The sequence below is a fragment of the Micromonospora sp. NPDC052213 genome (assembly GCF_040679695.1).
Lineage (GTDB): Bacteria > Actinomycetota > Actinomycetes > Mycobacteriales > Micromonosporaceae > Micromonospora.
In genome coordinates this window covers 1-41,916 of sequence record NZ_JBFAVI010000046.1, presented here as the reverse complement: position 1 = coordinate 41,916, position 41,916 = coordinate 1, and the positions used below count along the sequence as shown (strand labels likewise).

41 protein-coding genes and 2 pseudogenes are annotated in these 41,916 nt (G+C 74.3%); 26 read left to right on the top strand and 17 right to left on the bottom strand.

What is annotated here, in order from left to right:
- Positions 1–18: 18 nt before the first annotated feature.
- Positions 19–1,227, bottom strand: coding sequence for a DUF349 domain-containing protein (locus AB0L34_RS14550; protein ID WP_363704966.1), 1,209 nt, complete (start codon positions 1,225–1,227; stop codon positions 19–21).
- A 150-nt stretch (positions 1,228–1,377) separates the two neighbouring features.
- Between AB0L34_RS14550 and AB0L34_RS14545 the strand changes: the two genes are divergently transcribed.
- Genes AB0L34_RS14545 through dapF form a run of 3 tightly spaced genes read left to right on the top strand, consistent with a single transcriptional unit; the run spans position 1,378 to position 3,951 of the window.
- A complete protein-coding gene (locus AB0L34_RS14545) occupies positions 1,378–2,148 on the top strand; it encodes a class III extradiol dioxygenase subunit B-like domain-containing protein (protein ID WP_363704964.1) in 771 nt (256 codons plus the stop codon).
- Positions 2,145–3,092, top strand: a complete 948-nt coding sequence (miaA, locus tag AB0L34_RS14540; RefSeq protein WP_363704962.1) for a tRNA (adenosine(37)-N6)-dimethylallyltransferase MiaA — start codon at positions 2,145–2,147, stop codon at positions 3,090–3,092. The genes AB0L34_RS14545 and miaA overlap by 4 nt, the downstream gene beginning before the upstream one ends.
- 7 nt (positions 3,093–3,099) lie before the next feature.
- A complete protein-coding gene (dapF, locus tag AB0L34_RS14535) occupies positions 3,100–3,951 on the top strand; it encodes a diaminopimelate epimerase (RefSeq protein WP_363704960.1) in 852 nt (283 codons plus the stop codon).
- 72 nt (positions 3,952–4,023) lie between these two features.
- Here the strand turns inward: dapF and AB0L34_RS14530 are convergent, their stop codons facing one another.
- Positions 4,024–5,490, bottom strand: coding sequence for an NAD-dependent malic enzyme (locus AB0L34_RS14530; protein ID WP_363704958.1), 1,467 nt, complete (start codon positions 5,488–5,490; stop codon positions 4,024–4,026).
- Between the two features lie 174 nt (positions 5,491–5,664).
- Between AB0L34_RS14530 and hflX the strand changes: the two genes are divergently transcribed.
- Positions 5,665–7,119 (top strand): GTPase HflX, encoded by a 1,455-nt coding sequence (hflX, locus tag AB0L34_RS14525; protein WP_357454062.1) that lies wholly within the window; start codon positions 5,665–5,667, stop codon positions 7,117–7,119.
- A gap of 51 nt (positions 7,120–7,170) precedes the next feature.
- Entirely contained in the window at positions 7,171–8,910 is a 1,740-nt protein-coding gene (locus AB0L34_RS14520; RefSeq protein WP_363704956.1) for a hypothetical protein, read from the top strand.
- A 58-nt stretch (positions 8,911–8,968) separates the two neighbouring features.
- Here AB0L34_RS14520 and lexA read toward each other — a convergent pair whose 3' ends face one another.
- The gene (gene lexA / locus AB0L34_RS14515; RefSeq protein ID WP_363704954.1) at positions 8,969–9,751 is read right to left on the bottom strand and encodes a transcriptional repressor LexA; all 783 of its coding nucleotides are present in this window, start codon (positions 9,749–9,751) and stop codon (positions 8,969–8,971) included.
- Between the two features lie 566 nt (positions 9,752–10,317).
- Between lexA and nrdR the strand changes: the two genes are divergently transcribed.
- Together nrdR and AB0L34_RS14505 are read left to right on the top strand one after the other, a co-directional pair.
- A complete protein-coding gene (gene nrdR / locus AB0L34_RS14510; RefSeq protein WP_121395973.1) occupies positions 10,318–10,818 on the top strand; it encodes a transcriptional regulator NrdR in 501 nt (166 codons plus the stop codon).
- A gap of 69 nt (positions 10,819–10,887) precedes the next feature.
- On the top strand, positions 10,888–13,761 hold the full coding sequence (locus tag AB0L34_RS14505) for a vitamin B12-dependent ribonucleotide reductase (protein ID WP_363704952.1): 2,874 nt from the start codon (positions 10,888–10,890) through the stop codon (positions 13,759–13,761).
- 561 nt (positions 13,762–14,322) lie between these two features.
- Here AB0L34_RS14505 and AB0L34_RS14500 read toward each other — a convergent pair.
- From AB0L34_RS14500 to AB0L34_RS14490, 3 genes and pseudogenes are all read right to left on the bottom strand, one after another.
- Positions 14,323–14,442, bottom strand: a pseudogene (locus AB0L34_RS14500) (DUF397 domain-containing protein); the annotation flags it as partial.
- 24 nt (positions 14,443–14,466) lie between these two features.
- Complete coding sequence (locus AB0L34_RS14495) at positions 14,467–14,643, bottom strand: DUF397 domain-containing protein (RefSeq protein ID WP_363704950.1); 177 nt, start codon at positions 14,641–14,643, stop codon at positions 14,467–14,469.
- A gap of 9 nt (positions 14,644–14,652) precedes the next feature.
- Entirely contained in the window at positions 14,653–15,495 is an 843-nt protein-coding gene (locus tag AB0L34_RS14490; RefSeq protein WP_363704948.1) for a helix-turn-helix transcriptional regulator, read from the bottom strand.
- A gap of 145 nt (positions 15,496–15,640) precedes the next feature.
- On the opposite strand from AB0L34_RS14490, the gene AB0L34_RS14485 reads away from it, so the two are divergent.
- The 5 genes and pseudogenes from AB0L34_RS14485 to AB0L34_RS14465 all read left to right on the top strand — a co-directional run bounded on the left by AB0L34_RS14485 (position 15,641) and on the right by AB0L34_RS14465 (position 17,356).
- On the top strand, positions 15,641–15,829 hold the full coding sequence (locus AB0L34_RS14485; RefSeq protein ID WP_363704946.1) for a hypothetical protein: 189 nt from the start codon (positions 15,641–15,643) through the stop codon (positions 15,827–15,829).
- A complete protein-coding gene (locus AB0L34_RS14480) occupies positions 15,826–16,005 on the top strand; it encodes a hypothetical protein (RefSeq protein WP_363704944.1) in 180 nt (59 codons plus the stop codon). Before AB0L34_RS14485 ends, AB0L34_RS14480 begins: the two co-directional genes overlap by 4 nt.
- A pseudogene (locus tag AB0L34_RS14475) lies at positions 16,002–16,217 on the top strand (hypothetical protein); the annotation flags it as partial. The gene AB0L34_RS14480 and the pseudogene AB0L34_RS14475, both read left to right, overlap by 4 nt.
- Positions 16,217–16,396 carry a hypothetical protein gene (locus AB0L34_RS14470; RefSeq protein WP_363704942.1) on the top strand — a complete coding sequence of 60 codons (180 nt, stop codon included), beginning with the start codon at positions 16,217–16,219 and terminating at the stop codon, positions 16,394–16,396. The pseudogene AB0L34_RS14475 and the gene AB0L34_RS14470, both read left to right, overlap by 1 nt.
- A 24-nt stretch (positions 16,397–16,420) precedes the next feature.
- The gene (locus AB0L34_RS14465) at positions 16,421–17,356 is read left to right on the top strand and encodes a DUF2332 domain-containing protein (RefSeq protein ID WP_363704940.1); all 936 of its coding nucleotides are present in this window, start codon (positions 16,421–16,423) and stop codon (positions 17,354–17,356) included.
- 52 nt (positions 17,357–17,408) lie between these two features.
- Here AB0L34_RS14465 and AB0L34_RS14460 read toward each other — a convergent pair whose 3' ends face one another.
- Positions 17,409–17,723, bottom strand: coding sequence for a TraR/DksA C4-type zinc finger protein (locus AB0L34_RS14460; RefSeq protein ID WP_350710945.1), 315 nt, complete (start codon positions 17,721–17,723; stop codon positions 17,409–17,411).
- Positions 17,724–18,235: 512 nt separating this feature from the next.
- Here AB0L34_RS14460 and AB0L34_RS14455 point away from each other — a divergent pair.
- From AB0L34_RS14455 to AB0L34_RS14445, 3 genes are all read left to right on the top strand, one after another.
- Positions 18,236–19,225, top strand: coding sequence for an asparaginase (locus AB0L34_RS14455; protein ID WP_363704938.1), 990 nt, complete (start codon positions 18,236–18,238; stop codon positions 19,223–19,225).
- A 20-nt stretch (positions 19,226–19,245) separates the two neighbouring features.
- Complete coding sequence (locus AB0L34_RS14450; protein WP_357454027.1) at positions 19,246–19,488, top strand: DUF5522 domain-containing protein; 243 nt, start codon at positions 19,246–19,248, stop codon at positions 19,486–19,488.
- 92 nt (positions 19,489–19,580) lie between these two features.
- Positions 19,581–20,132 (top strand): hypothetical protein, encoded by a 552-nt coding sequence (locus tag AB0L34_RS14445; RefSeq protein WP_363704936.1) that lies wholly within the window; start codon positions 19,581–19,583, stop codon positions 20,130–20,132.
- Between the two features lie 145 nt (positions 20,133–20,277).
- Here the strand turns inward: AB0L34_RS14445 and AB0L34_RS14440 are convergent, their stop codons facing one another.
- A complete protein-coding gene (locus tag AB0L34_RS14440; protein ID WP_363704934.1) occupies positions 20,278–20,973 on the bottom strand; it encodes a metal-dependent transcriptional regulator in 696 nt (231 codons plus the stop codon).
- Positions 20,974–21,128: 155 nt separating this feature from the next.
- On the opposite strand from AB0L34_RS14440, the gene AB0L34_RS14435 reads away from it, so the two are divergent.
- From AB0L34_RS14435 to AB0L34_RS14425, 3 genes are all read left to right on the top strand, one after another.
- On the top strand, positions 21,129–21,977 hold the full coding sequence (locus AB0L34_RS14435) for a sulfurtransferase (RefSeq protein WP_363704933.1): 849 nt from the start codon (positions 21,129–21,131) through the stop codon (positions 21,975–21,977).
- A 178-nt stretch (positions 21,978–22,155) separates the two neighbouring features.
- Positions 22,156–23,337, top strand: a complete 1,182-nt coding sequence (locus tag AB0L34_RS14430) for an acetoin utilization protein AcuC (protein ID WP_363704931.1) — start codon at positions 22,156–22,158, stop codon at positions 23,335–23,337.
- A gap of 24 nt (positions 23,338–23,361) precedes the next feature.
- Positions 23,362–25,917 (top strand): GNAT family N-acetyltransferase, encoded by a 2,556-nt coding sequence (locus tag AB0L34_RS14425; protein ID WP_363704929.1) that lies wholly within the window; start codon positions 23,362–23,364, stop codon positions 25,915–25,917.
- Between the two features lie 5 nt (positions 25,918–25,922).
- Here AB0L34_RS14425 and AB0L34_RS14420 read toward each other — a convergent pair whose 3' ends face one another.
- Together AB0L34_RS14420 and sigB are read right to left on the bottom strand one after the other, a co-directional pair.
- The gene (locus AB0L34_RS14420) at positions 25,923–26,330 is read right to left on the bottom strand and encodes a VOC family protein (protein WP_363704927.1); all 408 of its coding nucleotides are present in this window, start codon (positions 26,328–26,330) and stop codon (positions 25,923–25,925) included.
- A gap of 100 nt (positions 26,331–26,430) precedes the next feature.
- A complete protein-coding gene (gene sigB, locus AB0L34_RS14415; protein ID WP_363704968.1) occupies positions 26,431–27,420 on the bottom strand; it encodes an RNA polymerase sigma factor SigB in 990 nt (329 codons plus the stop codon).
- Between the two features lie 287 nt (positions 27,421–27,707).
- Here sigB and AB0L34_RS14410 point away from each other — a divergent pair, with 287 nt between their 5' ends.
- The gene (locus AB0L34_RS14410; protein WP_357454006.1) at positions 27,708–28,496 is read left to right on the top strand and encodes a sporulation protein; all 789 of its coding nucleotides are present in this window, start codon (positions 27,708–27,710) and stop codon (positions 28,494–28,496) included.
- Between the two features lie 102 nt (positions 28,497–28,598).
- Here AB0L34_RS14410 and dtd read toward each other — a convergent pair whose 3' ends face one another.
- The 3 genes from dtd to AB0L34_RS14395 are packed head-to-tail and all read right to left on the bottom strand — an operon-like array spanning position 28,599 to position 31,464.
- Complete coding sequence (gene dtd / locus AB0L34_RS14405; protein ID WP_363704925.1) at positions 28,599–29,021, bottom strand: D-aminoacyl-tRNA deacylase; 423 nt, start codon at positions 29,019–29,021, stop codon at positions 28,599–28,601.
- Complete coding sequence (locus AB0L34_RS14400) at positions 29,021–30,505, bottom strand: methyltransferase (RefSeq protein WP_363704923.1); 1,485 nt, start codon at positions 30,503–30,505, stop codon at positions 29,021–29,023. The genes dtd and AB0L34_RS14400 overlap by 1 nt, the downstream gene beginning before the upstream one ends.
- On the bottom strand, positions 30,445–31,464 hold the full coding sequence (locus AB0L34_RS14395) for a CPBP family intramembrane glutamic endopeptidase (protein WP_363704921.1): 1,020 nt from the start codon (positions 31,462–31,464) through the stop codon (positions 30,445–30,447). Before AB0L34_RS14395 ends, AB0L34_RS14400 begins: the two co-directional genes overlap by 61 nt.
- Positions 31,465–31,599: 135 nt before the next feature.
- Here AB0L34_RS14395 and AB0L34_RS14390 point away from each other — a divergent pair, with 135 nt between their 5' ends.
- The 3 genes from AB0L34_RS14390 (at position 31,600) to AB0L34_RS14380 (ending at position 35,359) form a co-directional block, all read left to right on the top strand.
- Positions 31,600–33,975, top strand: coding sequence for a histidine kinase (locus AB0L34_RS14390; RefSeq protein WP_363704919.1), 2,376 nt, complete (start codon positions 31,600–31,602; stop codon positions 33,973–33,975).
- Positions 33,972–34,643 carry a response regulator transcription factor gene (locus tag AB0L34_RS14385; RefSeq protein WP_350710969.1) on the top strand — a complete coding sequence of 224 codons (672 nt, stop codon included), beginning with the start codon at positions 33,972–33,974 and terminating at the stop codon, positions 34,641–34,643. Before AB0L34_RS14390 ends, AB0L34_RS14385 begins: the two co-directional genes overlap by 4 nt.
- A gap of 134 nt (positions 34,644–34,777) precedes the next feature.
- On the top strand, positions 34,778–35,359 hold the full coding sequence (locus AB0L34_RS14380) for an HhH-GPD-type base excision DNA repair protein (RefSeq protein WP_357453991.1): 582 nt from the start codon (positions 34,778–34,780) through the stop codon (positions 35,357–35,359).
- Positions 35,360–35,461: 102 nt separating this feature from the next.
- On the opposite strand, the gene AB0L34_RS14375 is transcribed toward AB0L34_RS14380, so the two are convergent.
- Together AB0L34_RS14375 and AB0L34_RS14370 are read right to left on the bottom strand one after the other, a co-directional pair.
- Entirely contained in the window at positions 35,462–35,773 is a 312-nt protein-coding gene (locus AB0L34_RS14375; protein ID WP_357453988.1) for a hypothetical protein, read from the bottom strand.
- A gap of 13 nt (positions 35,774–35,786) precedes the next feature.
- Positions 35,787–36,074 (bottom strand): hypothetical protein, encoded by a 288-nt coding sequence (locus AB0L34_RS14370; protein ID WP_245724613.1) that lies wholly within the window; start codon positions 36,072–36,074, stop codon positions 35,787–35,789.
- Positions 36,075–36,180: 106 nt separating this feature from the next.
- Here AB0L34_RS14370 and AB0L34_RS14365 point away from each other — a divergent pair, with 106 nt between their 5' ends.
- Complete coding sequence (locus AB0L34_RS14365) at positions 36,181–36,537, top strand: DUF3099 domain-containing protein (RefSeq protein WP_350711071.1); 357 nt, start codon at positions 36,181–36,183, stop codon at positions 36,535–36,537.
- Positions 36,538–36,584: 47 nt separating this feature from the next.
- On the opposite strand, the gene AB0L34_RS14360 is transcribed toward AB0L34_RS14365, so the two are convergent.
- On the bottom strand, positions 36,585–37,481 hold the full coding sequence (locus AB0L34_RS14360; RefSeq protein WP_363704916.1) for a carbohydrate kinase family protein: 897 nt from the start codon (positions 37,479–37,481) through the stop codon (positions 36,585–36,587).
- Positions 37,478–38,407, bottom strand: coding sequence for a pseudouridine-5'-phosphate glycosidase (locus AB0L34_RS14355; protein WP_350710977.1), 930 nt, complete (start codon positions 38,405–38,407; stop codon positions 37,478–37,480). The genes AB0L34_RS14360 and AB0L34_RS14355 overlap by 4 nt, the downstream gene beginning before the upstream one ends.
- Positions 38,408–38,494: 87 nt before the next feature.
- Here AB0L34_RS14355 and AB0L34_RS14350 point away from each other — a divergent pair, with 87 nt between their 5' ends.
- From AB0L34_RS14350 to AB0L34_RS14340, 3 genes are all read left to right on the top strand, one after another.
- Positions 38,495–38,713 (top strand): DUF3039 domain-containing protein, encoded by a 219-nt coding sequence (locus AB0L34_RS14350; protein ID WP_091096469.1) that lies wholly within the window; start codon positions 38,495–38,497, stop codon positions 38,711–38,713.
- A gap of 40 nt (positions 38,714–38,753) precedes the next feature.
- Positions 38,754–39,404, top strand: coding sequence for a trimeric intracellular cation channel family protein (locus tag AB0L34_RS14345; protein ID WP_363704914.1), 651 nt, complete (start codon positions 38,754–38,756; stop codon positions 39,402–39,404).
- A gap of 287 nt (positions 39,405–39,691) precedes the next feature.
- Positions 39,692–41,422, top strand: a complete 1,731-nt coding sequence (locus tag AB0L34_RS14340; protein ID WP_363704912.1) for a DEAD/DEAH box helicase — start codon at positions 39,692–39,694, stop codon at positions 41,420–41,422.
- Positions 41,423–41,916: the final 494 nt, after the last annotated feature.

Genomic DNA, 41,916 nt, shown 5'->3' with positions numbered 1-41,916 from the left:
GCTTTCGCGTGGCTCAGCTCAGCCGGCCTGCTCGGCGAGCTGGAGGAACTGCCGCTTCGAGGCGAGCGCCTGCTCGGCCTCCTTGATCCGCCGGGCGTCCCCGGCCGCCTGGGCCCGGGCCAGCCGCTCCTCGGCCTCGGCGACCTGCGTCCGCATCTGGGCCAGCAGCGGGTTGTCCTCCTTGGTGGTGCGCCGCCACGCGGAGTCCATCACCTCGCGGACCTTGTCGTCGACCGCCCGCAGCCGGCGCTCCAGCCCGGCCGCCGCCTCGCGGGGCACCCGGCCCGCCTCGTGCCACTGCGCCTGGATCTCCCGCAGCTTGGCCTGCGCGCCCTTCGGGTCGCCGTCGACGTCCAGCGCCTCGGCCTCGGCGAGCAGCGCCTGCTTGCGCTCCAGGTTGGCCCGCTGCTCGTTGTCGCGGGCCGAGAAGACCTCGCTGCGCCGGGTGAAGAACTCGTCCTGCGCGGCCCGGAACCTCTCCCAGAGCTTCTGCTCCGCCTCCTTGGAGGCACGCGGGGCGGCCTTCCACTGGTTCATCAGGTCCTTGAGCTGGTTGGCGGTCGCCGCCCAGTCCGTGGAGTCCTTCAGCTTCTCGGCCTCGGCGACCAGCTCCTCCTTGACCGACTGCGCCTGCTTGCGCTGCGAGTCCAGGGAGGCGAAGTGGGCGCCCCGGCGGCGGGTGAAGCCGTCCCGGGCCGCGGCGAACCGCTTCCACAGCTCACCGTCGGTCTTCTTGTCGACCCCGCGGATGGTCTTCCACTCCTCGAGGATCTCCTTGAGCCGGTCGCCGGCGGTCTTCCAGCCGGTCGACTCGGCGGCCAGCTTCTCCGCCTCCTCCACCAGCGCCTGCTTGCGGGCGAGTGCCTCGCCCCGGGCGGCGTCCCGGGCGGCCTTGGCCTCGCCGGCCTTCTCCTCGGCGACGGCGGCGAGCCGGTCCAGCCGTGCGGCCAACGCGTCGATGTCGCCGACGACGTGCGCCTCGGCGAGCGAGGCGCGGATCCGGCGGATCGTCGTCAGCGAGTGGCCGGCGTCCGCCGCACCCGAGTTGAGCCGCGCCTCCGTCAGGTTGACCTCGGTCACCAGGTCGTCGAAGCGGCGGGCGAAGTGGGCAAGCCCCTCCTCGGGCGCTCCCGCCTGCCAGGATCCGACCACCCGCTCGCCGTCGGCGGTCTTGACGTACACGGTGCCGTCCGCGTCCACCCGTCCGAAGGCCGTCCAGTCGCTCATGTGCCCATCCTCGTTCTCCCGGCGTCGGGGACCGGTCCCACGATCGCCGCCACGGCGCAGCAAAGTTACTCCCGGCATTGTCACAGGTCCGACCCCGTCCGCGTCGAGCGCCTATCGCCGACCGTGACCATACGGTGTCCTAGCCCCCGAATGACCGGATCGGCGCGGGGACGCACCGGGGGGTCCCGCTACGGTGAACGGGTGCCCCTGGTCGCCGCCGCAGTCTGCCCGCATCCGCCCCTGATCGTGCCCGAGGTGGCCGGTGCCGCCGCCGCTGAGCTGGACGAACTCCGCACGGCCTGCGACGCGGCCGTCGGCCGGCTGCTCGCCGCCTCGCCCGACCAGATCGTGCTGGTCGGCGCCGGTCCGGAGACCGTCCGCTTCCGGGCCGCCGACTACGGCTCCCTGCGCGCCTACGGTGTCGACCGCCACGTCCGGCTGTGGAGGACCAACTGCGGCGGCGGGGAGCGGCTGCCGCTGAGCCTGACCGTCGGCGCGTGGCTGCTCGGCAGGGCGGGGACCGACCTGCCCCGGTTCGCCACGTCGGTCGCCGCCGACGCCGCCCCCGGCGAGTGCGCCGCGCTCGGGGCGGAGCTGGTACGCCGCGCCGAGGGCCGGGTCGCGCTGCTGGTGACGGGGGACGGGTCCGCCTGCCGGGGCGAGAAGGCGCCCGGCTACGCCGACCCGCGCGCGCGGGCGTACGACGAGGGGGTCGCCCGGGCCCTGGCCGACGCGGACGCCGCCGCCCTGCACGGCCTGGACCCGGTGCTGTCGGCCGAGCTGAAGGTCGCCGGTCGGGCGGCCTGGCAGGTGCTCGCCGGCGCGGCGGGCGTGGCGGGCGGACGCTGGCACGGTGACCTGACCTACGACGCGGCGCCCTACGGCGTGGCCTACTTCGTGGCCACCTGGGAGCCGGCGTGACCGGGCCGGCCGACGCCGGCGGCGGCCACCCGCCGGTCGGGACGGTGGTCGCGGTGGTCGGGCCGACGGCGGCCGGGAAGTCCGCACTGAGCATCGCGCTCGCGCACGCCCTCGACGGCGAGGTGGTCAACGCCGACTCGATGCAGCTCTACCGGGGCATGGACATCGGCACCGCGAAGCTCACCCCGGCCGAGCGCGAGGGGGTGCCGCACCACCTGCTGGACATCTGGGACGTCACCGAGCCGGCGAGCGTGGCGGAATACCAGCGGCTGGCCCGCGCGGCGGTCGACGACATCCTGGCCCGGGGCCGGGTGCCGCTGCTGGTCGGCGGCTCCGGCCTCTACGTGCGGGCGGTGCTGGAGCGGTTCGAGTTCCCCGGTACCGACCCGGCGGCCCGCGAGCGGCTCGAACGGGAGCTGGCCGAGACCGGCCCGGCCCCGCTGTACGCCCGGCTGCGGGAGGCCGACCCGGCGGCCGCGGCGGGGATCCTGCCCACCAACGGCCGGCGGATCGTCCGGGCGCTGGAGGTCATCGAGCTGACCGGGGCGCCGTTCACCGCGTCGCTGCCCGGCCCCACGCCGTACTACCCGTCCGTGCAGCTCGGGGTGGACCTGGACACGGCGCTGCTGGACGAGCGGATCGCGCTGCGGGTGGACCGGATGTGGGCCGACGGCCTGGTCGCCGAGACCCGCGAGCTGGTCGGCCACGGCCTGCCGCAGGGGCGGACGGCCAGCCGGGCGCTCGGGTACCAGCAGGTGCTGCGCTTCCTGGCCGGGGAGATCACCGAGGGCGAGGCGCACGACGAGACGGTCCGGGCCACCCGGCGGTTCGTCCGCCGGCAGCGCTCCTGGTTCCGCCGTGACCAGCGGATCCACTGGCTGGACTCGGCCGCGCCGGACCTGATCCCGGCCGCCCTGCGCCTGCTGCCGGCCGCTGCGCGATGATGGGGGCGTGGAGTTCACCAAGGGCCACGGCACCGGCAACGACTTCGTCATCCTGCCCGACCCGGACGGGGCGCTCGACCTGACGCCCGGGCTGGTCGCCGCGATCTGCGACCGGCGGCGCGGCCTCGGCGGCGACGGCGTGCTGCGGGTGGTGCGGGCGGCGAAACACCCCGAGGGCGCCGCCCTGGCCGGCGAGGCCGAGTGGTTCATGGACTACTGGAACTCCGACGGCTCGTTTGCCGAGATGTGCGGCAACGGTGCTCGGGTCTTCGTCCGCTACCTGGTCACGTCCGGGCTGGCCACGCCGGTCGGCGCGGCGCTGCCGGTGGCCACCCGGGCCGGCCTCGTGCGCGCGCGCGTCGAGGGGGACGCCGTCGCCGTCGAGATGCGCCGCCCCCGGGTGTACGACGCCTCGACCGCCACCCTGGGCGGCTTGACCCTGCCGGGTGCGGCGGTGGACGTCGGCAACCCGCATCTGGTCTGCGCGCTCCCGACCGGGCTGGACCTGACCGGCCTGGACCTCACCCGCGCGCCGGAGTTCGACCCGGCTGCCTTCCCGGCCGGAGTGAACGTCGAGTTCACCGCGCCCGGCGCGCCGGTCGACGGCGCCGACGGGCACGTGCTGATGCGGGTGTACGAGCGCGGCTCCGCCGAGACGCTCTCCTGCGGCACGGGCGCGTGCGCGGTGGCCGCCGTGGCCCTGCGCGACGCCGGCCGGGACACCGGGGTGATCGCCGTGGACGTCCCCGGCGGTCGCCTCACGGTCACGGTCACCGAGGACTCCTGCTGGCTGGCCGGCCCCGCCGTCCTGGTCGCGGTCGGCGAGGTCGACCCCGCCGCCCTGACCACGCCCGCCTGACCCCAGCCTCCCCTGCCCTCCCGCCCCACGCCGGTGCGAGATCGCCGGGGTGGGGCGGGGCAGGGTGGGGCGTCAGGGGGTGGCGCTGGCCTCGGCGGCGATCTCGGGGAGGTCGGCCGGGCCGGGGTCCGCGGCCGGGGCCGGGGCCGGGTTCTGGGCGGCGGCGCGCACCGCCGCGGCGACCGCCGGGGCCACCCGGGAGTCGAAGACGCTGGGCACGATCACCGTCGGGTTGATCTTGTCCTCGCCGACCACGTCCGCGATGGCGCGGGCGGCGGCGATCGCCATCTCCTCGGTGAACTCCTCGGCGTGCGCGTCGAGCATGCCGCGGAAGACACCCGGGAAGGCGAGCACGTTGTTGATCTGGTTCGGCTGGTCGGAACGGCCGGTGGCGACCACGGCGGCGTGCTTGCGCGCCTCGCGCGGGTCGACCTCCGGGTCCGGGTTCGCCAGCGCGAAGACGATGGAGTCCTTGGCCATCAGGGCGATGTCGTCGCCGGTGAGCAGGTTCGGCGCGCTGACACCGATGAAGACGTCCGCGTCGCGTACCGCCCCGGGCAGGTCGCCGGCGTAGTTGTCCTTGTTGGTGTGGTCGGCCAGCCACTGCCAGGCCGGGTTGAGCCCGGTCAGGCCGCGGTGCAGGGCGCCCTGCCGGTCGTACGCGATGATGTCGCCCACGCCCTGGCGCAGCAGCAGCTTCATGATCGCGGTGCCGGCCGCGCCGGCGCCGGAGACCACGACCCGGACGTCCGCGAGCTGCTTGCCCACGACGCGCAGCGCGTTGGTCAGCGCGGCCAGCACGCAGATCGCGGTGCCGTGCTGGTCGTCGTGGAAGACCGGGATGTCCAGCGCCTCGCGCAGCCGGGCCTCGATCTCGAAGCAGCGCGGCGCGGCGATGTCCTCCAGGTTGATCCCGCCGTACGCGGGCGCGATGGCCTTGACGATCTGCACGATCTCGTCGGTGTCCTGGGTGTCCAGGACCACCGGCCAGGCGTCCACCCCGCCGAAGCGCTTGAACAGCGCCGCCTTGCCCTCCATCACCGGCAGGGACGCCGCCGGCCCGAGGTTGCCCAGGCCCAGCACGGCCGAGCCGTCGCTGACCACGGCCACGGTGTTGCGCTTGATGGTGAGCCGTCGGGCGTCGGCCGGGTTCTCCGCGATCGCCTGGCAGACCCGCGCCACCCCCGGGGTGTACGCGCGGGACAGCTCGTCGCGGGTGCGCAGCGCCACCTTCGAGCTGACCTCGATCTTGCCGCCGAGGTGCAGCAGGAACGTCCGGTCGGAGACCTTGCGCACGTCCACGCCGTCGAGCGCGGTCAGCGCGTCGACCACCTGGTCGGCGTGGGCGGCGTCGGCGGTGTCGCAGGTCAGGTCGACGATCACGTGCGTCGGGTCGGAGTCGACCACGTCGAGCGCGGTGACGATCGCGCCGGCCTCGCCGACGGAGGTGGTCAGCCGGCCGATGGAGGACGCGTCCGCGGGCACGGCGATCCGGATGGTGATCGAGAATCCGGCACTCGGAAGTCGGGTGATTGACACAGGATCCCTCCGTCGACGCTGAGCGGCTCGCACCGCATTTCTACTCGCCCACCCGGGCCGGCCCACCGGCCGCCCCCGCTTTTGTGGCGTTTCACGCGGGCATATAGCGGGTGCGTCCGGCGTTGACACATGTCAGGATTGCTCGGTACGTGACAGAACGGACAGGAGACCGGCTTGACCAACCAGGAGACCTACCTCCCCTACACCGACGACGAGCTCGACGCCACCACCGGCGAGTTCGAGCTGTCCGAGCGGCAGGCGCTGCGGCGGGTCCCTGGCCTCTCCACCGAGCTCGCCGACATCACCGAGGTCGAATACCGCCAGCTGCGCCTGGAGCGCGTGGTCCTGGTGGGCGTCTGGACCGAGGGCACCCAGAACGACGCCGAGAACAGCCTCACCGAGCTGGCCGCGCTGGCGGAGACCGCCGGTTCGCAGGTGCTCGAGGGGCTGATCCAGCGGCGCAACCGCCCCGACCCGGCCACCTACATCGGCCGGGGAAAGGTCGACGACCTCGGCTCGGTCGTGCTCTCCAGCGGCGCCGACACGGTGATCTGCGACGGTGAGCTGTCGCCGTCCCAGCTGCGCAACCTGGAGCAGCGCATCAAGGTCAAGGTGGTGGACCGCACCGCGCTGATCCTCGACATCTTCGCCCAGCACGCCAAGAGCAAGGAGGGCAAGGCGCAGGTCGAGCTGGCCCAGCTCGAATACCTGCTGCCCCGCCTGCGCGGTTGGGGTGAGACGCTCTCCCGGCAGACCGGTGGTAGCGGTCGCGGCGGGGGCGCCGGCGGCGGCGTGGGCCTGCGTGGTCCCGGTGAGACCAAGCTGGAGACCGACCGGCGCCGGATCCGCCACCGCATCGCCCGGCTGCGCCGGGAGATCAAGGCCATGCGGACCGTACGCCAGACCAAGCGCGCCCGCCGGTCCCGCAACGCCGTTCCCGCCGTCGCCATCGCCGGCTACACCAACGCCGGCAAGTCCAGCCTGCTCAACCGGTTGACCGGCGCGGGTGTGCTGGTCGAGAACGCGCTCTTCGCCACCCTCGACCCGACCACCCGCAAGGCCACCACCTCCGACGGGCGGCTCTACACCCTCTCCGACACCGTCGGCTTCGTCCGGCACCTGCCGCACCAGATCGTCGAGGCGTTCCGCTCGACGCTGGAGGAGGTGGCCGAGGCCGACCTGGTGGTGCACGTCGTCGACGGCACCCACCCGGATCCGGAGGAGCAGGTCCGCGCGGTCCGTGAGGTGCTCGCCGAGGTGGGCGCCGACCGGCTGCCCGAGCTGCTGGTGGTCAACAAGACCGACGCGGCCGACGAGGAGACGCTGCTGCGGCTCAAGCGGCTCTGGCCGGAGGCGGTCTTCGCCTCCGCGCACACCGGGCGCGGAATCGACGGGCTGCGCGAGGCCGTCGAGGAGCGGCTGCCCCGCCCGGCGGTGGAGGTCCGCGCGGTGCTCCCGTACGACCGGGGCGACCTGGTGGCGCGGGTGCACCGGCAGGGTGAGGTGCTGAGCACCGCCCACCTGCCCGAGGGGACGTTGGTGCACGTCCGGGTTGGCGACGCGCTCGCCGCCGAGCTGGCCCCGTTCCGAGCGGCGGCGGAGAGCCAGGCGGTCGCGTCCGCACGGTAACGGCGTTCCGGCGTCACCCGGCGGAAACCTGCGGCATGCGACACTGATTCAATGCGCCGCACTGTTTCTTCGGTCACGGTCGCCCTCGGCTTGCTGGGGGCGACCGTGGCGTGTGCGGGGGTCGCCCTGGCGGCGCCCGCCTCGGCCTCCTCCCCGCTCACGGCCGCCGCCGGCAAGAAGCGGTGCACGGTGACCGACGAGCGGCTGCGCGAGCTGTCCGGCCTGGTGGCCACCAAGAGCGGCTACATCGTGATCAACGACGGCACCGAGGTGGAGAGCCGCAAGCGGGTCTTCTTCCTCGACGCCAAGTGCGAGATCTCGAAGGAGCCGGTCCGCTATTCGGGGCAGGGGCCGTTCGACACGGAGGACCTGGCGCTCTCGCCGAACGGCCAGACCCTGTGGATCGCCGACACCGGTGACAACGTCACCAGCCGCGAGCGCCGCGAGCGGGTGGCGCTGTGGAGCATGCCGGTCAACGGGTCCAAGCGGCCGGTGCTGCACCGGCTCTCCTACCCCGAGGGCAAGCCGCACGACGCCGAGGCGTTGCTCATCGGCGACGACGGCAACCCGCTGATCATCACCAAGGTGATGTCGGGCAAGGCGCAGATCTTCACCCCCGCCGCGAAGATGAAGAGCGGGGACACCGAGGCGGTGCCGATGAAGAAGGTCGGCGAGATCGCCCTGCCGAGGACGGACACGGACAACCGGCTCGGCGCTCCGGGCCGCGTGGCGATCACCGGAGCCGCCCGTTCCCCCGACGGGTCCCGGGTGGTGGTGCGCACCTACGCCGACGCCTTCGAGTACGACGTGTCCGGCGGCGACATCGTGGCGGCCCTGACCTCCACCAAACCCCGGGTGACGGCGCTGACCGATCCGTTCGGTGAGGCGATCGCCTACACCCCGGACGGCAAGACGTTCCTCACCGTCTCCGACGGCGGCCAGCTCGACGAGGCCGAGCCGGTGGAGATCCTCAGCTACACCCCGTCCGCCGAGGGCGCGAAGCCGATCGCCGGCGAGGGCGACGGGCCGAAGAAGGCGGCCGGGCAGTCGTGGCTCGACGGCCTGAGCCTGAGCGACATCACGTACATCATCGCCGCGGTCGGCGTGATCGGCGCGCTGATGGTGGCCGCCGGCGTCTTCGGCATCCTGCGGGCCCGGCGCAGACCGGCCACCCCGCGCCGGGACGCCGACGAGCCGGACCGCGACGACCTCGCCGACGGCCCGCGGGGCCCGGCGGACGACGACTTCCTGCCGCCGGGCGACCGGGCGCGGGGCGGCGTCTACGGTGGCGCGCCCTCCGGTGGCGTCTACGGCGGTGCGCCCGGTGGCGGGCGGGGCGGGGCGGTCCCGGCCGGCGGTGGTCGCGGCGGGGCCGCGCCGGCCGGCGGCGGGGTCTACGGCGGTGCCCGCCCGGCCGGCGGCCCGGTCTACGGTGGCGGTCGCCCGGGCGGCGGTGGTGGCGGTGGCGGTCGCCCGGCCGGCGGCGGTGGTGGTGGCGCCTACGGTGGCGGCCGGCCGCCGGGCCCCGGTGCTCCGGCAGGCGGTGGCGGCGGTGGCCGGCAGGGTGGCGGCGGCCGTCCCGGTGGTGGCGTCTACGGCGGCGGGGGCCAACCGGGCCCCGGCGTCTACGGCGGCGGAGGCCGGGCGGAGCCGCCCCGTCGCGGCGGCGAGCAGGATCCTCGCGGCCAGCGGCCGGCCCGCCGGCGCGACCAGGGCTACGACGACGGCCGCGGCGGCCCCAACGGCCACGCGCCGGGCGGCGGCCGCGGCTACCGGGGCGACCGCTACTGACGTCCCCGGGCGGCCTCCGGGGGCCGCCGTCGGCGACCGCTCCGGAGGCGTCACGGGGTCAGATGCGGCGCAGCACCGCGACGACCCGGCCCATGATGGTCGCGTCGTCGCCGGGAATCGGGTCGAAGGCCGGGTTCTGCGGCATGAGCCAGACGTGCCCGTCACGGCGGCGGTAGGTCTTGACCGTCGCCTCGCCGTCGAGCATCGCGGCGACGATGTCGCCGGACTCGGCGGTCGGCTGCTGCCGGACCACGACCCAGTCGCCGTCGCAGATCGCCGCGTCGAGCATCGAGTCGCCCTTGACCTGGAGCATGAAGACCTCGCCCTCACCCACCAGCTCGCGGGGAAGGGGGAAGATGTCCTCCACGGCCTGCTCGGCCAGGATCGGGCCACCGGCCGCGATCCGGCCCAGCATCGGCACGTACGCCGGGGCGGGGCGCTGCGAGCGGGTCAGCTCGTCGTCGACGTCGTTGGGGGCCCGGACGTCCACGGCACGCGGCCGGTTGGGGTCGCGGCGCAGGAAGCCCTTCTTCTCCAGCTCCTTGAGCTGGTAGGCGACGCTGGACGGCGACACCAGGCCGACCGCCTCGCCGATCTCGCGCACGCTCGGCGGATAGCCGTGCCGGTCCACCCAGGTGCGGATGAACTCCAGGATCCGCCGCTGCCGGGCGGTGAGATCCACCGTCGCCGGGTCGGGGAAGGCGCTCACCACCGGGGTGACCGGGCGCACGGCGGGCTGCCCGGCCCGGCTGCGCGCGGCGCTCCGGCGTCGGGTGGCCGGCGGGCCCGCCTCGGTGATCTGCTGCGGGCTCTTCGGCCGGCTGGCCCGGTCCTCGGTCACGTCCGTCCTCCCTGGTCGGCGCTGGGTGCCTTGGCGGCTCGTGGTGCGTGCGGCGGTGCGTGGTGACCGGTGGCGGAACGATCCGCGCCCGGTTGTTCATGACCGTATAGGTGAGATCGGTCATTTTCAAACGTCTGTACGACATCACCTCGGCGTGTCGGGGTGAAAAGCGCCCCTGCTCGTACTCGCGTTCTGATAAATGGTACGTCGGGTCGAACGGGTGTTCGACGCCTGCCCGATCGGCGGCGTTTCGCCGCGACCGGACGAATAACCCCGGGAGGCGCCGGACAGTTGGTTCTGCGGCGGGCCGCGCCGGCCGGTCGACTCCGGATGGCGGTGACGCGCCGGACACGCCGCTCAACTTGACCGCGGATCGTCGGCGGCATACGGTCGACCCCTAGATGTAGTAGTCACACGGGCGTAAGTCGCCTACAGGTTGGGTCCGACTACCGACCGCACTCCCGTACCGTCGACACGGCGAAGACCATCGACAGATGGCTCCGTCGCGCTGACGCGTGCCCGGAGAGCGGTCGGCGTGCCCGCAGTCGATGAAGGAGGTCGGGCCGATGCGGTGTCCGTACTGCCGGCACGCGGACTCCCGGGTGGTCGACTCGCGGGAGGCCGACGACGGCCAGTTGATCCGCCGTCGGCGGTCCTGCCCGGAGTGCGGGAAGCGGTTCACCACGGTGGAGGAGGCGGTCCTCGCGGTCGTCAAGCGCAGCGGGGTCACCGAGCCGTTCAGCCGCACGAAGATCATCGGCGGGGTGCGCAAGGCGTGCCAGGGCCGGCCGGTGGACGACGACTCGATCGCGCTGCTCGCGCAGAAGGTCGAGGAGACCGTCCGGGCCAAGGGGGCCGCCGAGATCCCCAGCCACGAGGTGGGGCTGGCCATCCTGGGCCCGCTGCGGGACCTGGACGAGGTCGCCTACATGCGGTTCGCCAGCGTCTACCGGTCGTTCGACTCGCTCGCCGACTTCGAGCGGGAGATCGAGACGCTGCGGGCCGCCGCACGCGCCCGGGAGGGCGCCGGGGCCGACGCGGCCGAGGCCGCCGGCCGTACCAGTTGAAGTTTTTTCGCAGTTGATGACAGTCGGATCGCGTGGCGAGGTGGCCGCGCGGACGAGGGGGCGGATGAGATGTCGGGGGATGGTGTGACGACGAGCAGGGCACGGAGCAAGGCCGGCGCGGGGCTCAAGGTCGAGCGGGTCTGGACGACCGAGGGGGTGCACCCCTACGACGAGGTCGCCTGGGAGCGCCGCGACGTCGTGATGACGAACTGGCGCGACGGCTCGGTCAACTTCGAGCAGCGCGGGGTCGAGTTCCCGGAGTCGTGGAGCGTCAACGCGGCGAACATCGTGACCACCAAGTACTTCCGGGGCGCGGTGGGCACCCCGGAGCGGGAGTGGTCGCTCAAGCAGCTGATCGACCGGGTGGTCACCACCTACCGCACCGCCGGTGAGGAGTACGGCTACTTCGCCAGCCAGGCCGACGCCGAGGTCTTCGCCCACGAGCTGACCTGGATGCTGCTGCACCAGGTGTTCAGCTTCAACTCGCCGGTCTGGTTCAACGTCGGCACGCCCTCGCCGCAGCAGGTCAGCGCCTGCTTCATCCTGGCCGTCGACGACTCGATGGACTCCATCCTCGACTGGTACAAGGAGGAGGGGCTGATCTTCAAGGGCGGCTCCGGCTCCGGCGTCAACCTGTCCCGGATCCGCTCCTCCCGCGAGCTGCTCTCCTCCGGCGGCAACGCCTCCGGCCCGGTCAGCTTCATGCGCGGCGCGGACGCCTCCGCCGGCACCATCAAGTCCGGCGGCGCCACGCGGCGCGCGGCGAAGATGGTCATCCTCGACGTGGACCACCCGGACATCCAGGAGTTCGTGGTCACCAAGGCGCGCGAGGAGGACAAGATCCGCGCGCTGCGCGACGCCGGGTTCGACATGGACCTGGGCGGCGCCGACATCGTCAGCGTGCAGTACCAGAACGCCAACAACTCGGTCCGCGTCTCCGACGAGTTCATGACCGCCGTCGAGAACGGCGGCGGCTTCGACCTGCGCGGCCGGCTCGACGGCGCGGTGATCGAGACCATCGACGCCAAGAACCTGTTCCGCTCCATCTCCCAGGCCGCCTGGGAGTGCGCCGACCCCGGCCTCCAGTACGACGACACGATCAACGACTGGCACACCTGCCCGGAGACCGGGCGGATCACCGCGTCGAACCCGTGCTCGGAGTACCTGCACCTGGACAACTCCTCGTGCAACCTGGCCTCGCTGAACCTGATGAAGTTCCTCCGCGCCGACGGCGGCTTCGAGGTGGAGAAGTTCGTCAAGAGCGTCGAGTTCGTCATCACCGCGATGGACATCTCGATCTGCTTCGCCGACTTCCCGACCGAGAAGATCGGCGAGACGTCCCGCGCCTACCGGCAGCTGGGCATCGGCTACGCCAACCTCGGCGCCCTGCTGATGGCGTCGGGCCTGCCGTACGACTCGGAGCAGGGCCGCTCGGTCGCCGCGGCGATCACCTCGCTGATGACCGGCACGGCCTACCGCCGCTCCGCCGAGCTGGCCGGCGTCGTCGGCCCGTACGACGGCTACGCCCGCAACGCCGAGCCGCACAAGCGGGTCATGCGCAAGCACGCCGCCGCCAACGACGCGATCAAGCCGGCCGGCACCGTTGCCACCGCGATCCAGCGGGAGGCCACGAAGCAGTGGACCCTGGGCAACAAGATCGGTGACAAGAACGGCTGGCGCAACTCGCAGGCGAGCGTCCTCGCGCCGACCGGCACCATCGGCTTCATGATGGACTGCGACACGACCGGCGTGGAGCCGGACCTGGCGCTGGTCAAGTTCAAGAAGCTGGTCGGCGGCGGCTCGATGCAGATCGTCAACCAGACCGTGCCGCGCGCCCTGCGCAGCCTCGGCTACCCGGAGGAGCAGGTCGAGGCGATCGTCGAGCACATCGCCGACCACGGCCACGTGGTGGACGCCCCCGGCCTCAAGCCGGAGCACTACCCGGTCTTCGACTGCGCGATGGGCGAGCGGTCCATCGCCCCGATGGGTCACGTGCGGATGATGGCGGCCATCCAGCCGTTCGTCTCCGGCGCGATCTCCAAGACGGTCAACATGCCGGAGGCGGCCACCGTCGAGGACGTCGAGAAGATCTACTTCGAGGGCTGGAAGCTCGGCCTCAAGGCGCTGGCGATCTACCGGGACAACTGCAAGGTCGGCCAGCCGCTCTCGGTGGCGAAGTCCAACAAGGCCACCGAGGCCGCCCCCGCCGAGGTGGAGAAGGTCGTCGAGAAGGTCGTCGAGTACCGCCCGGTGCGCAAGCGGCTGCCGAAGAAGCGCCCGTCGGAGACGATCTCCTTCTCGGTCGGCGGCGCCGAGGGCTACCTCACCGCGTCGTCCTACCCGGACGACGGCCTCGGCGAGGTCTTCCTCAAGATGTCGAAGCAGGGCTCGACCCTGGCCGGCGTGATGGACGCCTTCTCGGTGGCCATCTCCATCGGTCTCCAGTACGGCGTCCCGCTGGAGACGTACGTCAGCAAGTTCACCAACATGCGCTTCGAGCCGGCCGGCATGACCGACGACCCGGACGTGCGGATGGCCGCCTCGGTGATGGACTACATCTTCCGTCGCCTGGCGCTGGACTTCCTGCCGTACGAGCGCCGCGCGGAGCTGGGCATCTTCACCGCCAAGGAGCGGGCCGCCCAGCTCGCGGCCGAGGCGGAGGCGGAGGCGAACGGTGCGGACCTCACCGCGATGGCCGCCTCCGCCCCGGTCGAAGCACCGACCGAGCCCAAGACCGGGCCGATCGCGCAGCCGGCGCAGGAAGTCGCGGACGTCGCCGCCGTCAAGCCGGCGCCGTCCGTGGGTTCCAGCACGGAGCTGCTGGAGGCCGTGATCGGCAAGGCCGCCGACGCACCGCTCTGCTTCACCTGCGGTACGAAGATGCGTCCGGCCGGTAGCTGCTACGTCTGCGAGGGCTGCGGCTCCACCAGCGGCTGCAGCTGACGTACGACCGCGATGAGCCCCGGGCGTTCCCACGCCCGGGGCTCGTTCCTTTCCGCCACCGACACCATCTACCCATTCGGGCTCGCTCAACTGCTGGCCGAAATCCTGGCCGGCCTCATCCGCAACAGCCGGTCCAACTGCCATGGCACGACTGAGGCAATCAACCGCGGCAGTACAACCAGCGGCAGCGCCGACAACTCATCGATAGCAAGCCGAATAACGAACCGGCCTGCCGTAGTTGACCTGCTGCAACTGTGGCGAGTCTCTGCCCCGTCGGGTGCGACCGTAGGGCGAGGGACTCACCTCTCCGGTCCGTGATCGGGATGCCTCGTCAGCGGTCCTCGTCACCCTCGGTCGGGCGGGGCGGGCGATTGTGTCGAGCCCACTCGTCTACCTCGTCCGCGTCCCAGATGGTCGTCCCGATCAGGCGGGCGACAGGCTCAGGAAAGCCGGGCCTGCGGGTGATCTGTAGAACCCGTTGCCGTGACACGCCGAACAAGGCGGCCAACTCGCCAGGCCCGTACAAGCGCGGTCGCTTCACCGCGCGGAGGTATGCCGGTTCGGATCCTTGCTGTCCCGGACGAAAATCCCAGGGCCGCTGGCGACGACCTCGACGCATGCGCCGCCGTTGTTGTCGCCGTAGGTCGACTTGCGCCAGACCTGGCGATTCGGCGTCCTCATGATCACTCCTTCGAGGACGTGTAATCAGCCTCGGCGCTTCAACGAGTTGACGAACGTCATCCACCGATCGCGGGAGAAGGAGAGCACCGGCCCCTGCTGGCTCTTGCTGTCTCGGACCTGGGCCACACCATCGACGTACCGGGTCTCGACGCAGGCGCCGTCGCCGCCACTGCGGGTGCTCTTGCGCCACTGCGAGTCCACGTGCGCCTCCTACTCTTTGCGCCTCGCGCTGCGGATCTCCTCGATCATCGCGGTCGAGTCGCTGGGTGACAAGGCTGCGGCGCGCAGGCTGTTGAACACCACGGTACAGCGGCGCACGTCCTCACCTTCCGCGTAGAGGTCGCCGGTGATGCCCTCGATGTAGACCACGCGGGGGCCGTCCGCGAAGTTCAGGATGTGGAAGCTCGACACCATGGAGGCATGGGCACCCTCCCGAAACGGGATCACCTGGACCGTGACGTTCCACCGTTTGGCGGCGTCGAGCAGGGCAGTGAGCTGGTCGGCCATGACTGCTGCGCCGCCGATCTGCCGGCGCAGCACCGCCTCATCGAGCACGGCCAGGAGGCGCAACTTCCCTGACGCGATCAGCTCTTGGCGCTTCATGCGGACGGCGACTCGGCGCTCGACCGCCTCGGGTGAGCGCTCGATGGCGTCCGCGCTGGTCAACGCCCGCGCATAATCCGCCGTCTGGAGCAACCCCGGCACGACCAGCGTCTCGAAGTTGTGTACCTCCTCGGCGGCGGACTCCAAGCCGATGTACTGGCGGTATGACGATGGCAGGTCGCCGTACCTGGCCCACCAGCCCCGCTGCTTGCCGCTCTTGGCCATGGACAGAAGTGTGTCGCGCAGTTCGGCGTCGGTGACGCCGTAGCGATCCAGCAGGGCGTTGAGCGCCGGCCCCTTGATTCCGACCCGCCCAGCCTCGATGCGCCGCAACGTGCTGGCCGACACCTCGATGACCTCGGCAGCCTGCTCGGCGGTCACATTGGCGTCCTCGCGAACCCGGCGGAGCTGTGCGCCGAGCTGGAAGCGAACGAAGGTCGGACTCTCCATGGCGGTCATTCTGCCGTCGATGTCTCCGCTTCGGCTCGCCCAACACGCGCAGCCTTTCTGGCCCGCTGTGCTTGACCATCTAAAAATGCGCGCGCAAAATCAGCGGCGCATGCGCAGCGTGACGTGACGATTGCCAGGAGTTCGGATGCCAAGGCGTGTGTCGTACGACGACTACCTGCTGGCGGTGGCGCTCACCCTGGCCCGTCGGCACCGGCCGGTCTGGTCCTGGCGGCGGTGGCGTCGGGTCTGCCGGTGTGGGTCGGAGTTGCCCTGCCGGGCCCGCCACCGCACACCGATACGTCGAGGTCACTGGCCGGGGGAGGAGCAGCAGTGACGGAGGATCAGGTCGGGCGGATCCTGTCGGTGCATCTGCCCGGCGTCGACGGCCTGTGCGTCGGGTGTCGTTGGTGGTGGGCGCGGCTCGCGCCGTACCCCTGCTATCAGGCGGACTGGGCGTCCCGCTGGCATGCTCGCGTCGCCACCCGGCGCTTCCTGGACGGCCTGCGGTGACCACCCACGGCCCGGTCCTTCCGTTGTGGACCTGCGGCGGCTGCGACGCGCCCTGGCCGTGTCAGACCCGGCGCAGGGAACTGCACGCCGAGTTCGAGGGTGCGCCGGTGTTGTTGGCCCTCTACATGGCGTCCTACCTGGTCTGGGCGGCCGAGGACCTGACCTGGGTTCCCGCCGGGCTGCTGCACCGGCGCTTCCTCGGGTGGGTGCGGTGAGCGTGATCCGGCGCGGCGACGAGCGCTTCCACTACAGCGACGGCTCCCACAAGTGGATCCCGCCCGACCCGGACTACGACCAGGAGGTCTGGGACGAGATGGTGCGGCAGCACCAGCGCCAGCACCTGGAGGAGATCTCGCGGTGCCGGAAGCCGCGTCAGGGGACGACACCGTGAGGCGTCGACCGCCATCATCGGGACATGACGATCACCGAGAGCTACGTCGAGTTCGGCACCCGTGAGGCGCGGGGCGTGTCGCCGACCTACGAGCGCCTCTCCCTCGCGGCCTCCCGTGACGAGGAACTTCTCGCGCTGGTCGAAACGCTCCCGCCGGCCAAGCGGCAGCCGAACCTGCTGTTCGGTGTCGTACGACTGCTCGGCGGGCCCGTCGACGACCCGGCCGCGTTCCACGACTTCACGCTGACGAACTGGCCGGCGATCGAGGCGGAACTGCGCGCCCGGGCCGTCCAGACGAACGAGCCCGGGCGGTGTGCCGTCCTGCTGCCGGTGCTCGCCGCGCTGCCGCAGCCGCTGGCGCTGCTGGAGGTCGGCGCGTCCGCCGGGCTCTGCCTCTACCCCGACCGGTACGCCTACCGCTACGGCGACCACCTGCTCGGCACGGGCGAGCCGGTCCTCGACTGCGCGCTCACCGGCACCGCGCCACCGGACCGGCTACCCGAGGTGGTGTGGCGGGCCGGCCTGGACCTGAACCCGCTGCGGGTCACCGACCCGGCGGACGTCGCCTGGCTCGACGCGCTCATCTGGCCGGAGCACTCGCACCGCCGCGCCCGGCTGCGGGCCGCCGCGACCGTCGCCGCGACCGACCCGCCGCTGCTCGCGCGCGGCGACCTGGTGGACGACCTGCCCGCACTGGCCGCGCAGGCGCCGCCCGGCGCGACGCTGGTGGTGTTCCACACCTCCGTGCTCTACCAGGTGCCGGCGCCGCGCCGGGCAGCGTTCACCAAGCTGGTACGCGGACTGCCCGGCCACTGGATCGCGAACGAGACGCCGGCCGTGCTGCCCCACGACGCGCTGCCCGAGGAACCGGGCGAGGCGCTGCACAACGTGCTGTCGCTCGACGGCGTGCCCCTCGCCTGGACCCGCACGCACGGCCAGGCGATGACCTGGTGGGGTTGACCCCGGCGGCCAGGGCTGCCTCCGCCGACGAGGCAGCCCTGGCCCCCGTCCGTCAGTACTGCTTCTGCTGGCAAGGCACGCAGAAGCGGGCGTGCGGCAGCACCTCCAGGCGCTCCCGCGGGATCGGCGCCTCGCACTTCTCGCAGATGCCGTAGCGGCCGTCGGCGATGCGCCGCAGCGCCCCGGTGATCTGGTCCAGGCTCTGCCGGGTCGCGGCGATCATCGCGCTCTGGGTGTGCGCCTCGCCCGGGTCGCCGGTGTCGGCCGTCAGCTGCGTGAGCCGGACGGTCTGCGCCTCGAAGTCGGTCGTCAGTGTCGCCCGCAGCTCATCGAGCCACTGCTGGTCCGGCTGGGTGTGCGTGGTCATGGCGTAGCTCCCTCTGAAAAAAAGAAAGGGCCGAAGCTTGAGAAGCTTCGCCCTGGTGGCCGTTCGCACAGTTGCAAGCGGTTCACGGAGGGCTACGTCCGGCGGGGACGGGGCTCGGCAGTCCGGAGGCCACCGCGCCGGCAGGCGACGGCGCGACCGCGGATCGCACCACCCGGGTCTCGACGGTCACCGACAGGGCACGCCGACGGGCAGCAGCCGACGCCGCCGTCACCACGACGGCGGTGCTCCTCTGCTGACCGAACGAACACATGGAGCCACCATAGGCCGGGCGGAACGGAAAACCAACGTGCTTCCGTCCGCGCGGAAACCAGCCTCACCCGACCGGGCCGCTCGTCAGTCGTGGACGCGCTGGTGGCGGAGCAGGACGACCCCGTCGCCGTCGGAACCACCAGCGCCGGCGGGACCGCCCGCAGACCGGCGCCACCGGTTGTCCGACCCGGAGGGTACGTTCTTGCGGGCCGCCTTCCACGGCGGCGGACGGGAGGCCCGGCGTGTCCATCGCCCTGTTCACCCTCGGCGGCACGATCGCGATGGGCGGGGTGGACCCCGGCCGGGCCGGGGTGGTCACCCGGCTGACCGGCGCGGACCTCACCGCCGCCGTGCCGGGCCTCGACGAGCTGGGCCTGCCGCTGGAGGTCCGCGACACCCACGCGGTGCCGAGCGCGCACCTGACGTACCGCCAACTGCTCGACGTGGTCGACGCCGCCTCGCGGGCGGTGGCCGACGGGGTGACCGGTGTGGTGGTCACCCAGGGCACGGACACGCTGGAGGAGTCGGCGTTCCTGGCCGACCTGGTCTGGCCGCACGCCGCGCCGCTGGTCCTCACCGGCGCGATGCGCAACCCGACCCTGGCCGGCCCGGACGGCCCGGCGAACCTGCTCGCGGCGGCCCGCGTGGCGGCGGCCCCCGCCGCGCGCGATCTGGGCGCGCTGGTCGCGTTCGCCGACGAGATCCACGCCGCCCGCTGGGTACGCAAGACGCACAGCACCAGCACCGGCACGTTCGCCTCGCCGAACGCCGGCCCGGTCGGGCACGTGGTCGAGGGGCGCGTACGCGTGCTGGCCCGCCCGTCCCGCCGGGAGCCGCTGCCGCCGGTCGACCCGGCACGGCTCGACGCCACCCGGGTCGCGCTGCACACCGTGACGCTCGACGACGACGGCGGGCTGCTCGACCGGGTCGCCGACACCCACCACGGGCTCGTCGTCGCCGCCTTCGGGGTCGGGCACGTCCCAGCCGTCCTGGCCCCGGTGCTCGGGGCGCTGGCCGAACGGATCCCGGTGGTGCTCACCTCCCGCACCGGTGCCGGCTCGGTGCTGCGGCACACCTACGGCGCGGTCGGCTCCGAGACGGACCTGCGCCGCCGGGGCCTGCTGGACGGTGGGCTGCTCGACCCGTACAAGGCGAAGGTGCTGCTGCGGCTGCTGCTCGCGGCCGGCGCGGGCCGGGAGGCGATCGCCGCCGCCCTGGCCCGGCACGGCTGACCGCTCTCTAGACTGCGCCGGTGACCGGAGAGCGACGACCGCTGGCGGACCGGCCGCTGACCGAGCCACACCCGTCCCGGCTGCCGCCGGAGCATCCGGACCGGGAGCGGATCCTGGCCGCACACGCCGCCGCCCTGGCTGCCGGTGAGGCCGGCTACCTCGACCCGGCCACCGGCCTGTTCGTGCTGAGCGCGGGGTTCCTGGCCCGGCGCGGCACCTGCTGCGGTCGCGGCTGTCGGCACTGCCCGTACGTCGACGACTGACGGCGAACGGCTGATCGAGGGCTACCGCGAGGGGCGGGGCAGGCCGTACGGTGTCCGGCGGACACGTCGGGGTGGACTGTGGAGGAGTGGTCGTGCGGGGGCGGATCGTGGGCGCCGGGGTGGCCGTACTGCTGACGACGGGCTGCGGCGCGGAAGCGGCCGAACCGGTGGCGGTGCCGCCTCCCGCGCCGATCGCGGTCGACGTGGCGGCCGCCTCGTCGGGCGGGGCGTGCCGGCTGCTGGACTTCGGCGTGATCGAGCAGCACGCGGGGGTCCGCTTCGACGTCGCCGCCGCCAGCGAGACGGGCGACAGCCACACCTGCGTGGTCCGCGCCGAGCAGGCCACCCTGCCGGAGTTGACGCTGATCGTCACCGAGGCGTCGATCGACGCGGCCACCTTCACCACGGACGTGGTGCCGGAGAAGGCGGGCAAGGTCACCGGGCTGGGCCAGAAGGCGTACCGGCGGACCCTTTCGGCCAAGGGTGCCTTCGGCCCGGTCGCGGAGGTGGGCTGGCTGGCCACCGAGGGCCGCCTCGCCACCCTCCGCTACACCACTCCGGCCGACACGGCCAAGGCGGACGCCGACAAGCTCACGGACGCGCTCGTCGCCCTGGCCAAGCAGCTCGACATCCGCGCCATCTGACCCGCGCCGCCACTCCGCCCACTCCGCGATCTTGCACTTTCGGCCCCCGATCCGTCCCTTGCGTCGGATATTTCCGGGCACAAAGTGCAAGATCGCCGAGCCGAGCCAATCCGGGGCAGGGAGCGCGGGGTGGGGGCGGAGTGGGTCAGTGGGCGGCGACGAAGACGCGGGAGGCGACCTCGCGGGGGAGGCGGACGCGGTCGCCGGAGCGGTCGATCGACACCCCGTCGCGCTCCTGCGCCACCATCACCGTCGCGCCCGGGTCGACGCCGGCCGCGTGCAACTGCCGCAGCACGTCCGCGTCGGTCTGCACGCTCTCGCAGATCCGCCGGACCACGACCGGCCCGGAGAGGCCGGGGAACGCCAGGTTGCGCTCACCCTCGACGGCGTCGGCGGTCTCCGGCCCCGGGGTGCCCAGCGCCTCCAGCCCCGGGATCGGGTTGCCGTAGGGCGAGCGGGTCGGCCGGTTGAGCAGGTCGTAGACCCGCTTCTCAACGGCGTCGCTCATCACGTGCTCCCACCGGCAGGCCTCCTCGTGGGCCTCCTCGTAGGGCATCCCGATCACGTTGACCAGCAGCAACTCGGCGAGCCGGTGCTTGCGCATCACCGACACGGCGGTGCTGCGGCCGTGCGGGGTGAGCGCCAGGTGCCGGTCGCCCTCCACGGTGAGCAGGCCGTCGCGCTCCATCCGGGCGACGGTCTGACTGACGGTGGGCCCGCTCTGCCCCAGCCGCTCGGCGATCCGGGCGCGCAGGGGCGGCACGCCCTCCTCCTCCAGCTCGAGGATGGTCTTGAGGTACATCTCGGTCGTGTCGACCAGATCCGTTTTAGACACCTTCATCCCTCCCTGCCGCGGAGGTAACTTCAGGCTCGGTCGTGCCGACCAGATCATGCCTCACATCAGCGGCCCTCCGGCCCACGATGGTACCCCGACGCAGGCCGAACGACCCTTGACGAACCGCGAGGCCCGGGCCCGGATGGTGTTGACTTGACCTCATGTCCGGAACCGAGGAGCTGCTGGTCGAGGCCGACCGGCTCGCGACCGAGCTCGACCACGCCGACCCGCCCACCCTGCTCGACGTCCGCTGGCGCCTGACGGGCCCGCCCGGCCGGGACGACTATGCCGCCGGTCACCTGCCCGGCGCGGTCTTCGTCGACCTCGACACCGCGCTCTGCGGCCCGCCCGGCCCGGCCGGCCGGCACCCGCTGCCCGACCCGGCCGCGCTCCAGGCCGCGCTGCGGGCCGCCGGCGTCCGCGCCGGTCACCCCGTGGTGGTGTACGACGGCGGCGACGGCATGGCCGCCGCCCGCGCCTGGTGGACCCTGCGCTGGGCGGGCCACCGGCCGGTACGCCTGCTGCACGGCGGCTTCCCGGCGTGGCGGGCCGCCGGACTGCCCACCAGCACGGCGGAGCCGACCCCGGCGCCGGGCGACGTCGAGGTGCGCCCCGGCGCGCTGCCGGTGCTCGACGCGGGGGAGGCCGCCCGGCTGGCCGCCGCCGACGAGGGCGTCCTGCTGGACGTGCGCGCCGCGCCCCGCTACCGGGGCGAGACCGAGCCGATCGACCCGGTCGCCGGGCACGTCCCGGGCGCGGTGAACCTGCCCGCCGGCGAGTACGTCGCCGAGGGCCGGTTCCCGGCCGCCGACGCGCTGCGCGCGCGGTTCGCCGCCGCCGGGGTGGCCGGGGGCGCCCCCGTCGGGGCGTACTGCGGGTCGGGGGTGACCGCCGCGCAGGCCGTGCTCGCCCTGCACCTGGCGGGTCGGCCCGACGCGGCGCTCTACGTCGGGTCGTGGAGCAACTGGGTCGCCGACCCGTCCCGGCCGGTCGCCACCGGGGAGGGCTGAGGGGCACGCCCGCCCCGGCGACGCCCGCCGACGGCCCGGTCGACGACACCCAGCCGGTGCCGGCCGGCCGAGCGGCACGTGCGCCGGGCGACACGAGGGCGCGTGAGCAGGCCGAGGCCGGGTCACGCCCCCAGCGCCTGCGCTGGGGGCGTGCGGGCGCGCGTGCGACGATGAGGCCATGTCCGAGGACACGGTGGTGGTGTGGGACGAGTCCCTGCTCGCCTACGACATGGGGGATCACCCCCTCGACCCGGTCCGGGTGGAGCTGACCGTCGCGTTGGCCCGCGAGCTCGGCGTGCTGGCGCGTCCCGGGGTGCGGCTGGTCAAGCCCGAGCCGGCCGACGACGCGCTGCTGACCCGGGTGCACGACCCGCGCTACCTCGACGCGGTGCGGAACGCCCCGCGCGACCCGCTCTTCGCCGGCTTCGGGCTGGGCACCTCGGACAACCCGGTCTTCGCGGGGATGCACGAGTCGAGCGCGCTGGTCGCCGGGGCGAGCGTGGCCGCGGCCGAGGCGGTCTGGCGGGGCGAGGCCCGGCGGGCGGTCAACGTGGCGGGCGGGCTGCACCACGCGATGCCCGCCCGGGCCGCCGGCTTCTGCGTCTACAACGACCCGGCGGTGGCCATCGCCCGCCTGCTCGACCTCGGCGCCGAGCGGGTCGCGTACGTGGACGTGGACGTGCACCACGGCGACGGGGTGCAGCAGATCTTCTGGAACGATCCGCGGGTGCTGACGGTCAGCCTGCACGAGACGCCGCTGGCGCTCTTCCCGGGCACCGGCTTCCCCGACGAGACCGGCGGGCCGGGCGCCGTGGGCAGCGCCGTCAACGTCCCGCTGCCGCCCGGCGTGGACGACGCCGGCTGGCAGCGCGCCTTCCACGCGGTCGTGCCGTCGGTGCTGCGCGTGTTCCGGCCGCAGGTGCTGGTGACCCAGTGCGGGGCCGACGGGCACCGGCTCGACCCGCTCGCCGACCTGCGCCTCTCCGTCGACGGTCAGCGCGCCACCTACCTGGCCCTGCGGGCGCTCGCCGACGAGCTGTGCGAGGGCTGCTGGGTGGCCACCGGCGGCGGCGGGTACGCGCTGGTCGAGGTGGTGCCGCGGGCCTGGACGCACCTGCTCGCCGTGGCCACGGGCGAGCCGATCGCGCCGGCCACGCTGACCCCGCCGGCCTGGCGGGAGCTGGCCGCCGCGCGCCGGCCGGGCCGGGAGATCCCGCTGCGGATGACCGACGACGTCGACCCGTCGTACGAGCCGTGGCAGCCGACCGGCGAGCCGAACGCGGTGGACCGGGCGATCGCGGCGGCCCGCAAGACGGCCTTCCCGCTGTTCGGGCTCGACCCGCACGACCCGCGCGACTGAGCCGGGCCGGAAGGAACCACACAGGTGACCACGGTGGAACAACCGGTGGACGTGCTGCTCAGCGACGGCACCACCGTCCAGTTGCGACCGATCCGCCCGTCGGACGGGCCGGGGATCGTCGCGATGCACTCGCGCTTCTCCGAGCGCACCCGCTACCTGCGGTACTTCTCGCCGTACCCGCGCATCCCCGAGCGGGACCTGCACCGCTTCGTCAACGTCGACCACCGCGACCGGGAGGCGTTCGTGGTGCTGGCCGGCGACCGGATCGTCGCCGTCGGCCGCTACGAGCGGCTCGGCCCCGACGCGCCCGAGGCCGAGGTGGCGTTCGTGGTCGAGGACGCCTACCAGGGCCGGGGCATCGGCTCGGTGCTGCTGGAGCACCTGGCCGACGCGGCCCGCCGGACCGGCATCGCGAACTTCGTGGCCGAGGTGCTCCCGGCCAACGGCGCGATGCTGCGGGTCTTCTCCGACTTCGGCTACCAGCTCCAGCGCCAGTTCGCCGACGGCGTGGTGCACCTGACCTTCCCCATCGCGCCCACCGACGCCACGCTCGAGGTGCAGCGCGGCCGCGAGCACCGCACCGAGGCCCGCTCCGTCGCCCGGCTGCTCGCCCCGCGCGGCGTCGCCGTCTACGGTGCCAGCGCCACCGGGCAGGGCGTCGGCGCGGCGGTGCTCGGGCACCTGCGGGACGGCGGCTACACCGGCGCGGTGGTGCCGGTGCACCCGAGCGCGGCGACGGTCGCCGGGCTGCCCGCGTACCCGTCGGCGGCCGACGCGGGCGTGCCGGTCGACCTGGCCGTGGTGGCGGTGCCGCCGGAGACGGCGCGGGAGGCGGTCGACGACGCCGCCGCCGCGGGCGCGCACGCCCTGGTGGTGATCTCCGCGGGCTTCGCCGAGGCCGGCCCGGACGGCGCGGCCGCGCAGCGCGCGCTGGTCCGCGCGGCGCACGCGGCGGGCATGCGCGTCGTCGGCCCGAACTGCCTGGGGGTGGCCAACACCGACCCGACCGTACGCCTCAACGCCACCCTCGCCCCGCGGCTGCCGGTGCCCGGCCGGGTGGGCATCTTCAGCCAGTCCGGCGCGTTCGGGGTGGCGCTGCTGGCCGAGGCGGACCGGCGCGGGCTGGGCCTGTCCAGCTTCGTCTCGGCCGGCAACCGGGCCGACGTCTCCGGCAACGACCTGCTCCAGTACTGGCAGGACGACCCCGGCACCGACGTGATCATGTTGTACCTGGAGACCTTCGGCAATCCGCGCAAGTTCGCCCGGCTGGCCCGCCGGATCGGCCGGGACAAGCCGGTCGTGGCGCTCGCCTCCCCGGCCCGCCCGCCGGGCGTGGGCGACTCCGTGGGGCCGGACGAGGTCGCCGTCGGCGCGCTGTTCGCCCACTCCGGGGTGATCCGGGTGGACACCGTCGCCGAGCTGCTCGACGTCGGGGTGCTGCTGGCCAACCAGCCGCTGCCCGCCGGGCCGCGGGTCGGCGTGGTCGGCAACTCCTCGGCGCTGACCGGGCTCGCGGCCACCGCCTGCGCCGCGCAGGGGCTCACCGTCGCCCGCGGCTACCCCCGCGACGTCGGGCCCCGCGCCGGGGCGGCCGAGTTCGCCGCCGCGCTCGCCGACACCGCCGCCGACGAGGGCGTGGACGCGCTGGTGGTGGTCTTCGCCCCGCCGCTGCCCGGCCAGCTCACCGACACCGAGGCGGACTTCACCGCCGCCCTGCCGGCCGCGCTCGCCGCCGGCAAGCCGACCGTGGCGACGTTCCTGGTCGGCCGGGCGCCGGCCGGGGTGCCCGCGTACCCGAGCGTGGAGGAGGCCGTCCGCGCCCTCGCCCGGGTCGCCACGTACGCCGACTGGCTGCGCCGCCCGGCCGGCCTGCTGCCGGAGCTGCCCCGGGTTGACCGGGCGGCGGCGCACGCGGCCCTGCGGCCCGAGGCCCTCGACCCGGTGGGGCTGCTCGCCGCGTACGGGATCGACGTGGTCGAGTCGGCGCCGGTGCGGTCCGCCGGGGAGGCCGTCGACGCGGCGACCCGGCTCGGGTTCCCGGTGGCCCTCAAGGCCGCCGCCCCGGGCCTGCGGCACCGGCTCGACCTCGGCGCGGTCCGGCTCGACCTGCCCGACGCCGCCACGGTCCACCGCGCGTACGCGGAGATGTCGGCGGTCTTCGGCGCGGAGGTCCTGGTGCAGCCGATGGTGCCGCCCGGCGTGGCCTGCGTGGTCGAGCTGGTCGAGGACCCGGCGTTCGGCCCGGTGGTCGGCTTCGGGCTGGGCGGCGTCGCCACCGAGCTGCTCGGCGACCGGGCCTGGCGCGCGGTGCCGCTGACCGACCTGGACGCGGCCGAGCTGGTCGACGAGCCACGGGCGGCGCCGCTGCTGCGCGGGCACCGGGGCGCGGCGCCGGTGGACCGGGCGGCCCTGGCCGACCTGCTGCTGCGCGTCGGCCGGCTCGCCGACGAGCAGCCCCGGGTGCGCGCGCTCACCCTCAACCCGGTGCTCGCCCGCCCCGACGGCATCTCGGTGCTGCACGCCACCGTACGCATCGGCTCCGCCGTCGCCCGCCCCGACACCGGCCCCCGCCGCCTGTAAGGGCGTCAGGCCCGGGAGGAGATCTGCTGCACCGCCCAGGCGTTGCCGTCCGGGTCGGTGAAGAAGACGAAGCCGACGTTGTCCAGCGGGTCCGGCACGGGGCGCGGGTTCTCGCCCACCACCTGGATCTCGCTGACCGCCACGCCGCGCTCGACCAGCTGGGCCCGGGCCCTGGGCAGGTCGGGCACGACCAGTTGGAGGCCCTTCAGCGAGCCCGGCGGCATGTCCGGCAGCACGCCCTCGCCGATCACGATCGAGCAGCCGGAGCCGGGCGGGGTGAGCTGCACGACCCGCGCGCCGGCGCCGACCACCGTGTCGTGGTCCACGGCGAAGCCGAGCTGGTCGGCGTAGAACGCCTTGGCCCGGTCCACGTCGGAGACCGGTACGACCACCACTTCCAAAGTCCAGTTCACACCCGTTGGTAGCCCGTCCGACGGGCCACGTCAAGGACCCCGGCCCGGACGCACGCGAGGCCCCGGCGAACCGCCGGGGCCTCGCGTGGCTCAGGGAACGTCAGCAGGCGTACGCTTCCAGGCGCTGCGCCCGCTCCGGGTCGCGCAGCTTCAGCAGGGTCACCTTCTCGATCTGCCGGATCCGCTCCCGGGACAGGCCGAACTCCCGGCCGACCTCGTCGAGCGTGCGCTGCCGGCCGTCGTCGAGACCGAACCGCAGCCGGATCACCGCCTGCTCCCGCTGGGAGAGGGTGGCCAGCACGATGCTCACCTCGTTGCGCAGCTCGCCCTGCGCGGCGGCGTCGCCCGGCTCGGCGCTCGGGTCCACCGCGGCCACGAAGTCACCGAGCGCGCTCTCGCCGTCCTCGCCGACCGCCTGGTCCAGGCTCACCGGCTCCCGGTCGTACGAGATCAGCTCGATCACCTGGAACTCCGGGATGTCCATGGCCCGGGCGACCTCGGCGACCGTGGGCTCGCGGCCCAGCGAGACGGACAGCTCGCGGCGGGCCCGGACCATGCGGTTGACCTGCTCGACCATGTGCACCGGGATGCGGATGGTGCGGGCCTGGTCGGCCATCGCGCGGGTGATCGCCTGCCGGATCCACCAGGTGGCGTAGGTGGAGAACTTGTAGCCCTTGGCGTAGTCGAACTTCTCGACCGCGCGGATCAGGCCGAGGTTGCCCTCCTGGATGAGGTCGAGGAACGGCATGCCGCGACCGGTGTAGCGCTTGGCGATGCTGACCACCAGGCGGAGATTCGCCTCCAGCAGGTGGTTCTTCGCCGCCCGGCCCTGCGCGACGATCAGCTCCAGGTCGGCCCGCAGCTCGACGGAGACCGGGGTGCAGGTCGCCAGCTTCTCCTCGGCGAACAGCCCGGCCTCGATCCGCTTGGCCAGGTCGACCTCCTGCGCGGCGGTCAGCAGCTTCGTCCGCCCGATCCCGTTCAGGTATGCCCGGACCAGGTCCGTGGAGACGCCGCGCTCGTCCATGGCGTCGAGGTCGGTCAGGGTGTCGGTGGCGTGGTCGGCCTCGGTGGTGCCGGCCGGGCGCATCCGGTGCTCCATCATCTGCAGGGCCATCTCGTCTTCTCCCCGTGTCCACGTCTGTGCCGCTCGTTCCGGCCCAGTGGTGCCGGTGTGACACACAGCTTGGCGGGCGGGGCGTGAAACGGGAGTGAGGCGATCGGGGACCCGACACGAATCAGGTCCCGGTCCTGCGCACCGTGCGCGTGTCGTCGCCGACGGTTCCTTGTGGCGTGCGGTTACCGTGCCAGCGGTCGGCCAGTGGGGCCGGCGCCGCCGGCGACGTCGGCGCACCGGAACGGGTTTTGGAGGGTGTCGTGGTCTTCAAGCGGCTCATGCAGGCGATGGGCGTGGGTGGCCCGTCGGTGGAAACGGTCCTGGCGAACCCGAACTGCCGCCCCGGCGGCCAGTTGGAGGGCGTCGTCCACGTGGCCGGCGGCGAGCACCCCGTCGACATCTCCTACGTGTCCCTGGGCCTGGTCACCCGGGTCGAGGTGGAGAGCGGCGACAACGACTACGAGACCACGCAGGAGTTCCACCGGCAGGCGGCGACCGGCGCGTTCCGGCTGGAGCCCGGCCAGCGCCACGACATCCCGTTCCGCTTCGCCGTGCCGTGGGAGACGCCGCTCACCGAGCTGTACGGGCAGCACCTGCACGGGATGACGATGGGGCTGCGTACGGAGCTGGAGGTGGCCCGCGCCGTCGACAAGGGCGACCTGGACGCGGTGGCGGTGCACCCGCTGCCGTCCCAGCAGCGGATCCTGGAGGCGTTCCTGCGGCTGGGCTTCCGGTTCGCCCGGGCCGACGTGGAGCGCGGCCACATCTACGGCGTGCGGCAGAGCCTGCCCTTCTACCAGGAGATCGAGTTCGGCCCCGCCCCGCAGTACGCCGGCGCGATCAACCAGCTCGAGGTCACCTTCGTCACCGACCCGCAGCAGATCCAGGTGGTGCTGGAACTCGACAAGCGCGGCGGCCTGTTCACCGAGGGCCGGGACGCCTTCGGCCGCTTCACCATCGACCACGCCACCGCCGAGCGCACCGACTGGACGGCCCAGCTCGACGCCTGGATCCGCCAGTCGCTCCAGCGCCGCGGGCTCTTCTCCTGACCCGCCCACCCGTCGGGGCGACGACGGGTGGATCACGAGGTCGGCGGCGTCGGAGGGGATTGAGGACGCCGCCGACCTCACGGCCGGCGGACAGGTCAGGGGCTACAGGTCGAGCAGGACCGTACGCGGACCGACGTTGACGCTTTCCACCAACATGTGGGCGCGGAAGCGGCCGGTCTCGACCTTCGCGCCCCGGGCACGCAGCGCCTCCACGACCGCCGCCACCAGCGGCTCCGCCACCTCGGCCGGGGCCGCCGCCGTCCAGGTCGGACGGCGCCCCTTGCGGGCGTCGCCGTAGAGGGTGAACTGGCTGACCACCAGGATCGGCGCGCCGGTGTCGGCGGCGGACCGCTCGTCGTCGAGGATGCGCAGCTCGTGCACCTTGCGGGCCATCGTGCGGGCGGTCTCGACGGTGTCGGTGTGGGTCACCCCGAGCAGCACCAGCAGCCCGTCGTCGATCGCGCCGACCACCTCGCCGTCGACCGTCACGCCCGCCCGGCCGACGGTCTGCACCACGGCCCGCATCAGCCGGTCACCGGCTCGATGAAGCCGCGCTCGACGAGGTGCGCCACGATCGGGCCGGCGGCGTCGGCCAGCTCCTCGGGGGCGACGTCGTGCGCGGCGGCGAGGAGGGCGAGCTGGTCGCGCAGCGGCAGCCGCCCGTCGGCCCCGCCCACCAGGGCGAGCACCAGGGGGTCGATCTCCTCCGTCCAGCGCAGCCCGTGCGGCATGGCCAGCACCTGCCGGTCCACCGCCCAGCCCTCGTCGCCCATCGTGGCCTCCTGCCGGAGCTGGAGGCCGTCAGCCGCCCGGTAGCGCGCGGCGAGCAGCCCGTCGGCGTCGTGGGCGCGCAGCCAGTCCTGGCGGTCGAACCAGGCGCCGATCCGGTCGCCCAGCGGCGCCTCCACCCGCTGCCGCAGGTCCTCCACCCGGATCACCGGGTCGTCGTGGCCGGAGCGGCGCAGCGAGACGATGCCGAAGCCGACCGCCTCCACCTTGTGCGCGTCGAACCAGTCCAGCCAGTCCGCCATCCGCTGCGGGTCGGCGGCCTCGCCGACGTCGGTGAGCCACAGGTTGACGTACGCCATCGGGTCCGCCACCTCGCGCTGGACGACCCAGGCGTCCAGCCCGGTGCCGGCGAACCAGCCGGTCACCCGCTCGGCCCAGTCCTCGCCCGCGACGTGCACCCAGTTGGCCAGGTACTGCATGGTGCCGCCCTCGGTGAGCAGACCGGGCGCGGCGGCGGCCAGCTCCGCGCCGATCGCGTCGCCGACCCGGCCGGAGTCGCGGTAGACGTGCGTGGTGGTGCCCGGCCCGACCACGAACGGCGGGTTGCTCACCACCAGGTCGAAGCGGCGCCCGGCGACGGGGGCGACCATGTCGCCGCGGAGCAGCTCCCAGTCCTGGCCGTTGAGCGCGGCGGTGGTGGCGGCGAAGCGCAGCGCCCGCTCGGAGACGTCGGTGGCGGTCACCCGCCGGGCGTGGGTGGCCAGGTGCAGCGCCTGTACGCCGGAGCCGGTGCCCAGGTCCAGCGCGGTCTCCACCGGCCGGCGGACGGTCGCGCCGATCAGCGTCTGGGTCGCCCCGCCGATGCCGAGGACGTGGTGGGCGTGCAACGGCCGGCCCGGGCGGGCGCTGGCGGGCACGTCGGCCAGCACCCACCAGTCGTCCCCGTACGGCTCCAGGTCCAGGCCCATCCGCAGCCCGTCGCCGTGCCGTTCGACCAGGCCCCCGGCGAGCGCCTCGTCCAGCGACAACGGCGCGAGCGCGGCGGCCACGGCGGCCTCCGGCTCGGTCTGCTCGCAGACGAACACCCGGATCAGCGTGCCGAGCGGGTCGCGGTCCTCGGTGGCGCGCAGCGCGGCCCGGAAGTCGTTGCGGGCCACCCCGCCGGTGGCCTGCGGGCCGAGCCGGGTGGCGATGCCGTTCGAGGTGAACCCGGCCCTGGTCAGCGCGGTTTGCAGCGCCTCGACGCCGGCGGGGGAGAGCAACATGTCGTGTCCGTCCACGCCGTCATCCTGCCTGGCGCCGCGTGCCGGTGTTCGACCACCCGGGAGATCGGCGCCACCGTCGCCAGCGCGCGCCGGTCGGCCGCCCGTGCCACCAGCCAGGTGTACGCCAGCAGCACGAGCACGTCGACCAGCACCAGCTGCCACGGCGCGTCGGCCATCGTCTCGTCCACGGCCAGCCCGCCGAACGCCGCGGCCAGCCCGAACGCGCCCACGTTGTTGACCACGTGCAACGCGACGGCCGCCTCCAGGCCGCCGGTACGCACCGTGAGCCAACCGCAGAGCAGGCCCATCACGACCAGGTCGGCGAAGCCCCAGACGGTGCCCCAGCCGTGCGCCGCGGCGAAGAGCACCGCCTGCACCACCATCCCCGGCCAGGGTGAGCGCAGCCACGTCCCGAAGGCCTGGAGCAGCCAGCCGCGGAACAGGTACTCCTCGGCGGCGGCCTGGAACGGGACCAGCGCGACGACCATCAGCAGGGCGGCGACGAAAGCGGGCCAGCCGACCCAGGCGTCGAGCGGGCCGAGGAGGACCATCTCGTCCCCGGTGGCCCGCAGGAGCAGGTGGGTGCCGAGCAGCATGACCGTGATCGCCGGGGTGGCCGTGAGCAGGCAGGTGCCCAGCCAGCGCCACCGGACCCGGCCGAGCACGGAGGAGAGGCTGCCGGCCGGCCGGCGTTCCACCCCGCGGGCGACGGCCATCGTCACCGGCAGGGCCACCGCCACCGACAGCACCAGCAGGGCGGTGTCCACGACGGGACCGAAGACGGGCAGCCCGTCGGCGTCCGTCGGCGTACCGGTGATCTCCGCCACGACGGTGGCGACGCCGAAGAGCGCGCAGCCGACGAGCAGCGCGCCGCCGAGCAGGGCGAGGACGCCGACGAGCGACCGCCACCATCGCTGCCGGCCGGTCCGGGCCAGCCGGTGGTACGGGGCGCCCGGGGGAGTACTACTGATCATGGGAGCAAGCCTGCCGCCGCCGACGGGCCGGCGGGTCGACGCGCGGACCGAATTCGGCACCACCCTGGGGTATAGGCCACCTCGTGCCCGCGGGCGACGTGACCGGTCGGCGGGCCTCCGTAGGGTTGCCTCATCATGACTCTCCTGCGGACCTGGTTGCTGCCGTCGGCGCTGGTCGGCGCCCAGCTCCTGCTCTGGCCCGGCCTGCCGCTGCTGCGGGGCGACGCACCGGACGTCACGGTGACCTCGGCGGGTCTGGTCGCCGCCGTGGTCACCCTCCTGGCGCTGGGCTGGCGGCAGCATCGGCCGCTCCCGGCGCTGGCCGTGGTCCTGGCCGCGCAGACCGTCGGCCGGCTGGGCGCCTCTCCCGACGACCTGCTGGTGCTCAGCCTCGCCGAGCTGGTCGCCATCTGGTCCGTGGCCGTCCGGGCGCCCGGCCGGGTCGTGCGCGTGGCACTGGCCGTGAGCGCCCTGTGGGTGGCGTCGGTCAACCTCCCCCGCTTCGACACCGCCGCGGCCTACCTGGGGGAGGTCGTCGTCGCCGTGCTCGGCTACCTGCTGGCCGCGGGTCTCGGGCGCAGCCGCCGGCACTGGATGACCGGGCGGGCGGCGGTGGCCGGCCGGCTCGTCGCCGTCGAGGCGGAGGCCCGTCAGGCGGCGGAGACCGAACGCCATCGGCTCGCCCGGGAGCTGCACGACGTCAGCGCCCACCACCTCACCTCCATCGTGGTGACGGTGGGAGCGGCCGAGCGCCTCGCGGCCCGGCGTCCGGAGCTGGCCGCGGAGGCGGTGGAGTTCGCGGCGCGTACGGGGCGGGAGACCCTGGTCGCGCTGCGCCGCCTGGTCGCGGTGATGAGCGACGACACCGAGGCGCACCGGCCGCTGCGGCGACGGCTCGACGACCTGGTCGCCGGCTTCCACCGGCTCGGCCAGCCGGTGCGCCTCGACCGCACCGGTCCGGAACCGTCGGCCGCCCTGGCCGGGGTCGTCCACGCCGTCGTCCGCGAGTCCCTGACCAACGTGGTGCGGCACGCTGCCGGAGCCGACGTCTCGGTCCGGGTCGCGGTCGACGCCGGGACCGTCACGGTCACGGTCGCCGACACCGGCGTACCGGGGCCGACGGCCGCCTTCACGCTGGGCGCCGGGCGGGGGATCAGCGGTCTGCGGGAGCGCGTCGCCGCCCGGGGCGGCACCCTGCGAGCCGGCCCGGACGGCGACGGCTGGCGGGTCGAGGCGCGCCTGCCGGTCGGGGCGGATCCCGGCAGCCTGCCCGTCGGGGCGGATCCCGGCAGCCTGCCGTCGCCGGTCCGGTCGGAGAACGGCCGGTCCCTGGTGACCGCCGCGCTGGTCGGCAACGCGCTGGTGCTTCCGGTGGCCGCGGCCCTCGTCTCGGTGGAGACCGACGCCGAACTGGCGGGGCTGCGCGACCCGATCGTCCTGCTCCAGTTCCTGCTGCTCTCCGTGGCGCACGCCGCGCCGCTGGCGTGGCGGTGCCGCCGACCGTGGGCCGCGTTCGCGGGCGTCGCCGGGACCGTGCTGCTCTGGCCGGTCACCGCGCTGCTGGTCGGGCTGCCCCGGGGTGCGGAGTTCGTGCTGCTGACCGCCGGCTTCGCCGACCTGGCCGCCGTCTGGGCCGTGGCCGCGTACGCCCGACGGGCCGGCCCGACGTGGCTGGCCGCACCGGTGGCGGCCACGGTGCTCGCCGTGGGCCTGGTCGGTACGGCGGCGGCGGACGGCTCGATCGCCGGGGAGCCCGTGCACGTGCCCGTGACCGTCTTCATGACCGTCTTCGTCGCCGGGCTGCTGCTGGCGCCGATGCTGCTGACCTGGGGCGGCGGCGCTCTGGTCCGGGGCCGGCGGCGGCGGGTGCTCAGCCGGGAGGGCGACGCGCTGGCCGCGGCGACCGCCCGGGCCGTGGCGGCGGCCCACGCCGAGCGGGAGCGGGTCGGTGCCGGACTGCGCTCGGCGGTGCTGGACCGGGCCGGCCGCCTGGTGGTCGTCGCCGACCAGGGCCGGCTCGCCGAGATCCTGGTCGAGGCACGGGCCACGTTGGCCGCGATGCGCGGCCTGCTGGACGACCTGCGCGCCGACGACCGGCCGGCGCCGCACGGTCCGCAACCGACCCTCGCCGACGTGGGCGGGCTCTGCGCGTCGCGGCAGGCGCACGGCCGCGACGTCCTGCTGGACGCGCCGGCGACCGTGCCGGCCCTGCCGACCGACGTGGACGTGTCGGCGTACCGGCTGGTGGAGGCCGCGTTGGACGCGGGCGTCGGGCCGGCCCGGGTGGTGCTGCGGCTGGCCGGCGGTGAGCTGCGGGTGTCGGTCACGGGCCTGCCCACCGCGTCGGACCCGCTGGTCGTCGCCGGGCTGCGGGCCCGGGTCGACGCGCTCGGCGGCCGGCTCGCGCTGCGCCGCGGCGAGCTGCGGGCGCGGCTGCCGCTGCCGCCGGTCCCCGTGGTCGCCGCCGGGCCCGGGCAGCGGGGAGAACGAGTTCCGGAGGGGGCGCGATGATCAGGGTGCTGGTGGTGGACGACCAGCCGGTGGTCCGGGCCGGATTCGCGGCGATCGTCGACGCCGAACCGGACCTGACGGTGGTCGGGGAGGCCGCCGACGGCGCCGACGCGCTCGACCAGGCCGCCCGGAGCCGACCGGACGTGGTGTTGATGGACATCCGGATGCCGGGGATGGACGGCCTCACCGCCACCGCCCGGCTGACCGCCGACCCGGCCGGCCCCCGGGTGCTGGTCCTGACCACCTTCGACCTGGACGCCCACGTGTTCGAGGCGCTGCGGGTGGGCGCCTCGGGCTTCCTGCTCAAGGACGCCCAACCGGTCGACCTGCTGCACGCGATCCGGGTGGTGGCCGCCGGCGACGGGCTGCTCGCACCCACCGTCACCCGCCGGCTGATCGACGCGTTCGCCACCGGGGCACTCACCCCGCCGGCGGAGCCCGCCGAGCTGGCCGCGCTCACCGCACGGGAGCGCGAGGTCTTCGTCCGGCTCGCGGCCGGACTGACCAACGCGGAGATCGGCGCGCAGTTGGGCGTCGCGACCGGCACGGTGAAGGCGCACGTCAACGCCCTGCTGGGCAAGCTGGGTGCGCGGGACCGGGTGCAGGCGACGATCCGCGCCTACGACCTCGGGCTCGTCCGGCCCGGCACCCGGCGGTCACCCGCGTAGGGCCGCCGGCCGGGCACACCCCGGAGGGTCGGGCGGAGACGCCCTGCCCGGCGCCGGTGGCTGCCGACGGGGAAGGCCCGGACGGATCGGCGTGGCCCCTCCGCCCGGCCTCCGCCATTGGGCAGGATGGTCCCATGACGCTCGCGCTGCCCATCGACCCCGAGGCCAGCCGGCTGCTGGAGCGCAGCCCGCTGGCCCTGCTGCTGGGGATGGTCCTCGACCAACAGGTGACGATGGAGAAGGCCTTCTCCTCGCCGTACGTGCTGACCCAGCGCCTCGGACGGGACCTGGACGCCCGGGAGATCGCCGACCACGATCCCGAGGCCCTGGTGGCCCTGTTCGCCCAGCCGCCGGCGCTGCACCGGTTCCCGAAGGCGATGGCGGCCCGGGTGCAGGAGGTGTGCCGGGTCCTCGTCGACCGGTACGACGGCGACGCCGCCCGGCTCTGGTCCGACGTCGCCGACGGCCGGGAACTGTTCCGCCGCATCGCCGAGCTGCCCGGCTTCGGCAGGCAGAAGGCGCAGATCTTCCTCGCCCTGCTCGGCAAGCGGTTCGGGGTCACGCCGGAGGGCTGGCGGGAGGCGGCCGGCGGGTACGGCGACCTGGACGCCCACCGGTCGGTGGCGGACGTCGTCGACACGGAGTCGCTGCGCCGGGTGCGTGACTACAAGCAGCAGGTGAAGGCGGCGGCGAAGGCGAAGGCAGCCCAGGGCTGACGCCGTTGCCGCGTGGCGAGGCCGGTGGACGGGAGTTCCGGGGCGCCCCGTGCGGGCCGAGGCCAGACGGCGGTCGTGGGTGTGCCTCGGCGCGCCGTGACGTCAGGCGGCGGTCGGCCGGGACAGGGCGGCCAGCGCCCGCCGGACGTCGGCGAGGGAGACCGTCGCCGAGTCGTCCAGGTCGGCCAGGCCGGCCTCGATCCACTGCCGCATCAGAGTGGTGACCCCGATGCCGCGGGCGTCGGCGGCCGCGCGGACCCGCTCGTACGTCTCCAGGGGCAGGCGCACCGACCGGCTGACCATGGGGGTGTCGGTGTCGGGGGTGGGCAGCTCCACCGGCTGAGTCTCGTCGATCAGCTCCGCGAGCCGGTCACCGCCGCTGTGGAACTGCTTGGTCGCGTCGTTACGGTTCATCGTCACCGCCTCCTCATCGGCGAGATCTCCGCACGGCCTCGTCGTAGCGCTTCGCCTCGGCGTCGCTGAGCTCGCGGGCGGAGAGGATGTCCCAGTCGTTGTCGGTGCCGTCGGCCTCGGCGAGCAGCACGGCCAGCCGGCGCCCCCGGCGGGCGGCGGCGTAGACGACCATCACGTCGTCGCCCAGGTGACGGATCACCCGGCGGGTGCTGTGCAGCGCCTCCCAGACTTCCCCGGGCGTGACGTCGTAGACCCTCAGGTTGGCCAACGCCTCGTCGGTGAAGCTGAACCTGCTGCCCACGGCGCGAGCGTACCACGGATGTAACACGAACCCGGCTGAGCCGATTTTCGCTGATCACGCGTTCGAGGTGACAGGATGGGGCGTAACCCCCTCGAGGAGGTCCGTGGTGAAGCGTCAGGCGTACCAGCCGATCCTGATCACCGACGCCTCGCGCAGCCAGGACGACCAGCTCACCAGCCGTCAGCGGCGCTACGTGCTGATGATGGGGATCCGGGTGGCGTGCGTGATCGTCGGTGCCGTCCTGGTCGGCGTGCAGGCCCCGCTGCTCTGGCTCTGGCTGCCGTTGGTGGCCCTCGGCATGGTGCTCATCCCCTGGCTGGCGGTGCTGCTGGCGAACGACCGGCCGCCGAAGGAGCAGCACCGGCTGGCGTCCCGGTTCCAGCCGCGGCACCGCGACGAGACCCCGCCGATGAGCCTGACCGCCGAGGAGCGGCCGCACAAGGTGATCGACGCCGAGCCCTGACCGACCCGCTCCCCGTGGGCGAGCGGGGGCGGGGCGCGGGTTTCGGGTCAGGGAGTGGGGCGGGCACCCACCTGCGAGACCGCCATGGCGCCGAGGTCGCCCGCGCGGCGCAGCGCCACCGCCGCATCCGCGCCGGCGAGCCAGGCGGCCAGCAGCCCGGCCGCGAAGGCGTCCCCGGCCCCGGTGACGTCCACCACCGCCACCCGGCGGGCCGGCGCCACGGCGACCGTGGCGTCCCGGTCCACCCAGACCGCTCCCGCCGCGCCCTGCTTGACGACGATCCGCCGGGCGGAGGCCGACAGCGCCCGCCCCTGCGCCGCCGGGTCGAGCCCGCCGGCCAGCACCGTCGCCTCGTCGGCGTTGACCAGGAGCAGGTCGACCCCGCGTACCCAGGACAGGAAGGCCGCCGCGCCGACCCGCCGCAGCGGCGCCGCGGAGGCCGCGTCGACGCTGGTGGTGAGCCCGCGCTCGCGGGCGGCGGCCAGCGCGCGCAGCCCGGCCGGGCGGGACCCGGCGTCGAGCAGGGTGTACGCGGACAGGTGCAGGTGCCGCGCGTCCGGCGCGGCGGCCAGCGCCGCGTCGACGTCCGCCGGGGCCAGCCGCAGGTTGGCGCCCCGCTCGGTGATCATCGTCCGTTCCCCGGCGGTGGCCAGCACGATGACCGTGCCGGTGGCGTGCTCCCGGTGCCGCGTCACCGCGCAGTCGACCCCGGCCCGCTCCAGCTCGGCCACCCGCTCCCGCCCCTGGCCGTCGTCGCCGACCGCGCCCACCAGCGTCACCGGCACGCCCTGGGCGGCGAGCCAGGCCGCGGTGTTGGCGGCCTGTCCGCCGCCGCTGAACCGGATGGCCGCCGGCGTGTCGGAACCGGTGGCCGGCGGCCCGTCCAGCACCGCCACCACGTCGGTGATCAGGTCACCGACGACGAGGACGCGGCCTGCGGTCATGCGTCGGCGCGACGGGCGGCCGCGGCGACCGCGATCCGGGCGGCGAGGTCGGCGTTGCGCAGGATGATCCGGACGTTCACCGCCAGGCTCGCCCCCTCGGTCGCCGAGTGGAAGTGGGCGAGCAGGTAGGGCGTCACCGCCTTGCCGGTCACCCCGTCGCGCTCCAGCAGCGCCAGCCCGTCGGCGAGCGTCCGGTCGTGCAGCTCCGGGTCGAGCTGCTCGTCGGCCGGCAGCGGGTTGGCCACGATCAGGCCGCCGTGGTGCACGCCGTGCTGCTCCCGGGCGGCCAGCGCGTCGGCGACCTGCTCCGCGGAGTCCAGCGACCAGTCCAGGTCGAAGCCGCCGTCGGTGATGAAGAAGCCGGGGAACCGCCGGGTCCGGTAGCCCACCACGCCGACGCCGAGGGTCTCCAGCCGCTCCAGGGTGGCGCCCACGTCGAGGATCGACTTGACGCCGGCGCAGACCACCGCGATCGGGGTCCGGGCCAGGGTGACCAGGTCGGCGGACTCGTCGAAGGTCTGCGCGGCCTCCCGGTGCACCCCGCCGAGGCCGCCGGTGGCGAACACCCCGATGCCGGCGGCGGCCGCCACCGCGCTGGTCGCGGCCACGGTCGTGGCGCCGTCCGCGCCGGTGGCCGCCGCCACGGCGAGATCGCGTACGGAGAGCTTGGCGACCCCGTCGGCGGTGGCGAGCCGGGTCAGCTCCGCGTCGTCCAGGCCCGCCACGAGCCGGCCGCCGACCATGCCGATGGTCGCCGGGACCGCGCCCGCGTCCCGGACCGCCTGCTCGATCTCCCGGGCCACCCGGAGGTTGTCCGGCCGGGGCAGGCCGTGCGAGACGATGGTGCTCTCCAGGGCGACGACGGGGCGTCCGGCGCGCAGCGCCTCGGCCACCTCGGCGCCGTAGTGGATGTGAAAGTCGGTCACGTCACCACCGTACGGCCTCCGCCGAGGGTGGCCTGAAGTGGACCGGGCCGCGGTGACCTGCCAGACTTGACGGTCGGAGGTGTAGAAGTGAGCACACAGGTTCTCGAGCGTCCGGAGCTGAAGGACGCCGACACCGGTCCCGAGATGTTCCACTACGTGCGCAAAGAGAAGATCGCCGAGAGTGCCGTCATGGGCACCTTCGTCGTCGCGCTCTGCGGGGAGACCTTCCCGGTGACCAAGGCCGCCAAGCCCGGCTCGCCGGTCTGCCCGAAGTGCAAGGAGATCTACGACTCGTACGCCGAGTGAACCAGGGCGGCCGGGACGGCCGCCCACGTAACCTGCGGCGGTGACCACCTCCACCGCCCTGCTCCTCGCCGACCTCACCGGGGTGGCGGTCTTCGCCGCCTCCGGGGCCTCCGCGGCGGTGGCCAAGCGGCTCGACCTCTTCGGCGTCGTCTTCGTCGGCTTCGTCGCCGCGCTCGGCGGCGGGATCTTCCGGGACCTGGCGATCGACGAGGTGCCGCCGCTGGCCTTCGCCGACTGGCGGTACGCCGCCACGGCCGCCGTCACCGCCGCCGCCGTCTTCTGGCTGCACCCCCAGCTCGCCAGGCTGCGCACCACCGTGCTCGTGCTGGACGCGGCCGGGCTGGGGCTGTTCACCGTCACCGGCACGGTCAAGGCCCTCGACGCCCAGGTGCCGGCGGTGGGGGCGTGCGTGATCGGCATGCTCACCGCGATCGGCGGCGGCCTCGGGCGGGACCTGCTCACCGCCGAGATCCCGGTGGTGCTGCGGCGCGAGATCTACGCGGTCGCCGCGCTCGCCGGCTCGATCGCCGTGGCGCTGCTGGACGCGCTCGGGCACGCCAACGCCGCCTGGCTGACCGCGGCGGCGGTGTTCGTCTTCCTGTTCCGCCTGATCGCCCTGCGCCGGCGCTGGTCGGCCCCGATCGCCACCCTCCGCCCCCCACGTACCCACGCCCCCGGCCCCCACCCCTGACCCCGGCCCCCTCGCCTCCGTTGCACTTTCTGCCCGGTCAAACGCCGCTCAGGGTGCGAAGTGGGGGCCGAAGGTGCAAGATCGCGGGGGTCGTCCACCGGGGCGATGCCGTCGGGTCGCGGGTGCGGCGGGTGTGAGCCGCGTGGTGTCGGCTGGGTCGGGCGGGCCCCGCTGGTTATGCTGAGTCGGCCTTCGCGGCACCATCGGCGCGGAGGCGTTTTCATGGGCGGCGGCACCCGTGGCCCTCGGCCGGGGTCCGCCATCAGGCGGTCGGAGAGGAGCTTCGCGTGGCGGCCCGGTTGCCGGCGATCGAGACGTTTCCGGCACTGCGCGCGTGGCAGCGCAAGGCACTGGTGGAGTACCTGCGCCGGCGCGACCCCGACTTCACCGCGGTCGCCACCCCGGGCGCCGGCAAGACCACCTTCGCCCTGCGGATCGCGGCCGAGCTGCTCACCGACGGCACCGTCGAGGCGGTCACCGTGGTGGCCCCGACCGAACACCTGAAGACCCAGTGGGCGCAGGCGGCGGCCCGGGTCGGCATCCAGCTCGACGCCGCCTTCCGCAACGCCGACCTGCACTCCGCCGCCGACTTCCACGGCGCCGTCGTGACGTACGCGCAGGTGGGGGTGGCACCTCAGGTGCACAAGCGGCGCACCCTGACCCGGCGCACGCTGGTCATCCTCGACGAGATCCACCACGCGGGGGACAGCCGCTCCTGGGGCGACGGGGTGAAGGCGGCGTTCGAGGGCGCCGAGCGCCGGTTGATGCTCACCGGCACCCCGTTCCGTTCCGACGACAACCCGATCCCGTTCGTCACGTACGAGCGGGGCGGGGACGGCCTGCTCCGCTCCCGCGCCGACTCGGTGTACGGCTACGCCGACGCGCTGCGCGACGGCGTGGTCCGCCCGGTGCTCTTCCTGGCGTACTCGGGGGAGACCCGGTGGCGCACCAACGCCGGGGAGGAGCTGGCGGCGCGGCTCGGCGAGCCGATGACCCAGGACCTCGTCGCGCAGGCGTGGCGTACCGCCCTGGATCCGGCGGGCGACTGGATGCCGCAGGTGCTGCGGGCCGCCGACGCCCGGCTGACCGTGCTGCGCAACGCGGGGATGCCCGACGCCGGCGGGCTGGTGATCGCCAGCGACCAGCAGACCGCCCGCTCGTACGCCAAGCTCATCGAGCAGTTGACCGGCGAACGGGCGGCGGTGGTGCTCTCCGACGACGTGGGGGCCTCCGCGCGGATCGCGACGTTCGCGGCGTCCGAGCAGCGGTGGCTGGTGGCGGTCCGGATGGTCTCCGAGGGCGTCGACATCCCCCGCCTGGCGGTCGGGGTGTACGCGACCAGCGCCAGCACCCCGCTCTACTTCGCGCAGGCGATCGGCCGGTTCGTCCGCGCCCGCCGCGAGGGGGAGACCGCCTCGGTCTTCCTGCCCAGCGTGCCGCACCTGCTCGGGCTGGCCAGCGAGATGGAGGCCGAGCGGGACCACGTGCTCGGCAAGCCGAAGGACCGCGAGGGTTTCGACGACGACCTGCTGGAACGCGCCCAGCGCGACGACCAGGCCAGCGGCGAGCTGGAGAAGCGCTTCGCCGCGCTCTCCGCGACCGCCGAGCTGGACCAGGTGATCTTCGACGGCGCCTCGTTCGGCACCGCCGCCCAGGCCGGCACCCCCGAGGAGGAGGAGTACCTGGGCCTGCCCGGGCTGCTGACCGCCGACCAGGTCGCCATGCTGCTGACCAAGCGGCAGCAGGAGCAGCTCGCCGCCCAGCGCCGGAGGGCCGCGCGGCCCGCTGAGCCGGCCGCTGAGCCGGCCGCGGCGCCGCCGGCACCGATGAGTGCCGCCCAGCGCCGGGTCGCCCTGCGTCGGCAGCTCAACGCTCTGGTGGCCGCCCGGCACCACCGGACGGGGCAGCCGCACGGCAAGATCCACGCCGAGCTGCGCCGCCTCTGCGGCGGCCCGCCGAGCGCCCAGGCCACGATCGAGCAGCTCGAGGAGCGCATCGCCACCGTCCAGACCCTCTGACGGCGGACGGCCCCGCACCCGACCCACCCGCGCCCCACCCGACGGGGCAGCTCGACAGCGTGGTGCGGGCCGGTCTCGGGGGCCTACGTCAGACGATGCCGTTCACGACCCGTGCGGTGGCCCGTGGACCGGGCGCGCGGTTCGCGCCCGCTGCGCCCGTCAGGCCGCCCGTGGGCCGGGCGGTGTGCGGTCGGCTCCGCCCGCGCCCGCTGTGCCCCGTCAGGCCGTCCGTGGGCCGGCTGTGGGATCGCCCGCCCGTGCCCCCTGGGCCCCGTCGGGGCGCCCGTGGGCCGGCCGCGCGCTCCGCGCCCCGCCGCGCCCGTCAGGCGGCCCGTGGCCCGGCCGCGCGCTCCGTTCCGCCGCGGCCCGTTGCGGTCCGTGGGTCAGGCAGGGTGGGGGTACGCAAAAGCCGGCCGGAGGCTCCCCGGGGGGGGCCGCCGGCCGGCGATGTAGTGGGTTTGCGGTTTGAGTTAGCCATCAGATAGGCGCCACGC

Bases quoted from the DNA above. Each gene is read 5' to 3' on its own strand.
- AB0L34_RS14460 (WP_350710945.1), bottom strand. From the start codon at position 17,723: ATGACCACGCACACCCAGCCGGACCAGCAGTGGCTCGATGAGCTGCGG.
- nrdR (WP_121395973.1), top strand. From the start codon at position 10,318: ATGCGGTGTCCGTACTGCCGGCACGCGGACTCCCGGGTGGTCGACTCG.
- AB0L34_RS14550 (WP_363704966.1), bottom strand. From the start codon at position 1,227: ATGAGCGACTGGACGGCCTTCGGACGGGTGGACGCGGACGGCACCGTG.
- AB0L34_RS14360 (WP_363704916.1), bottom strand. From the start codon at position 37,481: ATGACCGCAGGCCGCGTCCTCGTCGTCGGTGACCTGATCACCGACGTG.
- AB0L34_RS14520 (WP_363704956.1), top strand. From the start codon at position 7,171: ATGCGCCGCACTGTTTCTTCGGTCACGGTCGCCCTCGGCTTGCTGGGG.
- sigB (WP_363704968.1), bottom strand. From the start codon at position 27,420: ATGCGCCCGGCCGGCACCACCGAGGCCGACCACGCCACCGACACCCTG.
- dtd (WP_363704925.1), bottom strand. From the start codon at position 29,021: ATGCGGGCCGTGGTGCAGACCGTCGGCCGGGCGGGCGTGACGGTCGAC.
- AB0L34_RS14375 (WP_357453988.1), bottom strand. From the start codon at position 35,773: ATGAACCGTAACGACGCGACCAAGCAGTTCCACAGCGGCGGTGACCGG.
- AB0L34_RS14435 (WP_363704933.1), top strand. From the start codon at position 21,129: ATGTCCGGAACCGAGGAGCTGCTGGTCGAGGCCGACCGGCTCGCGACC.
- AB0L34_RS14430 (WP_363704931.1), top strand. From the start codon at position 22,156: ATGTCCGAGGACACGGTGGTGGTGTGGGACGAGTCCCTGCTCGCCTAC.
- AB0L34_RS14380 (WP_357453991.1), top strand. From the start codon at position 34,778: ATGACGCTCGCGCTGCCCATCGACCCCGAGGCCAGCCGGCTGCTGGAG.
- AB0L34_RS14485 (WP_363704946.1), top strand. From the start codon at position 15,641: ATGCCAAGGCGTGTGTCGTACGACGACTACCTGCTGGCGGTGGCGCTC.
- AB0L34_RS14465 (WP_363704940.1), top strand. From the start codon at position 16,421: ATGACGATCACCGAGAGCTACGTCGAGTTCGGCACCCGTGAGGCGCGG.
- AB0L34_RS14385 (WP_350710969.1), top strand. From the start codon at position 33,972: ATGATCAGGGTGCTGGTGGTGGACGACCAGCCGGTGGTCCGGGCCGGA.
- AB0L34_RS14545 (WP_363704964.1), top strand. From the start codon at position 1,378: ATGACCGGATCGGCGCGGGGACGCACCGGGGGGTCCCGCTACGGTGAA.
- AB0L34_RS14490 (WP_363704948.1), bottom strand. From the start codon at position 15,495: ATGGAGAGTCCGACCTTCGTTCGCTTCCAGCTCGGCGCACAGCTCCGC.
- AB0L34_RS14440 (WP_363704934.1), bottom strand. From the start codon at position 20,973: ATGAAGGTGTCTAAAACGGATCTGGTCGACACGACCGAGATGTACCTC.
- AB0L34_RS14390 (WP_363704919.1), top strand. From the start codon at position 31,600: ATGACTCTCCTGCGGACCTGGTTGCTGCCGTCGGCGCTGGTCGGCGCC.
- AB0L34_RS14395 (WP_363704921.1), bottom strand. From the start codon at position 31,464: ATGATCAGTAGTACTCCCCCGGGCGCCCCGTACCACCGGCTGGCCCGG.
- AB0L34_RS14505 (WP_363704952.1), top strand. From the start codon at position 10,888: ATGTCGGGGGATGGTGTGACGACGAGCAGGGCACGGAGCAAGGCCGGC.